Source organism: Mesorhizobium sp. B2-5-7 (assembly GCF_006440875.1).
GTDB classification, from domain to species: Bacteria; Pseudomonadota; Alphaproteobacteria; order Rhizobiales; family Rhizobiaceae; genus Mesorhizobium; species Mesorhizobium australicum.
The window spans coordinates 737,700-795,370 of sequence record NZ_VFUO01000003.1 but is presented as its reverse complement, the minus strand read 5'-3'; the positions used below and the strand labels follow the sequence as shown (position 1 = coordinate 795,370).

Genomic DNA, 57,671 nt, shown 5'->3' with positions numbered 1-57,671 from the left:
CGGTCGAGGCGGCGGGCTTTCGCCAGATCGTCGCGGTGATCGGCGATGGCCGCGCCGACAGCGCCTCGGTCAGGTTGCACGAGAAGCTCGGCTTCCGTCATTCCGGCCGCCTCGAAGGCTCCGGCTACAAGCACGGGCGCTGGTTGGACACGGTATTCATGCAGCTGTCGCTCAACGGCGGGGCATCGCTGCCACCTGATCCGGATTCGCTGCCGGAGCGGAAGTTCCGGAAGGGGGAACTGAAGAATTGAGGAACAGGACACGCGGCGCCTGACGTAAGCGCCCCTTGTCCTTCGTTCCTCAATTCTTCAGTTCGCAATTCACCCCTATACCAGCTTCAGCTTGCTGTCGAAGACGCCGAGCACGCGGCCAAGCTCCTGGCCGCGTTTGAGGATGCGCCCGCCCGCCGCTATGACGGCGAAGGCGCCTTGCTTGCGCGCCAGTTTGGGATCCTTGACGATCTGGAACAGCGGCACTTCGCTGGCACGTCGGAAGACGGAAAAGACAGCGCGGTCGGTGAGGTGATCGATGGCGTAGTCGCGCCATTCATTGGCCGCGACCATGCGTCCGTAAAGCCTGAGGATCTGGTCCAGTTCGCGCCGGTCGAAGCGGACCGGCTGGTCGAGGCGTGCGCTGCGCGCCTCGTGCAGCGGGATCAATATTGCGGATGCGTCTCCATCCCCCATCCCGCCGCCGTCATCGATCATGCCTGCCTCGATCCTTCAAAATGAATCTTTGCCAACCAAAGTTGGCCCCTTCGCATCGCAATTGCAAGAGCCGGAGAAGCGAAGGCAGCGGCGCGCCGTTTCCGTTGCGTCCAGTCACGTTTGTGAAACGCGTGTTGGAATTGGTGATGCTTCGCCACATTTCCGCCTTTTTTTATCCGCGCTCCTGCCCCAATGTCCGACGAATTTACCGTCGTTGCCTGAGACGGTTCGGTCCGGCACCGGCTCGTAAACCCCAAGCCCCCCGCCCACGGGTCTGCGTCGGATCGAACCAACCTCGGCCTTTCCTCGGAAAAGCCAGGTGCGACGATCCCAAAACCTAAATGACCGACGTCAGAAGCAAGCTGACGTCGGTTTTTTCGTTTTTGGGCCTTGCACCCGGGACTGCGCGCCGACGGCATCGGCGTAGGGCCGAAAGCGGCCAACCCCGCGTCGCCATTCAATTCTGCCGACCGTGCTTGCCATTTTCCGTTTCACTTAATAGGGTGTTAAGTGGAAACGGAGACGACAATGCCACACGCATCGGACTCCCCAGTAAAACAGTTGAATGGCGGGGCGGCCGTGCCGGAGGCCGGCGGCGTCGGCCCCCGTATCAAGGCACTGCGCACGGCGCGGCGCGTCTCGCTGCGCCAGCTTGCCGACATGACGGGCACCACGGCGAGCTTCATCAGCCAGCTCGAGCGCAATCTGTGCGGCGCCAACACCGGCACGCTGCTCAAGATCGCCGCCGCTCTCGATCTCGGCATCAACGATCTGTTCGAGGACAATGCCCGTCCCCTGCACAAGGTGCTGAGGCGCGAGGAGCGGCCGGTCGTTCCGGTCGGCCTCCAAGGCCGCAAGATGCTCCTGTCGCGGCGGCCGATCCATCAATTCGAAGTCTATGCCGGCCATTTCGAGGTTGGCGGCTCGACCGGCGACGAGACCTATGTGCATGGCGGCGAACACGAAATGTTCATGGTGCTCAAGGGCACCGTCGAACTGACGCTTGCCGACGAGCGCCATCTGATGCGCGAAGGTGACAGCGTCGAATACGCAACCTCGGTGCCGCACCGGACCGTCAATGTCGGCGACACGCCGGCCGAGGTGCTCTGGATCATCGCGCCGCCGACCGCCGGCGCGCTCGAACTCGATCGATACAGGCCCGGAAACCGCTCGCATCCGGGTGAATGAAAACAATGCGAGTTCTGCAAATGGGAGAGATGATCATGAAACTGAGATTTGGACATGCGGCGGCCGTCGCCGTGCTTATGGCGGCGACCGCCGCGCTCGCGCAATCCAAGCCGGTGGCGGGAGAGGTCGCCGAAGGCTCGCTGAAGGGCAAGACGCTGACCCTCGTTTCCTATGGCGGCATCTACCAGGACGGCCAGGCGGCGGCCCTCAAGGAGTTCGTCGACAAGTCCGGCGTCAAGCTGCTCAATGACGGCCCGACGGAGATCGCCAAACTGCAGGCGCAGGTCGAGTCCGGCAATGTGACCTGGGACGTCGTCGATACCGACGACCTGCCGCCCTATGTCTATTGCGGCAAGCTGTTCCAGAAGCTCGATCTGACGAAGCTCGACGTCTCGAAAATCCCGGAAGGCCAGGTCGGCGAATGCTCGGTGCCGGCGATGAACTACGGTGTCGTGCTGATGTACAACAAGGAAAAGTACGGGGATAATCCGCCCAAGAGCTGGGCCGACTTCTTCGATACCCAAAAATTCCCCGGCGTGCGTGGCATCGACGGCTCCGGCAGCCCGACCGGTGGCCTGCTGGAACAGGCTTTCAAGGTTGCCGGCGGCGATCCGAAGGCGATGACGGTGGCCGATATCGACAAGGCCATCGATGTGGTCCGCAAGCTCGGCCCCGACACGATCTTCTGGAAGACGGGTGCCGAATCGCAGCAGCTCGCCGAATCCGGCGAGGCCGACATGCTGATGATGTGGACGGGCCGCGCCATGACGGCGGTCAAGAACGGCGCCAAGTACGCGCCCGCCTGGCAGGATTGGCTGGTGGTGATGGACCAGATGACGATTCCGGTCGGCGTCAAGGATACGGATGCGTCCTACGCGCTGCTCAATGCCTATCTCGGCAAGCATGCCCAGGAGATATTGGCGGAGAAGACCTCCTACACGCCGATCAACAACGACGCGCAGCCCAAGGTCGACGCTTCCGTCGCCGCCTACCTGACCAATACGCCTGAACGCCAGAAGCAGGGCTACAAGCAGAACTTCAAGTTCTGGGTCCCGAACTTTGCGGTGGCGCAGGAGAAGTGGTCGGCGCTGATGGCCGGCAACTGACCGGCTGACGGGAAGCAAGGGCCGTGAGCGCGTCCGAGCCAATCATTCCGGCCGCCGAAAGGCGCAGGGCATGGCGGCCGTTCGCGCTCGCGTTGCCGGCCCTGGTCCTGCTTTTCGCGGTGATCGGCTATCCGCTGCTGACCATCGTGCTGCGCAGCCTGTCGGAACCGGAGTGGGGAGCGCAGAACTATGTCTGGTTCTTCAGTGCGCCGATCAACCTTGTTGTGCTCCAGCGGACCTTCGTCATTTCGGCGTGGGTGACGCTGGTGTGCGTGGTTTGCGCTTATCCCTACGCCTATCTGATGACCGCGGTCGGGCCCCGCGTTCGGCTGGTGCTGCTCTTGTGTGTGCTGATCCCGTTTTGGGTGAGCGGCGTGGTGCGCACCTTGTCCTGGGTTATCCTGCTCCAGGATTCAGGCGTCATCAACTCGGTCCTGCGGTCGCTCGGGCTCGGCGGCGTCAGGCTGATCCGCACCCAGACGGGCGTGGTCATCGGCATGGCGCAGGTGCTTTTGCCGTTCATGATCCTGCCGCTCTATTCGGTCATGAAAGGCATCGATCTCAGGCTGATGCGCGCGGCGCAAAGCCTTGGCGCGCGGCCGTCCCGCGCCTTCTTCACCATCTACCTGCCGCTGTCGCTGCCGGGCGTCTATGCCGGCGCGATCATCGTCTTCATCCTGGCGCTCGGCTTCTACATCACGCCGGCTTTGCTCGGCGGTCCGCGTTCGACCATGCTGTCCACCCTGGTGCAGACACAGGTGCTCAGCCTGCTGCAATGGGGCCGTGGCGGCGCCATGGGCGTGGTGCTGCTGGTCACGACCTTCGTGCTGCTGGCGCTCGCCGCGCCCGTCATGCGGTCCCGGTACCGGGAAGCGGAGCGGCGCTGATGGAGATGAAGCCGCTCACCCGCGTCATCCTCGGCCTTGTCTGCCTGCTGGTGGCCATATGGCTGGTGGCCCCGACGCTGGTCGTGGTGCCGATGTCGTTCAACGAGAACAAGTCGCTGGCGTTTCCGCCGCAGGGCTTTTCCTGGCAATGGTACCAGAATTTCGCCACCAGCCCGGACTGGTCGAGCAGCTTCCTCAATTCGCTGAAGGTCGCCTCGATCGTTGCCGTGCTGGCAACCGTGCTCGGCACGCTTGCCGCCTTCGGCCTCGACCGCATGAAGGCGCGGCCGGCAAACCTGCTGCGCATGCTGATGTTGACGCCGATGGTGGTGCCGGGCGTGGTGCTGGCCATCGGCATCTACGCGGTCTATCTCGATACGCGGCTTGTCGGCACGCTGCTCGGCTTCGTGCTCGCTCACACCATCCTTGCGCTGCCCTTCGTGCTGATTGCCGTCTCGGCCAATCTCGAAGTGTTCGACAGGAGGCTCGAGACAGCCGCGGCGAGCCTCGGCGCCAGCGCGCTCACCACCTTCCGCACGGTGACGCTGCCGCTGATTGCACCCGGCGTGCTGTCGGGCCTGCTGTTCGCCTTCGCCACCTCCTTCGATGAGATCGTCGTGTCGCTGTTCATCACCAATCCCTACCTCAAGACATTGCCGGTGCAGATCTTCGCTTCCATCACGCGCGATGCCGACCCGACGGTCGCGGCCGTCGGCACGATCCTGTTGTTTGCCACCACGATCCTGATCGGCGGCGGCATGCTTCTTCTTGGCCGCGAGCGGAAAGGACGCCAATGACCTCGGGGCAAGAGAGCAGGGGCGCGGCGATCGATCTCAGGTCGATCAGCAAGGCCTATGGCAGCTTCAAGGCGCTGGACGGCGTGTCGCTGCACATCGAGGCCGGCGAGTTCATGACGCTGCTTGGACCAAGCGGCTCCGGCAAGACGACGACGCTCAACGTCGTCGCCGGCTTCACCGAGGCCAGTTCCGGCGCGCTGGAAGTGGGCGGCAAGAGCGTCGTCGGCGTGCCGGCGCACAAGCGCAACATCGGCGTCGTCTTCCAGCATTACGCGCTGTTTCCCCATATGACGGTGAGCCGCAACGTCGCCTATCCGCTCGCCTTGCGCGGCGTGGCGGGAGCCGAGCGCGAACGCCGCGTGCGGCAGGCGCTCGACATGGTCAAGATGGCGGATTTCGGCCATCGCTTCCCCAGCGAGCTTTCGGGCGGCCAGCAGCAGCGCGTGGCGCTGGCCCGCGCCATCGTCTTCGATCCGCCGCTGCTGTTGATGGACGAGCCGCTCGGCGCACTCGACAAGAAACTGCGCGAATGGCTGCAGCTCGAGATCAAGCGCATCCACCGCGAACTCGGCACCACTTTCGTCTATGTAACGCACGATCAGGAAGAGGCGCTGGTGCTGTCGGATCGCATCGCCGTGTTCAACCGGGGCCGGATCGAACAGATCGGTACCGGGCGCGAGCTGTATGACGAGCCGGCGACGCTGTTCGTCGGCAAGTTCATCGGCGATTCCACCGTGCTGCGCGGGGCCGCCGCCACCTCGGGCCAGGAGACGGCGATCGAGATATCAGGCCAGACGGTGACAACCGCCAAGCGTCTCGCCAATGGCGGCAGGCCGGTCATGCTGCTGCGCCCCGAAAAGCTGGCGCTCGCCCGCCCTGGTGCTGGCGGCGACGGCCGCAACCGGCTCACGGGCCGTATTGGCGAAGCCATCTATCTCGGCTCCGGCTCAAAATACGAGGTCGACCTGGCCGACGGCTCGAAAGCCATCGTGCGCTCGACGCTGGAAGCAGACAGTTTCGCCATCGGGGACGAGGTCGAGGTGCTGTTCGCCGGCGCCGACGTGAAGCTGCTCGCCGACGACGACAAGGCTGACCTGACGCTCACCTGATTTCGGAACGGATTTCAAAAAATGCAAGCCAAGCACAATGGCGACGTGTCGTTCTGGTATGCCGATATCGGCGGCGTGCCGGCCTATCGGCCGTCCTTGCCCGGCGATATCGAGGCCGATGTGTGCATCGTCGGCGCCGGCTACACCGGCCTGTGGACCGCCTATTATCTGAAGAAGGCGCAACCTGCGCTGCGCATCGCCATGGTCGAGAAGGAGTTCGCGGGCTTCGGCGCGTCGGGCCGCAATGGCGGCTGGCTGTCGGGCGGCTTCAGCTGGTCGCGTGAGAAATACGCAAAGACCTCCTCGCGCGGCGCGGTGATCGATATGCAGCGCGCCATGTTCGGCACGGTCGATGAGGTCATCGCGGTGACGGAAGCCGAAGGCATCGACGCCGATATCCGCCGCGTCGACAACATCACAGTCGCCACCAACGCGGCACAATTGCAGCGTGCTAGGGCCGAATACGAGGAGCTGCTGCGCTGGGAGATGCCGCCGGAGCGGCTCGCCTTCCTCGACGCGCGGGAGGCGCGCCAGCGCATCGCCATCGACAAGGTGCTGGGCGCCTTCGTCGTGCGCAACGTCGCGCGTGTCCAGCCGGCCAAGCTGGTGCAAGGCCTGGCGGCGGCTGTCGAGCGGCTTGGCGTGCCGATCTACGAGCAGACGCAGGTGCTGGCGATCGAGAAGGGCAAGGTCACCACCAGCAGAGGCATCGTGCGGGCAGGGAAGATCGTCCGCGCCACCGAAGGCTTCACGGCTGGCATTCCCGGCTACGAGCGTCTCTGGCTGCCGCTGAACAGCGCCATCGTGGTGACCGAGAAGCTGCCGCAAGAACTGTGGGACCAGATCGGCTGGAACGGTTACGAAGTGCTGGGCGATGCCGCCCACACCTATTGCTACGCGCAGCGCACGCGCGAAGGCCGCATCGCCATGGGCGGCCGTGGCGTGCCCTACCGCTTCGGTTCGCGCACCGATGTGCGCGGCCGGACCCAGCAGGCGACCATCGACCAGTTGCACGAGGTGCTGACCAGGCTGTTGCCGCAGACCAAGGGCGTGCGTCTCGACCATGCCTGGTGCGGGACGCTTGGGGTGCCGCGCGACTGGTGCACCACTTCAGGCTTCGACCCGGAAAGCGGCATCGGCTGGGCCGGCGGCTATGTCGGGCTCGGGGTTTCCAGTTCCAACCTGTCAGGCCGCACCTTGCGCGACCTCGTGCTCGGCCACGACACCGAGTTGACCCGGCTGCCCTGGGTCAACCGCACGGTCAAGAAATGGGAACCGGAACCACTGCGCTGGCTCGGCGTGCACACAATGTACCAGCTCTATCGCATCGCCGACCGGCGTGAAGCAAACGGCCTGGACCGGACCTCACGCCTTGCGGCCTTCGCCGATCGCCTGACCGGACACTGAAGCATTCGAGCAGGATATGTAGCGGTTTCCGTCTGGAATTGCGCCGAACCCGTGACCTTACAGCTTACGATCGAGGGAGGCCTCGGATCCCGGTTTGTGGATGAAAGCCGCACCCAGTATGGGGCCTGGCAGGCCATCCTTGCCGACCGACTGCAAAAGCACGGCGCAGCCGCCTTTCTTGGTGATCTCGCTCAGCGGCAATTCGTAGCGCTGCGCCTTGCCATGCCACATGCCGGCGGTCTGGATCCCGGTGACCGCGTTCCAATAGGTCATCTTGCGGCCGGAGTTCTCGCCCTGGCCGATCTTGACCGTCTGCGGCGCGTCGAAATAGACGATGACGACATGGGCGTCGTTCGGGCCGGTGCCGGCGTCACCTGCGTCGATGATCACACGGTCGCCGGTGCGGCTGACCTTGATGGGCACACGCATGCCTTCGCCGGCACGGGCCATGCGGGCAAGCGCGCCGTCGACCTCACCGCGATTGGCGCCGTTGACATGCATGCGGCCGTTCAGGACGGCCTGCGGCGTATAGACCGAACGGCTGCTGAAATAGCGCATATAGTCATATTGCCGCTCGGTGTTTTCCTTGTGGCTCAGCGTGTCCTTCCAGCCGAGATAGTCCCAGTAATCGACGTGATAAGCGAGCGCGACAAGGTCTTGCCTTGTGGCGAGTTCGGCGAAGAACGCGTCCGCCGGCGGGCAGGAACTGCAGCCCTGGCTGGTGAACAGTTCGACCACGCCGAGCGGCCTGTCGGATTTTTCGGCCTGGGCCCTTTCGGGCTCGCTGGCATGCCCAGCGCCGGCAAAAGCCGAGAAGGCCAGCGCGAAGGCTGCCAGCCACAATGATCGTCGCGAGGCCATGACCATTCCAATTCCCGCCGGTGATGCCGGCTTTGTTCTGCTTTGCCGAAATATGTGGCAGAACGGGAAGTCAACGGGAAGTCACGTTGCGGTGAAATTTTACCGCTGCAATCGTGAGGTAAGGCCGCAATAGGAGCAGCCGCTGCATTTCAAGGCGTGGTTCGATTGAGCGGCGGCATCATCGCCATGCGGCAGGTTCTCCTCACCGACATCGATCTCTATTGCGAACGCACCGGCCCTGGACTTTGGTCCGGGCCGGTCAATGCTTTGACGACCTTGCCTTCATCGCGGCAGGACTGTGCGGTATGCTGGTCTGCTGTGCCGCGGCAGGGGAGTAGTGAGTAGGGGCGTCCCTTGCATCCCACTCGCTACTCACTGTTTTCTAGGCCGCCAGATCGCGCAGCACGTACTGCAAGATGCCGCCGTTCTTGAAGTAGTCGAGCTCATCCAGCGTATCGATGCGGCAGATGATCGGCACGTTCTTCACCGTGCCGTCGCCATAGGTGATCTTGGCGGTCATCGTCTGGCGCGGCTTGATGGCGCTCAATCCGTCGATCTCGACCAGCTCGTCGCCCTTGAGGTTGAGGGAAGCCCATGAGGTGCCTTCCTCGAAGACGAAGGGGATGACGCCCATGCCGACCAGGTTCGAACGATGGATGCGCTCGAAGGACTGGGCGATGACGGCACGGACACCGAGCAGGTTGGTGCCCTTTGCCGCCCAGTCGCGCGACGAGCCGTTGCCGTATTCGACGCCGGCGAAGATGACCAGCGGCACGCCTTCCTTCTTGTACTGCATCGCCGCGTCGTAGATCGATTCCTCTTCCTTGCTGGGATAATGGATGGTGTAGCCGCCCTCGCGGCCGTTCTCGCCCAGCATGTGGTTGCGGATGCGGATGTTGGCGAAGGTGCCGCGCATCATCACCTCATGGTTGCCGCGCCGCGTGCCGTACTGGTTGAAGTCGGCGACGCCGACGCCATGGTCGGTCAGGTATTTGCCGGCCGGCGAGGCGGCCTTGATCGAACCCGCCGGCGAGATGTGGTCGGTGGTGATCTTGTCGCCGAACAGGCCGAGCACGCGGGCGCCCTTGATGTCGCCGATCTTGCCGAAACCCGTGGTCATGCCGGCGAAGTAGGGCGGGTTCTGCACATAGGTCGAATTGTTGTCCCAGGCATAGGTCTGGCCTTCCGGCGCCTTGACGTTCTGCCAGTACTCGTCGCCCTTGAAGACGTCGGCATATTTGCGGGCGAACAGCTCGCGGGTGACGTTCTTCTCGATGAACTCCTGGATCTCGGCCGAGCTCGGCCAGATATCCTTGAGATAGACCGGATTGCCGTTCCTGTCGTCGCCGAGCGGCTCCGTGGTCAGGTCCTTGGTCACGGTGCCGGCCAGCGCATGCGCCACGACCAGCGGCGGCGACGCCAGGTAGTTCGCCTGCACGTCGGGCGAGACGCGGCCTTCGAAGTTGCGGTTGCCGGAGAGCACCGCGGCGGCAATCAGGCCCTTGTCGTTGATGGTTTTTGAGATCGGAGCGGGCAGCGGTCCGGAATTGCCGATGCAGGTGGTGCAGCCGAAGCCGACCAGGTTGAAGCCGATCTGGTCGAGCTCCTTCTGCAGGCCCGACTTTTCCAGATATTCCGCCACCACCTGGCTGCCGGGGGCCAGCGAGGTCTTTACCCACGGCTTCTGCTTCAGGCCAAGGCGGTTGGCGTTGCGGGCAAGCAAGCCCGCGCCGATCAGCACTGATGGGTTCGAGGTGTTGGTGCAGGAGGTGATGGCGGCGATGACGACGTCGCCATGGCCAAGGTCATGGTCGGTGCCTTCGACCGCATAGCGCTTGGAGATTTCCGCCGCCTTCTTGTATTCGGTGTCCATTGCCTTGGCGAAGCCGGCCGGAATGCCTTCCAGCGCGACACGGCCCTCGGGGCGCTTGGGACCGGCCATCGACGGCACGACGCTGTCCAGCTCCAGTTCGAGCAGGTCGGTGAAGACCGGGTCGGCGGAGCCGGCCTCGCGCCACATGCCTTGCGCCTTGGAATAGGCCTCGACCAGGGCGATGCGGTCCTCGCTGCGGCCCGACATTGTGAGATAGCGGATGGTTTCGGAATCGACCGGGAAGAAACCGCAGGTGGCGCCGTATTCGGGCGCCATGTTGCCGATGGTGGCGCGGTCGGCCAGCGTCATGTTGGACAGGCCGGGGCCGAAGAACTCGACGAACTTGCCGACGACGCCCTTCTTGCGCAGCATCTGGGTGACGGTCAGCACGAGGTCGGTGGCGGTGACGCCCTCCTTGAGCTTGCCGGTGAGGCGGAAGCCGATGACTTCCGGCAGCAGCATGGAGACCGGCTGGCCGAGCATGGCCGCCTCGGCCTCGATGCCGCCGACGCCCCAGCCGAGCACGCCAAGGCCGTTGATCATGGTGGTGTGCGAATCGGTGCCGACGCAGGTGTCGGGATAGGCGGTGGTTTCGCCGTCCTCGGTGTTGGTCCACACCACCTGGCCGAGATATTCGAGATTGACCTGGTGGCAGATGCCGGTGCCGGGCGGCACGACGCGGAAGTTGCGGAACGCCTGCTGGCCCCATTTCAGGAACTTGTAGCGCTCTTCGTTGCGCTCATATTCGAGCTCGACATTGCGGGCGAAGGCCATCGGCGTGCCGAACTCGTCGACGATGACGGAATGGTCGATGACGAGGTCGACCGGCACCAGCGGGTTGATCTTCTGCGGATCGCCGCCAAGCGAGGCCATGGCGTCGCGCATGGCGGCGAGGTCGACCACGGCCGGGACGCCGGTGAAATCCTGCATCAGCACGCGGGCCGGGCGATAGGCGATCTCGACGCCGGCGGTGCCCTTGTCGGTCAGCCAGCCGGCCACCGCCTGGATGCTCTCCTTGGTGACGGAGCGGCCGTCCTCGTTGCGCAGCAGGTTTTCCAGCAGCACCTTCATCGAATAGGGCAGCTGGGCAATGCCGGTGAGGCCGTTCTTCTCGGCCTCGACGAGGTCGAAATAGACATACTCGGCGTCGCCCGCTTTCAGCGTGCGGCGGCAATTGAAACTGTCGAGGGATTTTGACACGTGCGATCCGTCCTTGTCTGTTCAGCCTGAAAGGGAACGGACGCCGATGGCATGCAATCACGCGCAAAGGTGCGGGTACGGCCATTTCCGCTGTCCGTTCCCAAGCAACCCGAGCCGTTCAAGGCGGCGCGTGCGCTGGTTCGGCGCTAATTCTGTTCCCGCGCCGACCGCTGGCACGGATGCCCCGCATATAGAGAATTTTCTGGAATAGTTCTAGACAGTTGCTGAGCAAATTTGTGCGATGCGGCAGCGCTCGCGAAACATTGATTTCAGGGCAGGCGAGGGATGCGGCTTATCGCCGAAAATCTGGGCGGCGAACGCGGCGGCGAGCCGGTTTTCTCCGGCATCGGCTTTGTGCTCGATCAGGGCCAGGCGCTGGTCGTCACCGGGCCGAACGGCTCGGGCAAATCGACCTTGCTCAGGGTCGTGGCCGGGCTGCTGCCGAAAACCGAAGGCCGTCTGCTGCTCGAGGGCGGCGGCGACGAGTTCCCCTCGATCGGCTCGGCCTGCCACTATCTCGGCCACCAGAACGCGATGAAGACGGCGCTGAGCGTGACTGAGAATTTGCGCTTCTGGCGGGAGTTCCACGGCGAAGGCCGGCTCGATGTGGAGGAGGCGCTGGAAACGGTCGGGCTCGGCGGCATCGGCCATTTGCCGTTCGGCTATCTCTCGACCGGGCAAAGGCGCCGCGCGGCGATCGCGAAACTCTTGGTCGGCCATCGGCCGCTGTGGCTGCTCGACGAGCCGACGGCAGGGCTGGACAAGGCTTCGGAGGCGCGATTCGCGGGGCTGATGCGCGGGCATTGCGAGGAAGGCGGGATGATTGTGGCGGCGACGCATCTGCCGCTGGGATTGGAAGGGGCGAAAGAGTTGGCGATGGGGGAGGCCTTTTGATGACTGCACCCTACGGCGCGCCCCTTCTTCGTCAGGGGACCACATCGTAATGTGGTCCCTCTTCCTGCGCGACATCCGCCTCTCTATCCGCGCCGGCGGCGGCGCGCTGACCGGCGTCATCTTCTTCCTCGCCGTCATCGCCACCATCCCTTTCGGCGTTGGGCCGGACCTGAAGCTGCTTGCCCGTATCGGCCCGGCGATCCTGTGGATCGGGGCGCTGCTCTCTTGTCTGCTCGGCCTCGACCGGCTGTTCCAGGCCGACCGCGAGGACGGCTCGCTCGATCTCCTGGTGCTCGGCAACGACCGCCACATGCTGGCGCTGACGGTGCTCATCAAATGCCTGGCGCATTGGGCGGGCAGCGTGCTGCCGCTGGTGGTCGCGGCGCCGCTGCTCGGCCTGTTCATGAACATGGAGCCGGTCGCCATCGGCGCCACGGCGCTTACGCTGCTGGTCGGCACTCCGGCGATCACATTCATCGGCGCCGTCGGTGCGGCGGTGGCGGTGGCGCTGCCGCGCGGCGGGCTGCTGATCTCGGTGCTGGTGCTGCCGCTGACCATCCCGGTGCTGATCTTCGGGGTTTCGGCGAGTTACGGCGCAACAGTCAATCCCGATCCGTTCCTGCAGCCTTTCCTCATTCTTGCCGCGCTGACGTTGTTTCTTGCCGTGCTCGGGCCGCTGGCGGCGGCGCTGGCTTTGCGCCATGGCACGGATTGAGGCGGCCACGACGGTAGAGGCTGCGGCGCGGCAGCCAATTGCGCGGTAACCGGCGCGGGGCTAAGGGAAGGCATGATCGAACGTGGCGGAAGGATCGAATTGGCGAACGGCATGCCGGTGAGGCAGCCGACATGAGCCCGCATGCGCTCTACGTCGCGGCGGCCTACGCGATCACCGCTGTGGCACTGGCCGGGCTGATCGGCTGGATCCTCATCGACCAGCGGGCGCGCAAGCGCGAACTCGCCGAACTCGAGGCGGCCGGCGTGCGCCGCCGTTCCGACAAGGCAGCCAAGCCATGAGCACAGGGACGGAAACGCCGGCCCGTCGCCGCCTGTTCGTATTTTTGCCGCTGCTGGTCTTCCTCGGACTGGCCGGACTGTTCCTGTCGCAGCTCTTGTCGGGACGCGATGTCTCGGAAGTGCCGTCGGCGCTCATCGGCCTGCCGGCGCCGCGGACCAACTTGCCGCCCCTGGAGGGCAGCAATCTGCCCGGGCTCGATTCGAAAGCCTTCGCGGGCAAGGTCACGCTGGTCAACGTGTTTGCGTCCTGGTGCGCACCATGCCGCGAGGAACACCCAGTGCTGCTGGCGCTGGCGCAGGACAAAAGGTTCGCGATGGCGGCGCTGAACTACAAGGACCGGCCGGAAAACGCCCGCCGCTTCCTCGGCGACCTCGGCAATCCGTTCCAGGCGATCGGCGTTGACGAAGCCGGCCGCACGGCGATCGACTGGGGTGTCTATGGCGTGCCGGAAACCTTTGTCATCGGCAAGGATGGCAAGATAGCCTACAAGCATGTCGGCCCGCTGACGCCAGAGTCCGCCAGGGAGCTTCTGCTGCCGCAGATCGACAAGGCGCTGGCCAGGCCGAGCTGAGGCGACGTCGCGAAGACCTGATATCCCTTGGTTTGTACACGTATATGGTTGAAGCGGAGCGGATGGCTCCGCGCCACCTCAATTCGGCCCACCCGGCCGTGGCGGCGACAGTACATCCTCGGCCGAGAGCACCCGCGCTTCCGAAGGCAGCATGATCGGGATGCCGTCGCGCACCGGATAAGCGAGCTTGGCGACTCGCGAAACCAGCTCGCCGCGCTCGGGGTCCCAGGCCAGCGGCCCCTTGGTCAGCGGGCAGGCCAGGAGTTCCAGCAGCTTCGGGTCAACATTCGTCTTCTTTCCGTCGCGCCCATCCGCCATTGGGTCCTCTTCCGGTTTCACGCCAAGCATGTCAGCCAGGATGCAGGATCTGTCGAGATCCGTCAGGCCGTTATTTGCAGGCCGGCTGGATATCGACGCATTCCTACTGCAGGCTCGAGCCAAAATCCTCATTCTCGCGCGCCAGCGTCATCTCGGTGATGGCGATCAGCGTTTCGGCCCTGGTTTTCAGGTCCGCGGCCTCGAGCAATGCCTGCTTCTCGGCCGGTCCATAGGGCGCCATCATCGACAGCGCGTTGACCAGCATGGCGTTTTCGGCACGGCTGACGCTTTCCCAGTCGGCTTCCAGGTCATTGGCCTGCAGATAGGCACGAAAGGCTCTGAGCAGCGCCGGCCGGTCGATTTCATCAGCCGCCTGCTCTTCGTCGAGATCGGCGAGGAAGGGCGCCGGCTTCGCCTGGCGGAACGGCGTCTTGACCGTCAGCTCGTGGGCGACGCGGAACCGGCACACGCCTTGCAGCGAGATCAGGTAGCGGCCGTCGCCGGTCTCGGAAAAGGCGATGATGCGACCGATGCAGCCGACGTTGCAAAGCTCCGGCTCGCCATCCTCGCGCAATGCGCCATTGAGGCTGGGCTGGATGACGCCGACGAGCCGCGAGCCGGCGACGGCCTCGTCCACCATCTGCAGGTAGCGCGGCTCGAAGATGTTGAGCGGCATGCGGCCGCCCGGCAGCAGCAGCGCGCCTTCGAGCGGAAAGAGCGGGATCGTCGATGGCAGATCCTTGGCGAGCCGGTAATGCGCGTTTCCCGCTTGCACCTCGTTCCTCCGATCGCTTCCCTTGCGAAGCGTCAATCCTGCCCTGTCCTATCTGGCGCACAGGCCTGGCGCCACAAGCCCTTGCGACAAAACAACCGTAACCGGCTCAGGAAAACAGCAATGCCGACAATTTGCGGCGCGCGGCAAGCGTCGCCTCGTCGGTCATGCCCCAGGCCTCGAACAGCTGCAGCAACTGCGTCCTGGCGCCATCCTCGTTCCAGCTCCGGTCGGCCTTGATGATGGCCAGCAGATTGTCGGCGGCCGCCGTGCGATCGCCCATGGCGTTCTGGATCATCGCCAGGTCGAAACGGGCCTGATGGTCCTTGGGGTTTTCCGCAAGCCGCCGCTCGAACTCGGCCGGATTGCCCAGCGCCGCCGCCTGCGCGGCCAGCGCGATCTTGGCGCGCAGGGCAGCCAGCGGCGGTGCGTCCTTCTTGGCCTCCGGCGCCGTTGCCAGGAGCGCCTCGGCACCCTCGGTGTCGCCGGCCTCGAACAGCAGGTCGCCCAGCCCGCCAATCGCCTCGATCGTTTCCGGCGCCTGCGCCAGGATGGCATCGTAGATATCGGCCGCGGTCTGCATGTCGCCGGCGTCGCGCGCCTCCGCCGCCGCGGCCAGGGCCTCGGCCACCGGCGGCGCGCCATTGCCCTTGCCGCCGACCTTGGTGATGAATTCGTTGATCTGGCTCTCGGGAACGGCGCCCATGAAGCCGTCGACCGGCTGGCCGTCCTTGAAGGCGATGACCGCCGGTATCGACTGGATGCCGAGCTGGCCGGCGATCGAGGGATGGTCGTCGATGTTCATCTTGACCAGCTTGACCTTGCCACCGGCGGCCTTGACCGCCTTTTCCAGCTGCGGAGTGAGCTGCTTGCAAGGTCCGCACCACGGCGCCCAGAAGTCGACCAGCACCGGCTGGCGGCGCGATTCCTGGATGACGTCGGCGGCAAAGGCCGCGGTCGTCGTGTCCTTGATGACATCGCCGGTGGTGGGGCCGGCGGCTGGGGGCGCTGACGTCTCGCCGAATCCGGCTTTGGGCTCGGTTCCGCCATACTGCACCGTGGTGGCATACTGGCCGCCCTTGTTTCCGAATGATCCGCCAAACGGATTGTTGTCGCTCATCTCGTCACCCTTTCGGTCGCGCGGCCGGCCCGTGGCCCGGCGCCCTGTCTCAATTGGAAATCGGCTTTGCCACCCATGTGGCGATCATGCCGAGACTTTCAAGATAGCAGCATCATGCCCGGTTGCCTCGACGAATCTGATGAGATCGGCGGCCGCGATCGATGTCGTCGCCTCGTTGGTCAGGGGATGCGCATTGATGACGGAATGGTCCATCAGATCCTTGTCGAGCACCAGTTTGACCCGGTTTTCCCTGTCGTTGACGATGCCGAACACCGTGACCGCCCCCGGCGTGACCCCCAGAAGCTCCATCAGCATTTCCGGCTTGCCGAACGAAACCCGGCTGGCGGCGCCGATCAGCTGATGTATCTGCTTGAGATCGACGACCGCATCCTCGCCGACCGTGACCAGGAAGAAATTGTCCTTCTTGTCCTTCAGGAACAGGTTCTTGGTGTGCCCGCCGGCGATTTCGCCGCGCAGCGCCTGCGAATCGGCAACCGTATAGAGCGGCGGGTGGCGTATCGTCGAAACCGCGATGCCGAGTTCGGCAAGAAAGGCCATCAGGTCAGCTTCGGTCTTCGGCATGGATCTCTTCTTCGTCGGTTTCTCGGCCTTGCCGTTTACGGCCAATGAGGCAGCCGACACAAGACCGTCGCGCCAGCGGCGATGAAATCGGCGCGTCGCGGGCGGTTTGCCGGCATCGCTCGGAAGGTTGCAAAAAGCCTGCTATTTCCCTGTTGCAATCGCCGCGGTCTTCAGCCATATAGGCCCGGCTTGCGGCCAAGACGCCGTGTGAGCGGGTGTAGCTCAGGGGTAGAGCACAACCTTGCCAAGGTTGGGGTCGAGCGTTCGAATCGCTTCACCCGCTCCAGTTTCCTCAACGGGAATCAAGCATCGAAAAGCCGCGGTTCACCGCGGCTTTTTCGCGTATAAAGCGGATTGGTTCAGAACACCGCTACTGGGAGATAGCTCGGAAAGCCAAGGTTACACGTGGGTTACCTGTCGCTGGTTCGACGCAGAAATGGCCGCAATAGACTCGGCATCTATCGCCGATAAAACGGAATGACAGTCCCCGCACGCCCAACCCGGACCGCTTGCGGTGCCTCCGAAACCTTCAGGTGAACAAGCTTCCCTTCCTTCTCGACAAACCAGCCGGGCGGTAGGCATGCGAGGTGTTCGACATCCTCCGCCGAAATCGTAAATTCGACAGCAAGGAGGTCGCTTTTGGTACGAACTCCCGAACTTACGATCAAATTGAGCGCATCGCGAAGAAGACGCGGCTCAGACAATTGCCATTCACGATCTAGAGGCTCCTCCCTCGTCCATCCCTTTGCTGAGTGCAACTTATAGAGGTCGATTACGTATTCGGAAGGGATAATTTCGAGGTCAGCTAGGCGATGAATTTGTGCTTTGATGGAAACTCGCCACCTTTCTTTCAGGGAAAGAAATGATGAGAGCGATGGCCTCCGTACTTCGTGTGGATAGCTGGTTGAAGGCATTAGGAACGCACTGGCCAGCCGGAATGCTTGGGTCTCGATCTCCTTGAGATTCGTCACCAACTCTTCCGGGGTGACGTTTCGGTGGAGAACGGCGTGAGCAAGTTCGTGCGCTCCGTCCATCTGACGACGCGGAAATGACATTTTGTCTGTCGCAAGGAGGACGTGTGGGCGCCCCTCGCCGACTGACCAATTGCACAGCCCATCCAATCGAGATGTACCCATTTCAATAGTACCGACGATAACACCGATTCGCTCCAGCAACGCGACAACATCCCCGCATGGGCCATCGCCAATTCCCCAATGGCGCCGGAGCTCAAGTGCGATGCGCTCAATGTCTTCCTCACGGAGTTGCTTCCAAGACGCACCTCCAAGCACGTCAGGAATGTCGATCGAAGGAAAGTCCACATAGTGCTGCAGGATGGAGCTGATTTCTTGCAACCAATTCATTTGGGAATGCTGATATCGGATATCAGCCACGAGCGTGTTCGAGAGCTGCCGATGAAACATCGGCCGATCCGATTCAAACACGGGACGGAGGAAAAACTCGCGACGTACGCCAAGATTGTCTGCAAGCGTGGATAGGGCACTCGCGTCTGGCGCGATGTCGCCATTCTCCCAGCGGCTTACTGTGCTAGAAACCACCCCAAGAGCTTCCGCCAATTTCTTCTGTGTCTTTATACGGCGAGCGGCCCGAGCTTCTGAAAGCCGGGCCGGCACAAATCCGGGCGTTCCCACGCGCATGTTTTAGATTTCCTTACTTTAACACTTTCAACGACACTCTTTTCCTCCAGGTCAGGAGAGAGGTTACTCCGTCCCCGTCTCCTTTTTCCCAGAGGGGGGCGCCTCGGGCGGTACGAACGGCGCCACTCCTCTCTTCAATTTCACCTGCGGCGAGGAAGACAAAGGCGGCGCAGGACGCGGCCGTTCAGTATAGTCGGTTAGGAATTTGTCGAGTGGTTCATAGAACAGGAGATTCTCATATTTGGAGTCGATGATCCCGATGGCTATTTCCTCGATCTGTCCTACGCGCTCGCGATGGCGCGACACCAACAAAAGCACGAAGATGTCACCAATCTTCGGGCCGGCTGCATCGAGGCCCAAACGCGGTGTGAGGTAGTAATTCAAGCTCACGCCGGCTATACGAGATTTATTTTTTGACGGGATCGCCTTTGGCTCAGGCATCGCAGCCAAACCGAAAATAATACCTTGCCCTTGCACTTCGAACCGAACAAACGGTTGAAACACCTTCAGGTCCGTCGCCGGAATCACGCCGCCTTCGAGAAGTTGCCCACCATAGGATTGGCAGACTTCCTCGAAGCGCTCCTCCATCATTCGAAATCGAAGCTGACCCTCGCCGCCTCTAGCCCGGCGCTTATCCTTCAGGCCGCTGTGGTCACGAATGATTTCATGCGCCTTTAGGGCCTCGGCCCGGAGGCTGTCCTCCAAACTGAGCAGCAAATCTTTCGGAAGTGCAGAAACGAGCTTGGCTTTGACTGATGTCGACATAGAGCGAATCTCACCCTGTTGCGCGCGAGCCGAAAATTGGCAGAAAAAATTGCGTTAAGCAAGAGGCGAGCTACGCCCTTGTGCCTAATTACGCATAGCCGCGCGCATTATTGCGTGTGGATCGGGCGCCAATTGCGTTCGCCACTGCAACAAATTCCGCCAAGAAGGCCGTCGGCGCTATCTGCCATGCGCCCTGGCTTCTAGTGGAGACCGGGATCGCCAAGGGCAGCCGTCACCTCCAACAAGTCGGTCAAGACCGACGTCACCAACGCCGGCGGTCTTTGGGAAGACAGTGACCGATCAGGGGCTCGTCACCAGCCGGTGATCTCGATGCGTTCTGCGACAAAGCGGAGCGTCAGTGTTTGGTACCCGCGCTGTCGCCAGCGGCATCCGCGCCTGGTTGCTTTCGTCCGGCGGTCAGCCGGCCGGACTCGAACTCCTCGACCGCCTTGTCCCAGCAGGCCTTCTCACGGTCGGGCATCAAGCCTTCCCGTTCCCAGAGTTCGCGGGCCCGCTTGCTGATATGCGCGACACGTTCTTCCTGGCTGATCACCATGGCCGTCTTCCTTCCCTGAGGAAGCAACCGGACAGCGCATGAAATGTTCCAATTTGGATGTCGTCGACCTCGGCAGGTCGGGCAATGCCGTCAGGTACTCTTCGCGGTCTCCGCCTTGCGAAGCGACGCCTGGTGCACCAGCGAGGTCCAGCTGTTGGTCGAGGCGAGGTGGCAATAGAGCAGGCCGAGCGCGCCGGATTTTCTGAGGTCGAGGAAGGCCTCGTCGCTCAGTTTGTTGAAGGCCGCTTCGTCGATCACCTGGAAGTCGGTGAGGTTGAGCACTTCGCCGCCTTCCAGCGTCACCTTGCTCTGGCGAGGCGAAAACAGACCGTGCGCGTCGATCTTGTCGACCATCTCGCGGGTGGCCCTGAAATCGATCTGGAACTGGTTGCAGAAGGCGAGCGCCTGCCTGGTCGCCTCGGTCGGTTCGTTGCCGCCGAAGAACGGCAGCACCTTGTCGTCGCGGAAGGGCGCCATCAGTCGGTCGACGACACGGTCGCTCGCCCGGTCGACGCACAGCGTCAGCCGGCCGGCCGAGGTCGGATCCTCGGCCAGGATGAAAGGGTAGCGGCGGACATAGGCCGGGATGTAGTGCGGCGCGTTCCACTTGCCTTCGGCATCGACGAACAGGTTCTCGTCCTGGCGGACGCCGGTGATGATGACGGGCGCCATGGCGGCGCCGATGAAGACGATCGGATAGGAGCGCATCGCCGCCGGCATCTCCGACGCCACCACCGGGATGGCGTGCGCCGAGCGCGCGAAGGAAAAGTCGCTGCGCGCGGTCAACCCCAGCGAGCCGTGCCGCGCCGGATTGAGCGCCTCCGGCCTGGAGTAGAAAAGCGGCATCGCATCGGCCCCTGCTGTCGCCGCCGTCCCTGTTTTCGCACCTTCAGCCATCGTCGGTCCTTTTTCTCCGGCAAGCCGATCAGGCCGGCCAATCCGCGTCCGGCGCCGGGTTCGTATCGAAACAATCCCATGCCGAACAAAGTACTACAGTGTCACCGGCGCTCATAAAAGGATGCGTTGCTGTATTTTGGGGTTTGCGGCGACGAAATGTCTTGCGCGCCAGCGCTCCGCGCCGATGCGCCAATTCCGAGGAAAGTGGTCGACGGTTTCCTGGGAATTTTGGTCGGACAAAGAGCTCTGGACAGCCCGCGACGAAGCGGCGACAGTGCCGCGCAAACGGCTTCGAGGCGACAAAATGGCGGCGGCGGCGGATTTCGAACAGGCGATCGGACAGGCGTTCACCATAGAGACCGGAGCGGGACGGATCTCGCTCGAACTGAGCGCCGTCAACCGCATCGCGGCCAGCCCCCGCCCGGGCGGTGGTTTTTCACTGCTGTTCAGGGGGCCGCGTGAGATCGCGTTGCCGCAGGCGACCTACAGCCTTGCCGGCGCCGGCGGCATCCACGACATCTTCATCGTACCGGTAGCCGCCGACGCGACCGGTCGGACCTACGAGGCGGTGTTCAACTGATTTTCGGCGGTCCGGCCGGTGAGAGCGACGGCCAGATCACGGGCGGTTCGGAGGCGCGGCTCGACACATGATCGACCATATCGAAATCGCCGACATGTTTGACGAAGCAGCATGCAGCGCGCTGTGCGCGGAAATCCGCGAGGCCGGCGGTCGTCCGGCCGGCCTGCTGGGGCGTACTGACCAGAAACCGGCGTGGCCGGAAGTGCGCAGGACCAGGCGCGCCGAGGTCTCGGAAGCGACCGAAGCACGGGTGAACGGTGTCTTGGCGCGGCAGAGGCCCGTCCTGGAACGGCATTTCGGGCTCGCGCTCGGCACTTGGGAAAGGCCCCAGTTCCTTCACTATCGCGAAGGCGATTTCTTCGTGCCGCACCAGGATGGCAACACGCCGCTCATCCACGACGAGTCCCGGTTCAGGAAGATCTCGGCAGTGCTCTTCCTGAACCGTCAATCGGACGATCCTTCGCCGGCAAACTATGCCGGCGGCTCGCTGGTTCTGCACGGACCGTACAGCGGCCCGCACCTGCGGGTTGCCATGCCGGCGCTGCCGGGCACTCTGGTCGCCTTTCGTTCGGAAACGACGCACGAAGTCACCCCGGTCACCTGTAACGAGCGTTTCACGATCGTCTCCTGGTATCGCGACGCTTGAGGACCGACGCTGCAAGCAGCGCTTATTTTCGGTGCCGATATCGGCAAGTGATCGCGAAATCCAATCACTCTCTTTATGAGCAGGCAAATCGCGTATGACCGCGCCAGCGCCGTAATGCGATTGGTCTGTCCGCCGCACCAGCGGCGGCTTGAAACCCCGGCATGAATCCTCCGCGCGGCATCGCTACAGTCGTTGCCTCGCGTGCAAATAACGAAGACCGAAAGGCGCGTCTGGCAGTCACGGATCGGTCGCGCCACTCGCCATCAGGGGTGGGCACTCCATCAGGTCATAGACGCCTCTGTCCTCGGTGACGGTGAAACCCAGCCGCGTATAGAGCCGTCGCGCCGGGTTGTTCTTCTCGACGTGGATCGAGACGGGCTTGCCAGCGGCGGCAGCCTCGTCGAGGAGGTCTCTAAGCAGTGCGCCGCCACACCCCTTGCCGCGATGCGTTGGCAGCAGCGAAATGTCGACGATGCAGTGCTGGCTCGGCGTGCGCTCGATATAGAGACGGCCGATGTCCTGCCTGGCCTGCTCGATCACCAGCCACTCGGCATCGGCATAATATTTCTGGTAATGGGCGTGCTGTGCCCGGAACTGCATGTCCAGGAACGCCCTCTTCTGTACTTCGGTCCAGGATGTTAAGGCCAGTTCCTCGGCACGCGTCGAGGCATAGACCCGCGCCAAAAACGGCAGGTCGGCATCCGTCATCGCCCGAAACGTCAGGCCGGTCCCAGCCGCACGCCTCCACCCCGCCGTCCCACGAGAGTCATCCATCTTGAATCAGGGACGCTGCGGGAAGACGCCCTGCAACGCGATACAGAAATAGCAGGTGAGATAGGGCTGCAGGTTGTTGTGGGGCTGGCCGCCGCCGGCGGGGGTCAGCGCGTTGCCCGACATCGGGCTGACCGTGAATGTCGGATTGTATGCAGAACCACCATTGGACCGGGCAAGCGAGCGGGCCGGGCTGGGAATCGGCTGGTCGGCGATATCCGTCATCGCACGCAGGGTGTGAAGATGCGACGGCATTTCGGATTCCAGCAGGGTCACCGTATCCGAACCGCCGGTTTCTCCCAGATCATGCCAGGAAAGCCCCGGTCCTTGCCCCGGATGCATGGGTGCACTGCCCTGCAGGTTCGGCAAGGCAAAATTCGACTTGCCGTCGCCACCATATGTGGTGCCAAGCAACGAGAACAGGGCCGTGTTCTGCGATATTGGCAGCAACTGTCCATCGCACCATGCCCATCCCTTGGGCGCGAAATTGAACGGAAAGATGCGGATTTCGGCGACGAACGGGTTGGCCATGACGGACCTCTTAAGTCTGAGACGGGAAAATCCCGAACAGCGAGATGATGAAGTTCACGCACAGATAGGGCTGGAAGTTCGCGTGCGGCTGGCTGCCGCCGACCGGCGAAATCGAGCTACCACCCATATTCACCGTCGGCACGTCCTCTGCATAGAGTTGGACCAGGGTGTTCTGCGCGGCGACGTTGCCTCCGGGATTGGCCTGGTTTCCCGGATTGGTGGAAGCCAGGAAGGCATGCGTGTGCGCGGCAATCTGGCTGACGGTAAGCGTGATCTCTTCGGCGCCTCCCGTCTCCGCCAAGACAAAGGAGTTGCCTTGATGGATGGGAAGGCGGCCACGCAGATCGGGCAGCGCGAAGGTTTCCTGACCATCGCCGCCATAGGTGGTCCCGATCAGGTTGAACAGGGTTTCGTACTCCGAGATCGGTATTAGCTGTCCTTCGCAGAACATCCAGCCATTTATTGGAAAATTGCCGGCGAACATGCGAATTTCGCCAACGTAGGGTTGTCCCATGGCTGCGCTCCCTCAATTCTGAGACGGAAAAATGCCCTGCAAGGCGATGCAGAAACTCAACGTCAGGAAAGGCTGCATGTTGAGGTGCGCCTGACTGCCGCCGGCACTGGTAACGGTCTGCGCCGTAAGCGGCGTCAAAGCGGCTGCCGACCCATAGAGCGATGCAGCCGGGGCAAGATAGGCGTTGGTCGGCACGGGCTGCGGGCTGGCGGTTGCCAACGTGCCCTGTGCCAGGTGAACATGCGTTGGCAGTTCGGCAATTGAAAGAGTGTGATTTTGTTCGCCGGCACGCTCGCCAAGTGTATGGCCGCTGCCAACATGAATTGGGGTACGCCCCCGATAATCGGGCAGTGCGAAATTCACACGCCCGTCGCCACCAAAAGTTGTTCCGAGCAAGGAAAACAGGGCTTGATTTTGGTTAATAGGTAAGAGCTGGCCATCGCACAGCGCCCAACCTTTTGGCGCAAATCCGAAAGACATGATCCTGATTTCGGCAAGAAACGGTTCCGCCATAATCTCCCCCTCGCCTTGTCAGGTAACCTTACGTCAACTTACTGGAAATTCAACCGCTTTTTTGACTCAAAAAAATAATTCACGAAAACAGCCTGTACTTTCTATCTACGCATCGTTAGCGCACATGGAAAGATTCTATTCGGCGTGCGTATTAACTATACATGACGGTATATGATTTTCCTCAGACTCCAAAGCTCCATCTGCTCGCGCAGGCTCCGTTACGGACCAGACTGCCAGGTTGCCGACCCTGAGCCATGGCTGGTGACGACATGCGAGTCCTCCCCACCCGAGGTGCTGAGGATGTTGTTGTTGCCAACCCAGGTCGAGACGGCCGCATCATCGGTGGGGCTGCCAGCATAACCATTCAGGTACGTCGTCGCGCTGAACCGCATACGCATGCGTACTTCTTGCGAGTAGGCACCGGCTTGACCGGCGCTGGTCGCAAAATCGTTCTGCAGAGCGCCCGCGCCACCCAGCGTCAGATGAACGATCGAATGATCGCCGCCAGCCTCGCCGGAACTGGTCGTGCCATTGTTCAGTTCGAACGCCGCGTTCGGGAAGCCGCCAAACGCGTCCTTGACCGAGTTGCCGGTGACGGTCGCGAAGATGATGCCGTCCCCGCCTGACGTGTTGTCGCCGTTCTGGATATAGATGCCATCGGTCGCCATCTTGGTGATGGTGTTGTTGGTGATTGCGGTTGCGTGGGTCCCACCCCCGGCGGTGATTATGGCGATGCCGTTCGCGCCACCACTGGTCGCATTGCCGATGATGGTGTTGTTGTTGATGAAGCCGCTGTACGAGCCCGCGGCGGTGCTGCTCGCCATGCTGACATTGATGCCCGAGCCCACCATGCCGTTGATATTATTATCATGGATATTGTATGTCAGCGCCGGATGATTGCCCGTGCCGCCGCTGGTAATGAAAATGCCCGCGGCACCCGAGATCTGCGATGCAGCACCCGTGATCGTGTTGTTGGCGATAACCACGTCGCCCTTTGCGGCGCCGACATTCGAGGTGTCGACGCCCATCGTGTATTGCATGTTGACCGAGCGCGAACCGGTGAACGTCGAATTCTGAACTGTCATGTTCAGTGTCGCGGTACCGAGCGCGACCGCGTTGATCTGCTCGTTGCCGAAGCTGGCGCTATTGGCGCCGAAGGCAACGTTATCGACTGTCAGCCGGTTCAGAACTCCGCTGGAATTCTGCACATGCAGATTGTCTTCCCAGGCGCCACTGATCGAGCTGTTTTGGATGGTGGCGCTGCCAAGCAGTTGCTGCAGCCACACCGAACCCTCGTTGACGACGTCGTTGTTGCCGTTCACGCCGTTAATCGTGGTGTGGTCGATGATCAGGCCGGTGACACCGCTGCCAAGAACGGCGTAGTTCGTAAAGTCGTTGAGCTGCATGCCGTTCAGCTGGACGTCGCTGGTGTTGCGCAGGAAAATGCCGACGCCATCTGTACCGGTGATGACGGCGCTGCCATCCGTGCCTTGCGAGTTGATGTCGCCGCCGGTCTTGCCGGATATGACACCACCGCCCGTCGCGCCAATGTTCGACCCACTGCCAGTCACGTGCAGACCGCCGCTCGAGCCGGTGTTGTCGAGAACAATGCCGGCGCTGGCTCCGCCGCTCGAGCTGATTTTCTGGAATGTGAGATCGTTCACACCGATCGTCGTGTTGACGATGTTGAGCGCCGTGCCGGTCGTGGATGTAATCGTGTTGCCAGAACCCGTCACCGTCACCGTGCCGCCGGTGGTTGCTGCCGGACCCGCGCCGGTGGCGTCGAAGCCGGTGCCGCTGGTGGTGCTGATGACCAGCCCACCATTGCTGAAGTCGATGATCGCGCCGGCATTGTCGGTCAGGCTGACGCCGGCCGCGCTGCCCGACGTGATCGACTTGGAGGTGCCCGAGAAGGTGATGGTGCCGGCGGCGTTGTCGTCCAGCAGGATGCCGGTCTGGCCGGCGACATTGTGTGTGATGGTGCCCGACAGGGTGATGTTGCCGGCGCCGGCGGCGCGATCCTGGATGTTGACCGCCTGGCCGGTTCCGCTGGTGATGGTGCCGGCATAGCTGAAGGCCACCGTGCCGCCGCTGTTGGCGCCGCCGGCACCGTCGCCGATGCGGATCGCCGCGAGGTTGCCGCCGACCAGGGCGCCGGTGCCGAGATTGATGGCTCCGGGGCCGGCGACGGTGTCCAGTATCACGGCGCTGCCGCCGCCGCCGCTCGCGTTCGTGGAGGCGAAGCTCATGCCGCCCGCGCCGATGGCGACGGAGTCCAGATTGACCGCGGCGCCGCTGCCGGCCGAAATCGTATTGCCGGAGCCGGTGACGCTGACCGTGCCGCCGCCGGTGGCATTGAAGCCCTGGCCACTCGACGTGGTGATCGCCAGCCCGCCGCCGGTGAAGTTGATGGTCGCGCCAGAATTGGCGGTCAGAATGACTGCGGCGTTGGCGCCGGTCGAGAGCGTCTTCGACGCGCCATCGAAATTGATCGAGCCGCCGGCATTACTGAGGGCGACGATGCCCAAGCCGCCATCGTTGCGGGCGATGGAGCTGGCGGAGTCGAAATTGACCGAGCCGCCGGCCATGCCGCGGATGTTGGCGACATTGCCACCAGGGTTGGTGATGTCGACATTGTTGAGGTTGACGGTCGCGCTCACGTCGTCGTTGGCCGGCGTGCCCTGATCGCCATCGACGACGAAGGCCGTATTGGTGGCGCCCGCGGCGGTCTGGATCGCGACATTGTTGAAAGTGTAGGTGCCGGTCGCGTTGTTCGCCGCATCCCCAAGGATGGTGATGCCGGCCGTTCCGGTCAGGCTTGCATTGTTGACGGTGACGTTGCCAGCGGCGCCATCGATCAGGATGCCGGTGCCGGCGGTATCGTTGAGGCCGTTCGCCACGGCGGTGGTGAAGTTCACCGTGCCGCCAGTGGTGTTGGCGACCGCGATCAATTGCTGGCCGGCCATCACTTGTGCGATCGTGCCGGCATAGGTGATATTGGCCGAGCCGCCGCTGACGTTGAACGCCGTGCCCAAGGCACCGCTCAGCGTACCCGTGCCCAGGTTCACCGTGCCGGTGACGTTCGTCAGGCTGACATTGTTGGCGCCGCCGCCTGATGTGGTCGAGGTGAAATTGATGCCGGCGGCGATGCCGTTGAGGTTGATCGCCTGGGCGGCCGTCGTGCTGATCGATCCGGTGGCGACATTGACCGTGCCGTTACCGGTCGCGGTGAAGGCCGTGTTGCCACCGCCCGTCGTGATGGCGAGGTTGGCGAAGCTGACGGTTGAGGCCAGGCCGCCATTGTCGATCGAGACAGGGGTGCCGGTGTTGGCGGTGAGATTGACCGCGCCGGTGAAGCTGACTGTGTTTACGCCGGTTGCGCCGGAGATGGCGATGCCGCTGGCCCCGGTGCTCGTCCCGATCATGCCGGCAAAGCCGAAGCTGCCGCCGGTGCGGTTGGTGATGCGAATAGCGGTGCCGACGACGCTGGAGACCGAGCTCGTGCTGTCGAAGCTGATGGCCGCGTTGCCGCCGGCGACGGACAGGCCGCCGCCGCCCGACGTGACGACTTTGGTGGCGGTGACTGTTCCGGAGGCAGCACCAAATTTGATGGCGGTGCCGGCCGCGCCCGTGGAGAAGAGCGAAAGATTGGTCAGCGTCGTCGTGCCGGTGGCGCCGGCGCCGAAGTCGATATCGGTGGCGGTGACGTTCTTGATCGTCATGTTGCGGATCGTGGCGTTCGCCGTTGCGCCGCTGATGCCGATCGCGGCATTGGCGCCTGTGCCGTCGCTACCGTTGATGGTAAAGCCGTCGATGATGTTGCCGCCGCTGCCCAGCGTGATGATGCTGCTGCCATCCGCGCTTGTCAGCGCCGCCGCGCCGCCGGACGTCTGATCGACGATCGAGACGTTATTGCTGGCCAGCTGGATCGTCGACGGCACGGTCAGCGCCAGGTTGATGGCGCCGGCACCGAAGCCGCGCACCTGCTCGCCGGCCTGCAGCAGCAGCGTGTTGTCGCCTCCCGCCGCTGTGATGACGCCATTGTTGACGAGAACGAGGATGTCGTTTGGCCCGGCCTGGAACTCCGCTGCGGCCAACGTCATTAGATTGCTCTGGTCCTTGCCAAGGCCATCGCCGGTCGCGGTGGCGCCGACGAAATAGATCTTGCCGATACCGAAGCCGAGGCCGGGGCTCGCCTGGAAGTTCACGTCCTGGACATTGTAGGTGCCGGCAGCCGGCGCGCTGGAGGCGTCGATGCCGACATTGGCGCTGATGGTCGAGCTCTGGTCGGTCGATTCGCCGTCGCCATAGACAAAGGCAAGATTCGTCGCGCTGTTCAGGAATATGCCGGTATTGACGCCGGCGATGCTCGAACTGTTGCCCGCGATCACGGCGTCGCCGAGCCGCACCGTCGAGCCGCCGGTCGAGCCGCGCAGGTCGACGCCGATCGAGGAGCCCGCGCCCACGGCCGCATTGGTGACGCTGAAATCGTTGGCGGTGATCGCCGCGTTGATGATCGCGCCATTCAGGTCGAAGGCAGCGGCCGAGCCGCTGTTCAGGCCGATGCCCAGATCCGTGAAAGACAGGGCCGCGCCAAGCGTGCCGGACACATCGACGCCGCGCGAGGTTATGCCCTGCAGGTCGACCGCGCCAAGCGCGATGGCGCCGCCGGAGACGTTGTTCAGCGCGATGCCGGTAGCGGCGCCATTGGCCGAGACGCTGGAGAAATTCACGCCGCCAGCACCAACGGTCGTACCGCTGAGATCGAGTGCGGTTCCTGACCCGGTCGTGATCGTGTTGCCCGAGCCGGCGACACTGATCGTACCGCCCGTCGCGGCTATGCCGGCACCGCTCGTTGTGTCGATGTTGGCGAGGCCGGTGACGTTGAGCGTGCCGCTGGCCCAGCCGATGCCGCCGCCGGTCGTGTTGTTGACCGTTACCGCGTTGAAGTTGAACGTGCCGGTATTGGTATTGATGGCGCTGATGCCGGCGCCCGACGTGCCGGTGATGCTGGTAGCGCCGGTGACGGCGAAGGTGCCGGCAACACCGTCGAAGATGATGCCGCTGGCGCCGCCGGTGGCGGTGACGCTGCCGAGCGTCATGTGGACCGTCAGCGGGTCGAGATTGATGGCAGTGCCGTTCGTGGTGTCGACCGAGCCGCCCGAGCTGTTCAACGTGAAGGTCGTGCCACCCTTTTCGTTGACCAGCAGGCCCGTGCCGCCATTGTTGGCAATGCTGAAGGTGCCAAGATCGAGCGTGCCGCTGGTGTTGAGCAGGTTGAGGCCGTCGCCCTGCACGCGCGCACCAGTTGTGCCGACGGTGAGGGTGCCCGCGCTGACGGTGCCGCCGCCGCCCGTCGAGTCGAAAGTGGCACCGTTAAAAGCAATGCCGCCGCCGGTGCCGCCGATGACCGTATTGTTGGCGAACGACCGGATCGCGATCGTATTCTGAATGGCGCTGACGCTCTGGCCGAGGAAATTGGCGGCAAGCGCGGTCCCTGTCGACTGCAGCGTGTTGCCGTCGATCGAAAGCAGGAGCCTGTCGGCAGCCGGCGCGCCGCTGGTGGTAAAGTCGAGCGCCCTGCCGCCGGCGGCGATGTCGTTGTTCCTGAGGAAGAAGCTGGAGGCGGTCGCCACGCTGCCCGAGACGCCGGTGCCGCTGCCGGTGTTGCGGATGATCAGGTTCTCGATGCCGCCGGTGAGGACGCCGGTGCCGGTCGTCGCGAAATTGACCACCGAGGTGGCGGTGTTGCTCTGCAGGATCGGCCGCAGCGTATCGATGCCGCCCGGCGCCGAGATGATCGGCGAATTCTGCACCGTGGTGAAATGGAATGCCGCCGAGGCGCCGCTGCTGGTGTCGACACCGAGCTGCGAGACATCGACGGCCGCATCGCCGCTCTTGAAGGCTAGCAGCACCTGTCCGTCGTCGAGTTGGAACGAGGTGCCGCTCAGGTCGATCGTCTCCTGGCTGCCGGTGCCGTTCTTGTCGATCAGCACGATGACATTGGCCGTGGAATTCTGGGCGTTCGCATAGGTGCCTGGATTGAGCAGGCTGCCGTCGCCGAGAGCGCTGGCGTCGGCGGTGACATAGTAGACGCTGATCGCCGACAGGTTCGAAGTGTCGCCGGAGAAATTGACGTCGTTGAAATTGTAGTCGCCCGCTGTCGGCAAAGTGTCGGTGGCGTGAATGACCTGGCCGCCGGTGGTGGCGATCGAAGATTCGGCCGGACCTGCCCCGTCGCCGAAGACCAGCTTGGCGTTGGTGGCGCTGGAGAACTGGACGCCATAGCCGACATTCTCGATCTTCGAGGTCTGGCCGGCTGGGTTGTTGTTGGTCGTGTCGCCGAGCTGGATCGTGCCGGTGCCGGTCGTGCCGGCCATGTCGATGCCGATCGTGCCGGCGAAGCTGCCGCCGTCGACGTCGAAATCCCCAGCCGTGACGGTGCTGGTGCCGAGCGCGGCGCCGTTAAGATCGAGGCCGATCGCATTCGCCGCGCCGAGCCCGATGTTCAGGCTGGTGAAATTCAGCATCGAGCCGAGCGTGCCGGAGATATCGACGCCATGCGAGGTGATGCCCAGCAAATTCGCGGCGCCAAGGCTGACGGTGCCGCCGGAAACATTGTTCAGCGCGATGCCGGTCGCCGCCCCGTTGACCGAGACGCTGTCGAAAGTCACGCCATCCGGGCCGACCGTCGCGCCGTCCAGGTCGAGCGCGGTGCCGGTCGTCGTGGTGATGGTGTTGCCGGTGCCGCCGACGCTGACCGTGCCCGGGCCGGTGGTGCTGGCGGTGAAACCGGCGCCGCTCGAGGTGGTGATCTTGAGGTTGCCACCGGTGAAGGCGAGCGTGCCCGTGCCTTCGCCCTGGCCGATGCTGGGGGCCTTGACGATGGCGCCGTTGGCGCCGCTGCTGGTGTTGAAGATCTTCGACGTGCCGGAGAAGGTGGCCGTTCCCTCGGACGATCCGTCAAACAGTACGCCGATGCCCTTGCCGGTATGATTGATCGTGCTCGAAATGTTGTAGGCGCCGTTGGCGTTGCCGGTGAAGGTGAAGGCCGCCGTCCCCGCCGCCGCCGCGTCCGTGGTCGAAACGACCGAACCGCTCATGTTCAACTCGGTCCAGTCGCCGCCGGCGGCTTGCAGCACCGTGCCCGTATCGACCTTGATCGAACCGTTGTAGTTCAGCGTCGCATTAACAAGGTCGTTGCCGCCGGAGAGAGCTATGGCCGACCCGGTGGTGCTTGTCGTCGCGCCGATGCTGGCGACGCCGCCGTTGCCGCCGACATTGACGGTCCCGGTCTGGAGGACGGCAAACGCAATGCCGACCTCGCTGCCGTCGATGGTCAGGGTGGATCCGGCGACATTGGCGATGTTTATGGTGCCGACCTGGCCGCTGATCTCGAACCCTTCATGGCTGGTGTCGAGATCGTTCGTGCCGGTGAAATTGACCACGCCGGGGCCGGACAGGCCGGACAGCGAGGCGCCGATATAGCCGGTATCCTTCAGCCCGCCGATGTTGACATTGCCCGCCAGGTTCATGCCTGACAGGAACACGCCGGCGCCGCCGCCCAAGGCGCTCGTGGATACCGCCGAGATGCTGTCGAAGGTGACACCGCCGACGCCGGCATCGGCGCCGACCGCCAGGAGACCGTTGCCGCCGGAATTGATCTTGTTGCCGCTGCCGGTGACGGTGAAGGTCGAGGAGCCGAAGTCCCCGATGGCTATGAAGCCCGCGCCTGTTGTCGTCGTTATGTCGAGGCCGCCATTGGTGAAGTTGATGGCGGAGTTCGTGTTGGGGGTCGGCGTGCCCGAAGGCCAACCGCCGGGGAGGCCGAGATTGACACCATCGGCGGCGCCCGAGCTGATCTGCTTGGTCGTACCCGAGAAGGTGATGGTGATGGAATCGTTGCCGGCAACGAAAATGTTGCCGCCGGCCGCCGCATTGCTGTCGGTCAAATTGCCCGACAGCGCCACCGAGCCACCGGTCATGCTCTGGATCGAGACGGCGGCGCCGCTGCCGTTGGTGGCGATCGTGCCGCCATAGGAGATATCAGCAGTGCCGCCGCTGGCGGTCGCCGAGCCGACATTGAACGACGTGCCCGCACCGGTGTTGGTCAGCGTGCCGGTGCCGAAAGCGGCCGTGCCGGCCAGGTTCTGCAGGTCGATGCCGTTGCCGGCGCTGAACGTCGCGCTGGTGGACGTGAAATGAATGTCGGCCGTGACGTTGTCGAGCGCCGCCGCTTGCGCGCCCGTGGCATTGATCGTTCCTGTGTCGACCGTGATCGTGCCGCCGTCGATGGCGGTGAAGGCCGTCGCTCCATTGGTGGAAACGTCCAGATCGGCGAAGGTGATTCCCGCGCCGCTGTTGTTGGCCAGCGATACGCCATTGCCGCCGATGGTCGCCTTGTCGGTGAAATCGACAAGGCCGCCGGTGCGGTTGACGATCGAGACGCCGCCGCCGGTCAGCGTGCCGGCCGGCCCGCCATTGGGCAGGTTGCCGCGCGTGAGCGTGATGTTGCCGTCGCCGCCATTGGCGTCGAGCAGCGTCCCGGCGACGTTGATGTTGTTGTCGATGATCGAGACGTTGCTGGTGAGGCCGTCGACCTTGAACGCCGTCTGGCCAACGGCGACATTGCTGACCGTGACGCCCTGGATCGTGATGCCGCCGGTGTTGTCGAAGCCGGCCGCACTCTGGTCGATCAGGAAGACCGAGCCGCTGGCGCCAGTGAAGTCGAAGGCGGTGTTGCGCACCTGATTGCTGCCGAGCAGATGCATAGCGTCCGCGGTGCCGGTGACGACGCCCTCGTCGCCGGTAACGTTGCCGCCGGTGGCGCCGAGATTGCCCTGCACGTTCACCTGCTGGAAGGTGCCGGACACGGCGATGACGTTGCTGTTGCCGAAGCCGGTGATCGACTGGCCGGAATCGAGCGTGAACGGCGTTGCGCTGAGATCGACGGTGCCGACGAAGGCGAAGGTCTGCGTGCCGGTCATGAGATCGGCGTCGGCAAGCGAAATCGTGGTCACCGACTGGCTGAGGCCGTACGTGCCGACGGCGATGACGCCGCCCGACTGCGAGACCATCGTCACCGCGCCGACCGCCGAGGGCAGATTGGCGCTGCCGGTGAAGAACACGTCGTCGAAATCATAATTGCCGAGCGTCGGGTCGAGCCCGACCGTGTTGACGGTGTAGCCGCCGGGCGCGGCGCTGATCGAGGATTGCAGCCCGTCGGATGAAGTGCCGTCGCCGAAGGTGAAATTGGCGTTGGCCGAAGTCAGCGTGCTGAGGCCGGACGACAAATCGACGCCGATATGGACGTCGCTGATGCTTGAGCCGCGCATGAAGGTGATGGTCTTGTTGCCCGTCGTCGATGACAGGTCGATGCCGCGCGAGGTGGCCTCGCCGGTGCCGGTGATGGTGGTCACGCCGAAATCGGCCGTCGTCGACGAGCCGCTGAAGTCGATTGCCGTCTGGTTGGCGCCGGCGCCCATCGTCACACTGGTGGTGCCGAAGCTGACATCGGCGTTGATGCCGCCGAAGTTGATGCCGGCGGTGTTGGCCGCCGAGCCCAGCGTCACATTGGTGGTGCCGAAAGTCACCGAACCGGAATTGCCTGAAATGTCGATGCCATTGCCGGTTGCACCCGACACGGTGACCGCGCCGAAGGTGGCGCTGCCGGCGACATTGGAGACCGACAGGCCGTTGCCGACCGCGTTGGTGATCGAAATTGGGGACGTGGCGTTGAAGGTCGCGGCCGCGCCCAAGCCTGCGATGATCGCGCCACCGCCGCCGCTGGCGGTCAGCGCCGAGTCGGTGAAGCTGATCGTGCCACCCGTCGGCGCGGTGGTCGAGCCGATGGCGAACAGGTTGCCCGCGCCGGTTGAGGTGACCGGACCAGTGAAGGCGACCGAGCCGCCGGTGATGCCGTCGACCCTGACGGCCGTGCCGGGCGCTGTCGCCGAGCTGTTGATGGTCGCGCCGATCGTGATCGCCGCGCTGCCGCCGGAGACGACGACGCCATCGCCCGTGCCGGAATTGGTGATGGTGCCGCCAATGTCGATCGTGCCGGTGTTGTTGGTCAGGCTGACATCGGCGCCGGCGATATTCGTCGTTACGAGGTTGCTGACGCCGACGGTGGCGGCGCTGTTCTGAACCAGGAAGCCGGAGCCTCCACCCACCACGGTGTCGACCTTGGTCGTGCCCTGGAAGGTGTATCTGCCGCTGGCGACATTGTCGAGACTGATGGCGACGCCGCTGATGCGATACAGGTCGACGCCATCGAAGTTGACGTTGCCGCCGCTGGTGTTGGAAATGGCGATGCCGGTCGAAACGCCGCCGCCCGAGCCATCCACGGTGACGCTGGAGAAGTTCACTCCGGCCAGGCCGATCGTCATGCCGGCGATCTGGATGCCCTTCTCGTCCGGCCCCAGGCCGGTCGCCACGGTATTGCTTGCCCCGTACACCGTCAGATTGCCGCCATTGACGGCGCTGAAGGCAAAGCCGCCATCGGCTGTCAGATCGAGACCGCCGACGAAAGCAATCGCGCCGCCGGCATTGCCGGTCAGGTCGATGGCGTTGGCCGCGCCGGTGCTGGCGGTGATCTTGCCGGCGAACCTGGCGAAGCCGCCGTTCATGGCGTTGATCTTGACCGCGCTCGCGGCAGCGGTCTGGTTGATCGTGCCGTTATAGATGAGATTCGGCGTCGAGGAATCGATGTTGAACGCCACGCCCGTCGTGCCGGCGATCGAGCTCGCCGCGTCAAAGGTCAGGGTCCCGGTGGTGCCGCCGGTGATGCTGACGCCCGCGCCGGCGCTGGCGATATCGAAATTGGTGAACGTGCCGGTGCCGCCGAAATTGTCGAGCGACAGGCCCGTGGCAACGCCGCCGACCGACACACCCTGGACCGTCAGACCGGCAATGCCCGTCCCACCAATAGCCGCGCCGCTGCCGCCCGAAATGTTGAAATCCAGCAGCGAGTTGCCGTTGCCCAGCGTGACGACGTCGCCGGCGCCCGAATTGGTCAGCGTCGCCGCCCCGGTGCCGGGATCCGAAACGACCTGGTCGTGCTGGATGTTGGTCCCGGTGACGTTGATCGGCACGCCGCCGAGCGAGAAGGAGCGGCCATTGCCGAAGGACGCCAGCGTCTGGTCGTCGCTGAGCGAGAAGCCGCCCGACGCATTGATCGGCGTGTTGCCGACGTCGTTGACCAGCACGAAGATCGCGTTGGCGTCGGTAATGCCGTCGGCGGTGCCGATCGACGCCAGGTTCGCAAGCGAGGAGCCGTCGCCAGAGCCCGAGGCTGCCGCGCCGACGAAGATCACGTTCTGGACGTCGAACAGCTGCAGGCCGCTGAACGTCGTCGAGCCGAAGGCATAGAGGCCGAGCGTCTGGTTCAGCCCACGCGCGTCGAGCGAGGCGGTGACGCCCGCGATCGAGCCGCCGCCGAAGCTGAATTGGGCATTGGCCGAGTGGGCCAGCGAGCCGGCGATGCCCAGCCGCACGCCCGTGCCGACGCCCGAAATGGTGCCGCCATTGGTGATGATGATCGAAGCGCCGCCGGTGGTGTCGGCGAGATCGATGCCGATCGAGCCGGCGCCCGATCCGCTGATGTTGGCCGACAATGCCGTGAAGGTCGTCTGGCTGCCGGAGAAGTCGAGGCCGGCATGGCCGAGACCGAGCCCCGAGATGACGATGTTGCCGGCCACAACCGCCGCGTTGACGCCGCTGAACGACATGCCGTCGCCGCCCGGCGCCGTGATGTTGATGTCGCCGAAGCGGATCGTTGCCGGCGAATCGGAAATGGCGATCGCCGGTCCCGTCGTGTTGGAGATCGTGGTGGCGCCGTTGACCGTGAAGCTGCCCGAGACATGGTCGAGCACGACGCCTGATGTGCCGCCGGTCTGCGAGATTGAATCCAGCACCACATGCGCGGTGATCGGGTCGATGAAGATGCCGACGCCGTCGTCGCCCAGGGCCTTGTTGCCCGACACCTGGCCGCCGGTGGTGGTGAAGCTGCCGCCGACGGCGGTGCCCTTCACCGTTATGCCGGCATCCTGGTTGTCCTGTGCGTTGAGGATGGCGAAGCTGTAGGTGCCCTTGCCCGTAATATCGAGGCCGTCGTCCTGGTTGCCCGACAGCAGCGTCGTGCCGGTGAAATTGTAGGTGCCGTCGCCTTCGATATGCAGGCCGTCGAGGCCGTTGCCGGTGGCGGTGAAATTGGACGCGCTGACATTGGTCGAATTGCCGGTGAACTCGGCGCCATTGCCGCCGGTGCCCGTTACCGTGACGTTGGTCAGCGTCGTGCTGGTGGCGTTGTTGCCGAAAATGCCGTCGGCGCCGCCGGTGATGGTGATGCCGTTCAGCGTGTTGCCATTGCCCAGCGTGATGACGGGGTTGGTGACGTTGGTGCCCTGGATCGTGCCGTCGCTGCCGCCGAGGTTGAAGGTGGCCGTGCCGCCGCCGAAAAGCTTTGCGGTGACGCTTTCGCCGCCGCCGATGACCGTCTGGCCCGTGGCCAGCGTCACGCCGCCAGTCGTCAGATTGCCATTGCCGCCGAGCGCCACGACGAAGCCGCCGTTGCCGGCCTTGGTGACGGCATCGTCCAATGTCGTCGGGTCGGCCTGCGTGCCGGCGCCGGCCAGGCCGCCATCGGCGAAATAGAACTTTCCGAACGCGGCATTGGTGGCGGCGTTGATGGCGACGCGGGTCGTCGTGCCGCCGGTCTTGTCCTGGCTCTGGATGCGGACGCCGATATCGCCGCGCACCCGCTCGTTGACGCGCTTGCGCAGGCCTTCGCTGACCGGATAGACCGGATCCGCCCCGATGGCCGCGGTGCTGTCCGAGCCGCCGCCGGGATTGAACGGGATATTCAGCCGCACGCTGCCGGCGAACTGGGTGTCGTCGCGATTGTCGTTGCGCACCTCGCCGGTGAAGGTCAGCGACGTTCCGGTGCCAAAGACATCGCCGATCTCATATTCGATGCCAGCCTTGGCGCCGGTGACGCTGCCGTCATCACCGTGCGGATCCTCGAAATGGTAGCCGCCAATGTCCAGCCGCAGCGAATGCCTGTCGGGCAGGTCGAACGGCACCTTCGCCCCAACCTCGCCCTCGATGCCCCAGGCCGCGTAGTCGCGATGGTCGAGCACCGAGATCTGCTCGATCAGCTGGTTGGAGACCATCGACAGGGTCGAGCTGGTCGAGTGGTCGGTCGAGTCGCCCTTGATCGGCACGAAGACGTTCACATGCGCGTCGAAATTCGGCGTGATCGCCTCGACGCCCAGCGTGCCCCCGGTGAACTGGGTGCCGCCGTAACTCTCGGCATTGAAATAGGCATAGCCGCCGAGCATCAGGTCCGGGTTGACGATGCGGCGGATGCCGAGGCCGATATCCTGGCCGAAGGCGTCCTTGAAATCGTGCTTGGCCCGCACATCCAGGAACAGCACCGATTCGGCGGTCTGCTTGATCGGGATGAAGCCTTCGAGCGCGGCGTTGCCGCCATTGTTGTCGGCGCCGATGATGGCCCGGACCTGGGGCTGCCAGAGCCCGGCATCGTCGCCATAGGCGGCCACGCCCGAGAGCGCCAGCGCCAGCGACGTAAGCGCCGTCGTCTTCCAGAGCTGCCTTGCAATGCTCGAACGGCGATAACCGGCGCGCATGAGGAACCCCTCCCCACGCGCCGCCATCTCACCAACTTGCCGAGACTTCTCGGTAGTTCCCATCCCTGGCGAGTCCTTCTGGGACTACACGTCCCGCGTGCCGATGTTTAATGGAAATCTAGTGTATAGCGAGTCCCCAATGATCAAACTGCTGTTGTGGCCCACCAAAGTGCTACTCTGTGGCAACATGGACACAGTAGATTTGCCGGCTTGCTTCGGTGGATTCCTGGCTTTCAGGCTGGATTGGAGTGTTGTATCAAGCCCTACTGCGGGAAATACCGGTGGGGCCTAAAAGAACATGAGAGTTGTTTTAGCTGTAGCTAATACTTTGAGCTTGGCCGCAGGTATTGGTGCCCTGTGGCTCATCCTGTCGGGCGCCGGACCCGCACTTGCCGAGGAAGCCGCCAAGCCCCAACCGGCCCAGTCAAAGCCGGCCGACGCCAATCCCTGGGCGGTCAACTGCTCCAGCGGCTCGGCGAGCTCCGAACTTCAATGCCAGGTGTCGCAGAACCTGACCGAGGCGAAGACAGGACAGCGCGTGCTTACGGTGACCGTTCGCCGCGACAACGGCAATGGCAGCCTCGCCATGCTGCTCGCCTTGCCGCACGGCCTCTTCCTGCCGTCCGGCGCCAGCTACCAGATCGACCAGGGACAGAAGACGACCATCGCCATCCAGACCAGCGACCAGAACGGCGCCTATGCCGCCACGCCGCTGCCGCCGGACCTCGTCAAGGCGATGAAGTCGGGAACCAATCTGAACATCGGCATGGAGTCCGTCACCCGCAAGCCGGTCACCATCCCGGTGTCGCTGGCCGGCTTCACCGCCGCCCTGACCAAGCTGGAATCGATCAAGTAGCGGGTCGCCGGCAACCGTGGCCGACATCCTATCCCTTCGTCATCCACGGGCGGAGCAGCCGCGGCGCGGCGTCGCGGAGACCCGAGGATCCATGCCGCGACCGTGCTGGCGGGTGCAGCGGAGCAGAATCTGGACCGTGGATCCTAGGGTCTGCGCTGCGTCGCTGCGCTCCTTGCTCCGCTCTAGGATGACGAAGTCGTGGGCGTCTCCGCTCCGCACTCAAGGTATCAGTGCGTCAATACGAGCAACCGTCTTGATTGTCCGCACCAGCGATGCTCCGTTGTCGCTTCGGACATCCGGAGAAACACATGACGGGTTTTGTCGACCGGCAGCGCGCCACGCAGTTGATGCAACGCGCCGGCATCGCCGCGCTGGTGCTCTCAGCGCCCGAGGCCTTCCATTATGCGACCGGCGCTTCGATCGGTCCGGCCGGACTGTTCCGGCGCGCCGGCGCCGGCTTCGTCGTCGTCCCGGCCAGGCAGGACCTGCCGATCGGCGTCGTGGTCGCCGACTTCAATGCCACGCAACTGCGGACCGCCGCGCCCGAGATGGTCGTGCGCTCGCACCCGATCTGGATCGAAGCAGCGCCGGTCGAGACAGGGCCTGCCGGGCTGCCCCTGGCGGAGCGTATCGAGGCTGGCCAGGCTTTGCCCGGCCGCGCGCCGGATTTCGCGCGTCCCGCCACCTTCGACCTCGCCGGCTCGGTGCGACAGCTGCAGGCAATCCTCGCCGATTTCGGGCTGGAGCGCGCCACGCTCGGCGTCGACCTCGACTTCATTCCCGCCGCCGATTTTGCCGCCATCCAGGCGCTGCTGCCGGATAGCCCTGTTGTGGACGGCTCGCTTGTGCTGGACCGGCTGCGCGCGCTCAAGTCGCAGCGCGAGATCGACCTGCTGCGGCAAGGCATCATCCTGTCGGAAGCCGGCCTGGAGCGGCTGCAGGTCGATGCCATGGCCGGGATGCGCCAGAGCGATCTCGTCGCGCTCTACCGGCAGGGCGTAGCCACGGCGGCGGCCGGCTTGTCCCACCCGGTCATCACGGCCGAATATGTGACGCTGGGCGCCCGGGCCAAGGGCGCCGACGCCAGGGCCGTGGCGGGCGATCCGCTGAAATGCGACATGGTCTGTACGGTCGGTGGCTACGCCTCCGACATGTCGCGCAACTTCACCTTCGGCCCGCCTTCGGCTGATCAGGCCGAACTGCACGCCATTGCCGAGCGCGCCTTCGACGATGGGCTGGCCGAGCTTGTTCCCGGGAACACGCTTGCCCATGTCCACCGCGTCGCCACCGACAGCCTGGCGCGCCAAGGCCTGCGCTCCTACCGCCGCGGCCACTTCGGCCACGGCGTCGGGCAGTCGGTCTTTTCCGAGCAATGGCCGTTCATATCGGCCGGCAGCGAGGTCGTGATCGAGGCCGGCATGGTGCTGGCCTTCGAAATCCCGCTCTACATCGACGGCCTCGCCAGCTTCAACCTCGAGGACCAGTTCCTGATCACGCCGGATGGGCCGGTCGCGATGAACCGGCTGCCGCGGCGGCTGGAGGTGATTGGGTAGTAGGAGGCTTGAGATCTGCACCTCCGGAAATTGGCTGAGGTCCCTCCACCTTCGTCATCCACGGGCGAAGCAGGAGCGAAGCTCCGTCGCGGAGACCCGAGGATCCATGCCGTGACCTTTCCGTGGGGTGCAGCGGAGCAGAATTTTGGACCGCCGGGAACGCTTTGATGTCGCGGCATGGATCCTGGGGTCTGCGCTGCGTCGCTGCGCTCCTTGCTACGCCCCAGGATGACGACGGGAAAGGTTTTGCCGTTCAGCGATCAAACCTCCGTACAGGTCACTAAGCGCTCACCGGCGGCCGCCTGTCCCTCCATGGCATTTCCTGTTCCAGCTGTGCCGACGCCGCCAGCACCGTCGCCTCGTCGCCGTAGCGGCCGACCAGCTGCACGCCGACCGGCACGCCGCCCTGCGACCAGCCGAGCGGCAGCGAGATCGCCGGCTGGCCGGAGATGTTGAAGGGGAAGGCAAAGACGGCATCCGTCCATTTGGCGTTGTAGCGGTCGATGTCGGTCTCCGACATATCGTAATAGCCGAACGGCCGCGGCAGTTGCGTCAAGGTGGGCGTGACGAAGAGATCATAGGCCTTGAGATCGCCGACAATATCGCGGCCGACCTGCCGGAGCTGCTCGACATCGGAGATGTGCCTGACCCCGCTGGTGGCGCGGCCGCGCTCGATGATCGCCCAGGTCACCGCCTCGACATCGCCTGGCGTCGCCGGCCGGCCGATCACCGTTTCCAGGGAGTCGAAGGTCGCCGCCGTCTGCACGCAGGTCATGTTGGTGTAGGTCGCCCATACGCCGTCGGCATCGAGCGGCATGTCGTGCTCCTCGACATGATGCCCCAAACGCTCGAATGCGGCCACGGTCGCCAGCACCGCCGCCTTCACCTCCGGATCGATGGCGGTGCCGTTGGGCGGCGTGACGGTGAAGCCGATGCGCAGGTTTTTCGGCGCACGCGCCGACAGGCTGAGCCAGGAGGCATCCGGCACCGGCGGCGTATAGGGTTCGCCGGGCAGCGCGCCGGCCACCGCATCGAGATAGGCCGCCGTGTCGCGCACGGTGCGCGAGCAGCAGAGGAAGTAGGCACCGCCATACCAATAGTCGCCGAACGGCGCCAGGCTGACGCGGCCGCGCGACGGTTTCAGGCCCACGATCCCGCAGCAGGAGGCGGGGATGCGGATCGAACCGGCGCCGTCGCTGGCCTCCGCGATCGGCACCATGCGCGAGGCGACAGCCGAGGCCGCACCGCCGCTCGAGCCGCCTGGCGTGATGCCCTCCTTCCACGGGTTTTTCGTCGTGCCGTAGAGTTTTGGTTCCGTCGTGATCGACCAGCCGTTTTCGGGCGCGTTCGACTTGCCGACCAGCACCAGTCCCGCCGCCTTCATGCGGCGAACGACTTCGGTGTCGAAATCGGCGACGACATCTCTGAGGTAGAAGCAGGAATTGGTGTTGGGCGCACCCGTCCAGGACGAGGCCAGTTCCTTGAGCAGGAATGGTACGCCGGCAAAGGGTGCCGATCTGTCGACCGTCGCGGCCTGCGCGCGCGCCATGTCATAGAGGCGATGGATGACCGCGTTGAGCGACGGATTCAACCGTTCGACCAGCGTGATCGCCGCCTCGACCAGTTCCGCCGGCGAAACCTGGCCGCCGCGGACCAGCGCGGCGAGGCCAAGCGCATCGGACTCGGCATAGGTTTTCAAAAGACTGTCGGTGACCATGTCTCTCCTCCCGATCCTTCTGTCCTCAACGTCGCTCGTCGAGGCGACCGAGCTACCGCTTCTGTCATTTGCCAATGTTGGCACCGCCCCTCATCCGCCTGCCGGCACCTTCTCCCCGTAGAGTGACGGGGAGAAGTGGGACTGCCGCAACCTCGGCGCCATTCCTGTGACGTTAGGAAGTTGGCGCAGTCGTCGGTGACAGCGTCTTTCTCCCCGTCACTCTACGGGGAGAAATGCCCGGCAGGGCAGTGAGGGGCAGCGCAAACCTGAGATAACTGTCCTGCAGCGGCTCCAATCTCGCCAATGTTCTTCTTGCGCCGCCGCCTCCAGCGCCAACAGCCGGATAGCATCAGGCCAGCTCGACCGTCCGTCCCAGCTCTATGCTCTGTTCGGCCGCGAGCACGATGCGCAGGCTGTTGACCGCCGCGTCCATCTGCTCGGTCAGATCGAGGTCCTCGCTTATGGCGCGCAGGAAGAACGCCTGCTCGCGGTCGCACAGTTCCTGGTGGCCGGGCTCGTCCTCCATGCTGACGATCTCGTCGGGCTTTTTGAAATTCTTGTCGCCGTCGACGGCCGCATAATGGATCTTCAGCGCGTCGGTCTTGGTGTGGCGGTCGATGTCGGCGGAGTTCGACACTTCGGCCAACTCGGCCGCGCTGCTCGCCTGCTGGCCGGCGACGATCGAGACCGCGCCTTTCGGGCCGACGACATCCTTCACGAAATAGGCCGTCTCGCTCATCATCGGACCCCAGCCGGCCTCGTACCAGCCGACCGAGCCGTCATCGAAGGTGACATGCAAGTGGCCGTAATTCTGCTTGTCGGCTTCGGCCCATAGTTTGGCGCCGATGCCATGCACGCGCACCGGCTTGGCGCCGGTCAGCTGGCACATGACGTCGACATAATGCACGCCGCAATCGACGATCGGGATCAGCGAATCGATCAGGTTCTTGTGCCAGTGCCAGGCGCTGCCGCTGCTTTGCTGGTTGAGGTTGAGCCGCATGACCAGCGGCTTGCCCAGCGTCTTGCCAACCTCGATGAACTTGATCCACGAGGGGTGGACGCGCAGGATGTAGCCGAGCACCAGCTTGCGGTTTTTCGCCCGCGCGGCCGCCACCACCTTTTCGGCGTCCTCGATGTTGGTGGCCAAGGGCTTTTCCATGAACACGTGGCAGTTCGCCGCGATCGCCTTCAGCGCGTATTCGGCATGGGTGTTCGGCCAGCTGTTGATCGAGACCGCGTCCGGCCTGGTCTCCCCCAGCGCCAGGTCGAAATCCTCGTAGAGCGGATAACCGGCGAGTTCGGCCGGGATTTTCGTGTTGCTCCTGATCGAGCGGCTCATGATGCCGACGATCTCAAACCCCTCCGAGCGATGATAGGCACTGGCGTGCGACGCACCCATATTGCCGAGACCCACCACCAGCACTTTTACCTTGTCGGCCACATCCGCCTCCCATGCTTTTGATTTCAAGAGTGAGCGGCAGTCCGTTGCCACCCATAGCGTTTCGCCCAAAGCAAATCAGTTCAGGTTAGCGCCGCCCCTCATTGTCCTGCTGGACATTTCTCCCCGTATAGTGACGGGGAGAAAGACGCTGCCATCGCCGATTTCGCCAATCGCCAGCGTTGGAGCGCTTCCCTTCTCCCCGTCACTACGGGGAGAAGGTGCCGGCAGGCGGATGAGGGGCGGCGCCGACACCCACCAATTGCGCGCTTCTACTTCACCGCCGAATCGAACAGGTGCGCCTTGATCTTCTCGACATCGAGCGCGGCAAAGCCTTCCGACAGTTTGACGCCGTCTGCGTCGGCCTTGACCTTGGCCTTGTCGAAGTCGTTGGCGGCCGGGATCAGGTCGTTGCTGCAGACATCCTCGGCCTTCACCGGGTTGGTGATCTGGCCGATCTTGTGGATCTCGTCGAAGAAGCCCTGCCAGCTCGCCATGTCGTGCGACCCCCAGCCGCCGCGCTTGTCCATGTCGCCGCGGAAGACGTTGATCTGCTGCAGGATCGAGGTGGTGCCGAGCTCCGGTCCGAGGTTCTTGGCCAGCGTCGGGAACTGCTCGAACACCGCTTCGACCGCCGCGCGCGGATTTTGATAGCCGAACTCAAGGCCCATCGCCCAGCCGCGCAGGTATTTTTCCAGGAACGCCTTCTTGTCGGGATCCTCGAGATCGGCTGCGCGCACGACGAAGGTGTTGGCCGGCAGCTTCGAGTTCTTCACGCCGAGCCAGTATTCGAAGTCGAGACCCTTGGCGATCCATTCGGCGCGCAGCCCTTCCCATGACAGCGCCGCGTCGCCTTGGCCGCCGGCAAGCGCGGTGCCCCAGGTCGGCCAGCCGGCCTCGACATATTTGACCTTCTTGATGTCGACGCCTTGCGCGGCAAGCAGCGGATCGGTGATCGACTGCCAGGCTGCGGAACCAAGCAGGATGGTCTTGCCTTCGAGCTTCTTCAGGTCGTTCGAGCCCTCGCCCTTGCGGAAAGCGATGCTGAACGTGTCGCGCGCGCCCATATGGAACACCGACTTCAGCTTCATGCCGTTCTGGATGGCGAAGGAGAACACGCCGGGCGAGGGAAAGCCCATATCGGCCTGGCCGACATCGACGAACTTCACCGTCGCCGTGCCGTCGGACGGTCCCGGCTGCATGTCGGTGTCCAGCCCGTCGAAATAGCCGGCCTTCTTGGCCGCCCAGTAGGGGTAGTCGTCGAGCACTTCGAGCGTGCCGCGCGGCGAGATCCAGGTGAATTTTCCATAGGCCTCGGCCCTCGCCCTGAGGCCGGTGGCGCCGAGCGCAGTCGCCGTCACCAGCCCGGCGCCGGTGACCTGCAGGAAGATGCGGCGGCTCATCCCCGCCTGCTGGATGAAATTGTCTTTGGTCATGGCATTCCCCTTTTTTGTTTGATGTCAGTCTGCCTTGCCGCCCGCCTCCCGGGCGTGGTCATTGCTTCTGCGTCAAGCCTCCCAGCTCGCCCATTTCTTGCCGATGAGGAAGAACAGCACGTAGATCAGGATGCCGAGCATCGACAGGATCAGCACCACGGCGAAGAATTGCGGCATCTGGATCATCGACGAATAGGTGGTGAGCCGGTTGCCGAGGCCGAAGCCACCGCCGACCATCTCGGCGCCGACGGCGGTGAGCAGGCCGAAGATGGCGCCGATCATCAGCCCGACCAGGATCATCGGCAGCGCCATCGGCGCGCGGATCTTCCAGAATATCTGCAAGGTGCTGGCGCCATAGGACCGCGCCAGCGCGATCTTGGCGCTGTCGACGCGACGAAAGCCGGTGGCGGCATTGATCATCACCATCGGCCCGGCGGCCAGGGCCACCGCGATGATACGGGGCGTGTAGCCGAAACCGAAACGCAAGATGAGCAGCGGCACCAGCGCCAGCATCGGAGTGGTGACCAGCAGCAATATATACGGCGCGACGATCTTTTCCGCGAACGGGAACTGGGTGATGACGGCGGCCAGCACCAGACCGACGGCGGCGCCGATGACAAAGCCGGACACCAGCTCGACCAGCGTATAGCCGAGATGCGGCGCGATCAGCGGAAACTCGTCGAACAGCGCATAGGCGATCGAGCTCGGCGGCGGCATGATGTAGAGCGGCACATGGAACAGCCGCAGCGCCAGTTCGATGCCGCCGATGATGATGACGGCGACGGCGAGAATGGCCGCCACCTCCTTGCCCGACTTGATGCCGGGGCCGCTGGCGAAGGCCGAGAGGTTGGTCAGGCTGACGTCTTGCCCATCGCCTGACTTCGACTTCGAAAATTCGGGAATGGCGTCGCTCACGGCCTGATCCTCACGATCTCGGCGCTCGGGCGCTCCGGCGCCTTCGGTCTGGTGCGCTCTCCGACAATGTCCATCTTGATCCGGTTGGTGAGGTCGAACACCTCCTTCGTCGCCATGATCTCCAGCGAGCGCGGCCGCGGGAACGGCACGCGGTATTCCTTGGCGACGCGGCCCGGCCGCGCGCTCAGCACCACGACGCGGTCGGAGAGGAAAATCGCTTCCTCGATCGAGTGGGTGATGAAGACGATGGTGGTCTTGGTGTCGAGCCAGATCTCCTCGACCAGCCGGTTCATCTCCTCGCGGGTAAAACTGTCGAGCGCGCCGAACGGCTCGTCCATCAAAAGCACCGAGGGTTTCAGCGCCAGCGCCCGCACGATCGCCGCGCGCTGCTGCATGCCGCCCGAAAGCTCGCGCGGGAACTTGCCGCCGAAGCCGTCGAGGCCGACGCGGTTCAGCAGATGCGCGATCCAGGCGCGGTCCGGTTTTTCGCCCTTGATCTCGAAGGGGAAGCGGATGTTGGCGTCGAGGTTGCGCCAGGGCAGGAGGTTGGCTTCCTGGAAGACGATGCCGATATCGGGATGCGGCCCGGAAATCTCTTTGCCGTCGAGCTTGATCGCGCCGCTTGTCAGGCCGTGCAGCCCCGACATCGACCACAAAAGCGTGGTCTTGCCGCAACCGGACGGGCCGACGATCGAGACGATTTCATTGGCTCTGACGTCGAGGCTGCAGCGGTCCAGCGCCAAGAGGTCGCCGGACGCCGTGTGATAGATCTTGGTCGCTGCCTGCACGCCAAGCTTCGGCGTTGTTATCTCGCCCGCGTTCATCCGCCCCTCGGAGATTGCGTGATGATCCAAAGGTCATCAGACTGTCAAAAATCAGTGTGTAACTATCCTACTTTCCTGTCAAGCGTCGACGACGGCGAGCATGGGACGAGAACCGACTACTAGGAATAACTATCTGTTTTTACGTTGTATTCTTTGCCTTGAAATTCGTGTTGCTTTCCTACATGATTTGGCAGGCGCACACGCGAATGCCCTCGCGGCACGCATCGGTTGCAGCGCCGTCCTGCGCATGGAACGACAGCGTGCAAACATGATAAGAGGTCAGGTCGAAAACGGGCTAGGGAACACCGCCTTCATGACCGAAGCTGCCAGCCACCCGATCGCGGACGAAGAGGGAACCGGGGGCGAACCCGTCCGGCGCATTCCCGACATCATCTCGCTGGTCAAGGATTCCTACGGCGAATTGCGCCCGGCCGAACGCCGCGTCGCCGATGTCGTGCTCGAAAATGTCAAATATGCCGTCGACGCCTCCAACGCGGCGCTAGCCCAGCGCGCCGGCGTCAGCGAACCGACGGTGACCCGGTTCTGCCGCGCCATCGGCTGCGAGGGCGTGCGCGACTTCAAGCTGAAGCTGGCGCAGAGCCTCGTCGTCGGCGCGCTCTACCTGGACACGTCGCCGGCCAGGGAGGGCGACGCCGCCATGCCGTTCTGGAACGCGGTGTTCGGCGAAGCGCGCCGGGCGCTGCAGGAAACCGAACGGCAGCTCGATCCGGGTGAGCTGGAAAAGGCCGCCGAGCTGATCGCCCGGGCCCGCCAGGTCACCGTGTTCGGGCTCGGCGGCAGCTCTTCGGCGCTGGCGCAGGAAACTCAGTACCGGCTGTTTCGCTATGGCATCTCGATCAGCGCCCAGTGCGACCCCTATTTGATGCGCATGACCGCCTCGACGCTGAAGCCCGGCGACCTGGTGGTCGCCATCTCGGCGACCGGGCGCACGCGCGAGGTGATCGAGGCGGTCGAACTCGCCAAGCACTACCGCGCCAACGCGATCGCCGTGACGGCGCCCGATACCGAGCTCGCCCGCGCCTGCGACGTCAGGCTGACGGTCGCCGTGCCCGAATATCCCGACACGCTGAAGCCGACGGCCTCGCGCTTCGCCTTCCTGGCGATGATCGACCTCCTGGCGGTGGCGTCGGCCTACAAGCTCGACGGCCCGGCCCGCGAGACCGTGCGCCGCATCAAATACAACGCCCAGATCCACCGCACGGGCAAGGAAATGGAGCCGCTCGGCGACTAATCCTTCTCCCCGTCACTATACGGGGAGAAGGTGCCGGCAGGCGGATGAGGGGCAGCGCCGAGTTCGACAGTTGCCGTCCCGCTATACAGATTGAACGCATACAAGAGGGAAAAACATGCTCGAAATGTCACCATCCAAACAGGCGGCCGCATGGCTTGGCTCCTTTTCGCACGCGCTTGAATCCGGCGACGTGCCGGCCGCAAGCAACCTGTTCGTCGACGATTGCTATTGGCGCGACCTGCTGACCTTCACCTGGACCGTCACGACGGTGGAAGGCCGCGAGGCCATCGCCGACATGCTGAAGTCGACGCTGGCGACCACGAAGCCTGCCGCGTGGCAGCTAACCGGCGAGGCAACTTCGGATGAAGGCACGATCGAGGCCTGGTTCACCTTCGAGACGGCGGCGGCCACGGGCCAAGGCATCATGCGGCTGCGCGACGGCCGCTGCCGTACCCTGTTCACGGCGATGACCGACTTGAAAGGCTTCGAGGAGCGCAGGGGCGCGGCGCGGCCGCTGGGCGTGCGCCACAAGGCGGACCCGGAACGCGAGACCTGGTCGGAGGCGCGGGCACGCGAGGCGCGCGAACTCGGCGTAACGGAGCAACCCTATTGCCTGGTCATCGGCGGTGGCCAGGGTGGCATCATGCTCGGCGCACGGCTGCGTCAGCTCGGCGTGCCGACCATCGTCATCGAGAAGAACGCACGGCCGGGCGATTCCTGGCGCAACCGCTACCGCACGCTCGTGCTGCACGATCCGGTCTGGTACGACCATCTGCCCTACATACCGTTCCCCGACAACTGGCCCGTCTTCACGCCCAAGGACAAGATGGGCGACTGGCTGGAAATGTACACGCGCGTCATGGAGCTGAATTACTGGGTCGCCACCAGGTGCCTCAGCGCCAGCTACGACGAGGCGGAGAAAGAATGGACCGTGGTGGTCGACCGCGTCGGGCAGCGCATCACGCTGAAGCCGAAGCACATCGTCTTCGCCACCGGCGCCTACGGTCCGCCGCGCAACATCGATCTGCCGGGTTCCGACCAGTTCAAGGGCGAGCTGCTGCATTCCAGCCAGTATGCCAGCGGCGAGAAATTCCGCGGCAAGAAGGTCGCCGTCATCGGCGCGGCCAGTTCCGGCCACGACGTCTGCGTCGACCTCTGGGAGAGCGGCGCCGACGTCACCATGATCCAGCGCTCGCCGACCACGGTGGTCAAGTCGGACACGCTGATGCAGGTCGGCTTCGAGATCTTCTCCGAGGAGGCGCTGGCGCGCGGCATCACCACCGAGAAGGCCGACATGATCGTCGCCGCGACGCCGTTCGCGCTGGTGCCCAAGGGCCAGCGCGCACTCTACGACGTCATCCGCGCGCGCGACGCCGAATTCTACGAGCGTCTCGCCGCCTCCGGCTTCGCGCTCGATTTCGGCGACGACGAGACCGGCCTTTTGATGAAGGCCTATCGCACCGGCTCCGGCTATTACATCGACGTCGGCGCCTCGGACCTGATCATCGACGGCAAGGTCGGCATCCGCAGCGGCGTCGCGATAAAATCGCTGACGGCGAAAGGCATCCTGTTCGAGGACGGCAGCGAGCTCGAGGCCGACGCCATCGTCGCCTGCACGGGCTATCAGTCGATGAACGAGAATGTGGCGGCGCTCGTCTCGCGCGAGGTCGCCGACAAGGTCGGCCCCTGCTGGGGCCTCGGCTCCGGCGTCAGGGGCGACCCCGGCCCCTGGCAAGGCGAATTGCGCAACATGTGGAAGCCGACGGCGCAGGAAGCACTGTGGTTCCACGGCGGCAATCTCGCGCTGTCGCGCTTCTATTCGAAATATGTCGCGCTGCAGATCAAGGCACGGATGGAAGGGATCGAGACGCCGGTTTATGGGGCGCCGAGTAACGCGCGGCGGTGAGGCGGAAGCATGCTTCGGTGAGAGATCGACCCCCACTCCGTCGAGCTTCGCTCGACACCTCTCCCCCGATCGACGGGGGAGAGGAAAGGCGCAAGTTCACCGGCCTTGGCTCCCTTCCTCTCCCTCCGGAGGGGGGAGAGGTGGCTCGGCGAAGCCGAGACGGAGTGGGGGAAGCCGCTCGTCAATCGCGCAGCCGTCTCGAGATCGGCTAATCGTGCCGGTGTTCGAAATGCCTGGCTGCCACCTCGACATGCGTATGGTTTGCATGCGCCACGAAGCGCTCGGTCTCGCCGACATCGTCGGACGCCTCGTTCGGCCACCAAATGCCGCCGACGACGATGCCTTCCGACACCAGCCGCTGGTCGGCGACCAGCGAGGCGCCGACCGCATCGACGAAGGTGAAGCGGCCTGACCGCTGCCGCAGCACGGCCACGTCGCCGGCGGTGCCGATCGTCAGCGTGCCGAGGTCCGGCCGCGCGATCGCCCGCGCCGGCGCCTGCGTCGCGGCACGCAGAACCTCGACCAGCGGCATGCCGAGGGCCATTAGCTTCGACATGCAGACCAGTATGTCGAAGGCCGGCCCGTCGACGCAGTAGAGATGTACGTCGCTCGAGATGACGTCGGGCGCCAGCCCTTCGGCCAGCATGGCGCGGGCGACCTCGAAGTCGAACGAACCCATGCCATGGCCGAGATCGAAGATGACGCCGCGCTCGCGCGCCAGCCGCATGTCGGGCCGCACCGTGCCGGAGGCGAACACCGGCGCATTAGGGAAGGGCCGGAAGCAGTGGGTGAGGATGTCGCCCCGGCGCAGGCGCGGCAGCACTTCGGAGCGGCCGGGCGGCGGCTCGTCTATATGCGCCATCAGCGGCAGGCCGGCCTTGTCGGCGGCCTCCAGCGCCAGGTCGACCGGCGCGATGCCGCTTGTGCCGCCGGCATGCTTGCCGGAGCGAACCTTGACGCCGACGACGATGTCGGCGTGCTCGCGCGCCGCCGCCACCACCTCGCGCGGCTCGCAGAGACGGAGATCGCTGCATTCGCCGACCGACACCGTCTGCGAGAAGCCGAAAATGCCGGCAAAGGAAATGTTGACATAGGCCAGGATGCGCACCTTCGAACGCTCCATGACATGGCGGCGGAAGCCCAGGAAATTGCCCGCGCCCGCGCTGCCGGCGTCGATGAAGGTGGTGGTGCCGCTCTTGGCGGCGAGCCTGTCGGCGTCGACACCGAGCGAAGTGCCGCCCCAGTAGACGTGACTGTGCAGGTCGACCAGGCCGGGTGCCACGATGCAACCGGTGGCGTCCACCACCTGGGCGGCGCTGGTCGCGGGGATGTCGGCGTCGATCGCGGCGACGCGGCCATTGGCGATGGCGACATCGCGCGGCGCATCGATGCCGGCCGCCGGGTCGATCAGCCGCCCGCCCTTCACGAGGAGGTCGAATTGCATTGTTGGAACCTCCGATTGGCCGAATTGCCGTCTCAGGCCGGTCTGTAGGCGACAGCCTCGACTTCGATCTTGATGTCGATCATCAGCCGCGATTCGACCGTGGTGCGGGCTGGCGGGTTCTTCGGAAAATGCCTGGCATAGACAGCGTTGAAGGCGCCGAAGTCGCGCGCGTCCTCGAGCCAGACGGTGGTCTTGACCACGTCGTCCATCGTGCAGCCGGCGAGCGCCAATGCGGCCTTCACATTGGCCAGCACCTGCTCGGTCTGCTCCGTGATGCCGCCCTTGACCACGATGCCGTCGCCGCCGACGGGAACCTGGCCCGAGACAAAGACGAAATCGCCGGCCCGCACGGCGGGCGACAGCGGCACGTGTGATGTTCCGAAAGTCTGCTTGGGCAAGGGACGGCCTCCTACGGTGATGCGGCGGGACACCCGGGCAGCGCCCGCTTTGGGACGAGATTTACCGCGATCGCGGCAATCCCGATAGAGGCCCTTGTTGGAAAGCAACATTGTTCGAAATCCGTGTTGCTTTATTACAGATGCGCTTGCATCGTGCGCGTTGCCGGACGGGCTCAACGCCATACGGGCCGGGCGCATTTCCAGAGCGGAGAAACCGACAATGACCTTCGACAAGAACCCGTTCCCTTCCGGCGACGCCGACCGTCACGCGCTGTGGGAGTTGCTGGTGCGGCGCGACATCGACGCCTTCATCGGCCAGGACTGGGCCATGGTCGAGAACGACTTCATCGCCGAAAGCTTCTTCGGCATGCATGCGCACTTCCTGGCCAATGCCGATGCCTGGCGGCTGCAATTCCCGCGGCTGGAGATCTACCGCGACGAGTGGCTGCGCCAGGCCAAGGAAACGGCGGCGACCAAATTCGCCGAGCCGCTGCGCGAGGCGCTGTTTCGCGTCACCAATCTGCGCGACATCGATGTCGACGGCGACCGCGCCGTGCTGCACAAGAAGTTCGACGGCAGCGTCGCCAAGGCGGATGGCAGCGTCGACAGGCTGAAATGGCAGACACTGTATTTCTGCCGAAAGGTCGGCGCGAGCTGGAAGATAGCCGGCTTCGTCGGCTACATGCCTTATCCGCTGGGAAGCTAGTTTCGATTCCCATGAATGACCATCGACAGTCGCGATGGCCGATCAGCCGCGCAAATTTCCCGAGGCGAGCTGCTCAGTACAGCGTGATGAAGGCCGGGAACAGCACGCCTGTCTCCCTGAAATACTCGATCAGCTCGATGGCGGGGAAGATGGCGAGGAAATAGAGCCCGTCGAAAAAGGTGCGCCTCAGCGCCCGGGTCGAGAACCGCAGCTCGTCATTGTCGTGGTAGAGCAGCGGGTTTGGCCAGAACCGGGGCGTCGCCTTGATGTAGGCGCTGTAGGCCGGACCGAACTTGCCCAGGAGATATTCGGCCTCCCTGCGCGCCGTGACACGGAAGATCAGGAAGCTGGCGACGCCAAGCGCGGCGGCGGCCACCATTGAGCCGTAGAGCAGGCCGATGCCGACCGCGCCGACCGTCGAGAAGAAGTAGAGCGGGTTCTGGCTCATCGAGAATGGTCCCGTCGAGACCAGCTCTTCATTCTTCTTGCCGCCGACATAGAGGATGCTCCACAGCCGGCCGGCGACGCAGGCGAGCACCAGGCAGAAGCCGAGGAATTCGAGCGTTTCGTGGCCGTTCGAGCCTTCGCTGAGCGCCGGTTTGGTCAGGAACAAGAGCAGCACCGCCAGCACCGCCGCGACCCGGATGAATATCAGCCGCTTGCGCTGGTCGAAAGCCTGTGAAACCGGCTTGAGGGAAGCGTAGGTCATTTTCGCGTTTTCCTGGGCACTCTGGTGCAGGCCCGGCCACTGGGGCACGCCATTGATGGCGGATACAAGGCGCTCACCCTCTATCAGCGCATCGCGAGGCATTCGTAAAGGCCTTTTGGGCCAGCCACCGCCATCCTTACGCATTTGTATGGCGCCGGACAGGCTGGCGAGAAGTCGCTTGCCTATCATCCGAATGCCGGATCGCTTCCGCCGCCGGCGCAACCATCGGCATCGGGACATCAGCCATGCTCGCACCCCACACACACCCCACACCGAGCCAAAACAGGGTACCGGACGTCACCCTCGACTTCTGGCTGGTCAAGCTGATGGCGGTGACCATGGGCGAGACGGCGGCGGACTATCTCGCCGTCAACCTCGGCCTCGGCTTGACTGTCACCTCGCTGATCATGACCGGCGTGCTGGTCGTCGCCCTCGCTCTGCAGTTCGCGCACCAACGCTACGTGCCGTGGGCCTACTGGCTGGCGGTGGTGCTGATCAGCGTCGTCGGCACGTTGATCACGGACAACCTCGTCGACAATTTCGGCGTGCGCCTGCAGACCACGACGATCGCCTTTTCCGTTGTGCTCGCGGCGACATTCGCGGTCTGGTACGCGAGCGAACGGACGCTTTCGATCCACACCATCTTCACGACCAGGCGCGAGATCTTCTACTGGCTGGCGATTCTCTTCACCTTCTCGCTGGGAACCGCCGCCGGCGATCTGGTCGCCGAAACTTTCGACATTGGCTATCTGACCACGGGCCTGCTGTTCGGCGGCGTCATCGCGCTCATCGCGCTCGCCTGGTATCTCATCCATCTGGATGCCATCCTGGCCTTCTGGCTCGCCTATATACTGACGCGTCCGCTGGGTGCCTCCTTCGGCGATTGGCTGTCGCAGCCAGCCGAATATGGCGGCCTCGGTCTCGGCACCACCTACACCAGCCTGATCTTCCTCGGCTGCATCATTGCGCTCGTTCTCTACATGACGCTCAGGAATAATGCCGATGAGATGGACGACATCCTGCTGGATTCGGAGTGAACCGCGGTCGGACGCCGCAAGGCCTGGCCAGTTGGCGACGATCCTAGGAACGGACCCGAGCCGGTGATAACCTGTCGCCGGTACCGGCAGCCAGGGAACAGCGATGCGGCTACTTCTCGTCGAGGACGACCACAGGACGGCGGACTATATCGTGCGCGGCCTGACCGAGGCCGGCCATGTCTGCGATCTCCTGCGCAATGGTCATGACGGGCTTTTCGCCGCGACCGGCGGCGGCTACGACGTGATCGTCGCCGACCGGATGATCCCGGGCCTCGATGGCCTGTCGATGGTCAAGGCCGTCCGCGCCGCCGGCGTGCGCACGCCGGCGATCTTCCTCACCTCCGTCGGCGGCATCGACGACCGCGTCGAGGGGCTCGAGGCCGGCGGCGACGACTATCTGGTCAAGCCCTTCGCCTTTTCCGAGCTGCTTGCCCGCATCAACGCGCTCGGCCGGCGGCCGGCTGCGCAGGAACAGAAGACCGTTCTGCGGGTCGCCGACCTCGAAATGGACCTGATCATGCGGCGCGTCGTCAGGCAGGGCCAGCCGATCGACCTGCAGCCGAGGGAGTTCAGCCTGCTCGAGGTGCTGATGCGCGGCGAGGGCCGCGTCATCACCCGCACCATGCTGCTGGAGCGGGTCTGGGATTTCCACTTCGACCCCAAGACCAGCGTCGTCGAAACCCATATCAGCCGCTTGCGGACCAAGGTCGACAAGCCGTTCGGTACCCAGCTCATCCACACCATCCGCAACACCGGCTACAGCCTGCACGCGCCGCTCTCCCAGTGATCGCGACCTTCCGATGACCGCGAACTTCCCATGACGGCGACTTTCCGATGACCGTGACCCGGACCCGCCTGCTGCGCAGCACGCCATTCCGGCTTGCCCTGACGTTCGCCTTCCTGTTCATGCTGGCCTTCGTGCTGGCGGGCGCCATCGTCTACCAGATGATGAGCGCCGACCTTGCCGAGCAGCTCGACGACACCATCAGCGAGACCTATGCCGTCATCGCCGCGACCTATGCCGACAAGGATCTCAGGGAGTTGGTGGAGACCGTCGAAAACCACTCCGCGCGCAGCCCTGGGAAGGAGCAGCTCTTTTCGCTGACCGACGCCGCCGGCAACCGTATTGCGGGCAACTTCACCGCGGCGGGGCTTCCCGATGGTTTCTCGATGTTCGGGGCCGAAATGCCGGGCCTGCCGCCGGACACCGAATACCGGGCCTATTCCGGTCCGGTCGGCGCCAACACTTTGACCATCGCCTTCAGCCTCTCCGAGACCGAGGAGCTGGAAACGATCATGCTGATGAGCTTCGGCTGGGCGACGCTGATCATCACCGGCCTGGCCGTCGCCGGCGGCGCCCTGCTCGCCTCGCGCGTCCAGCGCCGTCTCGACGGCATTGCCGCCACGATGGTCGACGTTTCGCATGGCCGCCTCGACACCCGCATCCCGCTGACCGGCAAGGACGATGACATCGACATCGTCTCCAGCCAGGTCAACGCCGCGCTCGACCGCCTGTCGGCGCTGGTCGAGGGCATGAAGCAGGTCAGCGCCGACATCGCGCATGATTTGAAGACGCCGCTCAACCGCCTGCAGATGACCCTGGAGAGCGCCGCCGACAAGGCCGCACGGCGCCAGGACGTCTCCGACGATCTGGCCGACGCGCGCGCCGAGGGCCACCAGATCAACGAGACCTTCGACGCGCTGCTGCGCATCGCTCAGATCGAGGCCGGCGCGCGCAAGGCGCGCTTCACCGACGTCGATCTCGGCGAGATCCTCGGGACCATCGCCGAGATCTACGCCGGCGTGGCCGAGGACGACGGCAAGGTGCTGTCGGCTGCGGAACTGGACAAGACCACGGACCGCATTCATGGCGACCGTGAACTGCTGACGCAGATGTTCGCCAATCTGGTCGAGAACGCGCTGCGCCATTGCCCTCCCGGCACATCCATCCAACTCTCGGTGACGCGCCGGGACGGCCGCGTGCTTGCCGGCGTCGCCGACAATGGCCCCGGCATTCCCGCCGGCGAGCGCGAAAAAGTGTTCCAGCGTCTCTACCGGCTGGACCACAGCCGCTCGACCCCCGGCAGCGGCCTCGGCCTCAGCCTTGTCAGGGCCATCGCCGAGCTGCACGGCGCGACCATTGCGCTCGAGGACCGCCGGCCGGGCCTGGCCGTGGTGGTGAGTTTTCCCCTGGTGATGGATTAACTTCGGAAGTTAGCGAAAGCCGGCGTCGCGGCCATCTCCCCCGCAAGGGGGGAGATGGCCGTAACGTCACCTGTCGATCCGTGTCGACAAAATAATCGACGACGATGTCCGCTCGACCCCCTCCATGGCGCCGATCTGGTCGAGCAGCGTGTCGAGGTCGCGGATCGATGGCGCGTCGACGATGACGATCATGTCGAAATTGCCGCTGACGGAGTGCAGCGTCCTGACCGGCGGCAGCGCCTGCAGGCTGCGCACCACCTTGTCGGCGAGCTTCGGCGTGACGGTGAGCAGCACATGCGCCCTGACCAGCCCCTGCTCATAGTCCGGCGCCAGCCGGACGCCATAGCCGGTGATGATGCCGCGCTGCTCCAGCCGCTCGATCCGGCTTTGCACCGTCGTGCGCGACACGCCGAGCCGCCGCGCCAGTTCGGCCGTCGAGGCGCGCGCGTTGGCGCGCAGCAGCGAGAGCAGGGCTTGTTCGGCATCACTGAGCATTTCGACGAAGCCCTTCGGCAGATCGGTAAAAGATAGGGTTCACTTTGCAGAATTCCACGCTTCCTTTCGACAGGCAAGCTGCGATGGTTTTTGGGAAACGCAGATCGCAGGGGAATTTGAACATGAACAAAATCATTATCGTCGGGGCCGGCAAGATCGGCTCGACCATCGCCGAAATGCTTGCCGCGACGGGCGACTATCAGGTCACTCTCCTCGACCGCTCGGCGGCGCAGCTCGCCGCGGCGGAAGTCCCCGCCGGCGTCGAGACGCTGGAACTCGACATCGCGGCGCCCGGTGCGCTTGAAGCCGCGCTCGCCGGCAAGTTCGCGGTGCTGAGCGCCGCCCCCTTCCACCTCACCACGCGCATCGCCGAGGCGGCGGCCAGCGCCGGCGTGCATTATCTCGATCTCACCGAGGACGTCGTCTCGACCAGGCGGGTCAAGGAACTGGCCCGGACCGCCAAGAGCGCCTTCATCCCGCAATGCGGGTTGGCGCCCGGCTTCATCTCGATCGTCGCCAATGATCTCGCCAGCCGCTTCGACACGCTGGAAAGCGTGCGCATGCGCGTCGGCGCGCTGCCGCAATACCCGTCCAACGCGCTGAATTACAATCTGACCTGGAGCACCGACGGCGTCATCAACGAATATTGCGAGCCTTGCGAGGCGATCGTCGAGGGCGAGCTGGTCGAAGTGCCGCCGCTGGAGGAGCGCGAGGAGTTTTCGCTCGACGGCGTCACCTACGAGGCGTTCAACACCTCCGGTGGACTGGGCACCTTGGCCGAGACGCTGAAGGGCAAGGTACGCACGCTGAACTACCGCACCATCCGCTATCCCGGCCACGCCGCGATCATGAAGGCGCTGCTCAACGACCTTGGGCTGCGCCACCGCCGCGACGTGCTGAAGGACATTTTCGAAAGCGCCCTGCCGGCGACGCTGCAGGACGTGGTCATCGTCTTCGTCACCGTCTCGGGCCGCAGGAACGGCCGCCTGCTGCAGGAGACCTACGCCAACAAGATCTATTCCCGGCGCGTCGGCCGGACGGTGCGCAGCGCCATCCAGATCACCACCGCGTCGGGCATCTGCGCCGTGCTCGACATGCTGGCTGACGGATCGCTGCCGGCGACCGGCTTCGTCAAGCAGGAGGAAATCGCGCTCGATGCCTTCCTCGCCAACCGCTTCGGCCGCGCCTATGCCCAGCATGAAATGGTAAGCCGGCTGGCGGGGTGAGCGACGGCGCCTTTCCTCTCCCCCGTCGACCGGGGGAGAGGTGTCGAGCGAAGCTCGACGGAGTGGGGGT

At 64.3% G+C, this 57,671-nt stretch carries 47 protein-coding genes, 1 tRNA gene and 1 pseudogene (1 of these 49 only partly in view); 24 read left to right on the top strand and 25 right to left on the bottom strand.

What is annotated here, in order from left to right; all coding sequences use genetic code 11:
* Positions 1 to 251, top strand: the end of a protein-coding gene (locus FJ543_RS17780; RefSeq protein ID WP_140618237.1) for a GNAT family N-acetyltransferase. 328 nt of this gene lie to the left of the window's left edge; only the last 251 of its 579 coding nucleotides appear in the window; its start codon lies off the left edge, out of view; the stop codon is at positions 249 to 251.
* A 75-nt stretch (positions 252 to 326) separates the two neighbouring features.
* Here the strand turns inward: FJ543_RS17780 and FJ543_RS17775 are convergent, their stop codons facing one another.
* Positions 327 to 707, bottom strand: a complete 381-nt coding sequence (locus tag FJ543_RS17775; protein WP_015314934.1) for a DUF2794 domain-containing protein — start codon at positions 705 to 707, stop codon at positions 327 to 329.
* A 528-nt stretch (positions 708 to 1,235) separates the two neighbouring features.
* Here FJ543_RS17775 and FJ543_RS17770 point away from each other — a divergent pair.
* The 6 genes from FJ543_RS17770 to FJ543_RS17745 are packed head-to-tail and all read left to right on the top strand — an operon-like array spanning position 1,236 to position 7,201.
* Complete coding sequence (locus FJ543_RS17770; RefSeq protein WP_140876172.1) at positions 1,236 to 1,895, top strand: XRE family transcriptional regulator; 660 nt, start codon at positions 1,236 to 1,238, stop codon at positions 1,893 to 1,895.
* Positions 1,896 to 1,930: 35 nt separating this feature from the next.
* Positions 1,931 to 3,001: an extracellular solute-binding protein gene (locus FJ543_RS17765; RefSeq protein ID WP_181171355.1), complete on the top strand. Its 1,071-nt coding sequence runs from the start codon at positions 1,931 to 1,933 to the stop codon at positions 2,999 to 3,001.
* Positions 3,002 to 3,024: 23 nt separating this feature from the next.
* Entirely contained in the window at positions 3,025 to 3,888 is an 864-nt protein-coding gene (locus FJ543_RS17760) for an ABC transporter permease (protein WP_015314931.1), read from the top strand.
* Complete coding sequence (locus tag FJ543_RS17755) at positions 3,888 to 4,685, top strand: ABC transporter permease (RefSeq protein ID WP_015314930.1); 798 nt, start codon at positions 3,888 to 3,890, stop codon at positions 4,683 to 4,685. Before FJ543_RS17760 ends, FJ543_RS17755 begins: the two co-directional genes overlap by 1 nt.
* Positions 4,682 to 5,794 (top strand): ABC transporter ATP-binding protein, encoded by a 1,113-nt coding sequence (locus tag FJ543_RS17750; protein ID WP_140876170.1) that lies wholly within the window; start codon positions 4,682 to 4,684, stop codon positions 5,792 to 5,794. Before FJ543_RS17755 ends, FJ543_RS17750 begins: the two co-directional genes overlap by 4 nt.
* A 21-nt stretch (positions 5,795 to 5,815) precedes the next feature.
* Complete coding sequence (locus FJ543_RS17745; RefSeq protein ID WP_140876169.1) at positions 5,816 to 7,201, top strand: FAD-binding oxidoreductase; 1,386 nt, start codon at positions 5,816 to 5,818, stop codon at positions 7,199 to 7,201.
* 57 nt (positions 7,202 to 7,258) lie between these two features.
* On the opposite strand, the gene FJ543_RS17740 is transcribed toward FJ543_RS17745, so the two are convergent.
* Positions 7,259 to 8,068, bottom strand: coding sequence for a thioredoxin family protein (locus tag FJ543_RS17740; protein ID WP_140876167.1), 810 nt, complete (start codon positions 8,066 to 8,068; stop codon positions 7,259 to 7,261).
* A gap of 376 nt (positions 8,069 to 8,444) precedes the next feature.
* A complete protein-coding gene (gene acnA, locus FJ543_RS17735; RefSeq protein ID WP_015314926.1) occupies positions 8,445 to 11,135 on the bottom strand; it encodes an aconitate hydratase AcnA in 2,691 nt (896 codons plus the stop codon).
* Between the two features lie 285 nt (positions 11,136 to 11,420).
* Here acnA and ccmA point away from each other — a divergent pair, with 285 nt between their 5' ends.
* The 4 genes from ccmA to FJ543_RS17715 all read left to right on the top strand — a co-directional run bounded on the left by ccmA (position 11,421) and on the right by FJ543_RS17715 (position 13,615).
* Positions 11,421 to 12,029, top strand: a complete 609-nt coding sequence (gene ccmA / locus FJ543_RS17730) for a heme ABC exporter ATP-binding protein CcmA (RefSeq protein WP_140876165.1) — start codon at positions 11,421 to 11,423, stop codon at positions 12,027 to 12,029.
* A gap of 49 nt (positions 12,030 to 12,078) precedes the next feature.
* On the top strand, positions 12,079 to 12,744 hold the full coding sequence (ccmB, locus tag FJ543_RS17725) for a heme exporter protein CcmB (protein ID WP_140876163.1): 666 nt from the start codon (positions 12,079 to 12,081) through the stop codon (positions 12,742 to 12,744).
* Positions 12,745 to 12,875: 131 nt separating this feature from the next.
* A complete protein-coding gene (gene ccmD, locus FJ543_RS17720; RefSeq protein WP_140876161.1) occupies positions 12,876 to 13,043 on the top strand; it encodes a heme exporter protein CcmD in 168 nt (55 codons plus the stop codon).
* The gene (locus FJ543_RS17715) at positions 13,040 to 13,615 is read left to right on the top strand and encodes a DsbE family thiol:disulfide interchange protein (RefSeq protein ID WP_140876159.1); all 576 of its coding nucleotides are present in this window, start codon (positions 13,040 to 13,042) and stop codon (positions 13,613 to 13,615) included. The genes ccmD and FJ543_RS17715 overlap by 4 nt, the downstream gene beginning before the upstream one ends.
* A 78-nt stretch (positions 13,616 to 13,693) precedes the next feature.
* Here the strand turns inward: FJ543_RS17715 and FJ543_RS17710 are convergent, their stop codons facing one another.
* The 4 genes from FJ543_RS17710 to FJ543_RS17695 form a co-directional block, all read right to left on the bottom strand.
* On the bottom strand, positions 13,694 to 13,933 hold the full coding sequence (locus tag FJ543_RS17710; RefSeq protein WP_140618229.1) for a Trm112 family protein: 240 nt from the start codon (positions 13,931 to 13,933) through the stop codon (positions 13,694 to 13,696).
* Positions 13,934 to 14,036: 103 nt separating this feature from the next.
* Complete coding sequence (locus FJ543_RS17705) at positions 14,037 to 14,708, bottom strand: LON peptidase substrate-binding domain-containing protein (protein ID WP_140876157.1); 672 nt, start codon at positions 14,706 to 14,708, stop codon at positions 14,037 to 14,039.
* Positions 14,709 to 14,814: 106 nt separating this feature from the next.
* On the bottom strand, positions 14,815 to 15,825 hold the full coding sequence (gene trxA / locus FJ543_RS17700) for a thioredoxin (protein WP_140876155.1): 1,011 nt from the start codon (positions 15,823 to 15,825) through the stop codon (positions 14,815 to 14,817).
* Positions 15,826 to 15,909: 84 nt separating this feature from the next.
* Entirely contained in the window at positions 15,910 to 16,407 is a 498-nt protein-coding gene (locus tag FJ543_RS17695) for a prolyl-tRNA synthetase associated domain-containing protein (RefSeq protein WP_015314918.1), read from the bottom strand.
* A 211-nt stretch (positions 16,408 to 16,618) separates the two neighbouring features.
* On the opposite strand from FJ543_RS17695, the gene FJ543_RS17690 reads away from it, so the two are divergent.
* A tRNA-Gly gene (locus tag FJ543_RS17690) sits at positions 16,619 to 16,693 on the top strand.
* 172 nt (positions 16,694 to 16,865) lie between these two features.
* On the opposite strand, the gene FJ543_RS17685 is transcribed toward FJ543_RS17690, so the two are convergent.
* A complete protein-coding gene (locus FJ543_RS17685; protein WP_140876153.1) occupies positions 16,866 to 18,062 on the bottom strand; it encodes an XRE family transcriptional regulator in 1,197 nt (398 codons plus the stop codon).
* Between the two features lie 63 nt (positions 18,063 to 18,125).
* Entirely contained in the window at positions 18,126 to 18,827 is a 702-nt protein-coding gene (locus tag FJ543_RS17680; RefSeq protein WP_140876151.1) for a hypothetical protein, read from the bottom strand.
* A 158-nt stretch (positions 18,828 to 18,985) separates the two neighbouring features.
* Between FJ543_RS17680 and FJ543_RS32285 the strand changes: the two are divergent.
* Positions 18,986 to 19,149: pseudogene (locus FJ543_RS32285) on the top strand (DJ-1/PfpI family protein); the annotation flags it as partial.
* Between the two features lie 33 nt (positions 19,150 to 19,182).
* On the opposite strand, the gene FJ543_RS17670 reads toward FJ543_RS32285, so the two are convergent.
* Both FJ543_RS17670 and FJ543_RS17665 read right to left on the bottom strand, forming a co-directional pair.
* A complete protein-coding gene (locus tag FJ543_RS17670) occupies positions 19,183 to 19,383 on the bottom strand; it encodes a DUF2934 domain-containing protein (protein WP_140618224.1) in 201 nt (66 codons plus the stop codon).
* 90 nt (positions 19,384 to 19,473) lie between these two features.
* Positions 19,474 to 20,280, bottom strand: coding sequence for a SapC family protein (locus FJ543_RS17665; RefSeq protein WP_140876149.1), 807 nt, complete (start codon positions 20,278 to 20,280; stop codon positions 19,474 to 19,476).
* A gap of 304 nt (positions 20,281 to 20,584) precedes the next feature.
* On the opposite strand from FJ543_RS17665, the gene FJ543_RS17660 reads away from it, so the two are divergent.
* Both FJ543_RS17660 and FJ543_RS17655 read left to right on the top strand, forming a co-directional pair.
* A complete protein-coding gene (locus FJ543_RS17660; protein ID WP_140719629.1) occupies positions 20,585 to 20,860 on the top strand; it encodes a hypothetical protein in 276 nt (91 codons plus the stop codon).
* 67 nt (positions 20,861 to 20,927) lie between these two features.
* Positions 20,928 to 21,506 carry a 2OG-Fe(II) oxygenase gene (locus FJ543_RS17655; protein ID WP_140876147.1) on the top strand — a complete coding sequence of 193 codons (579 nt, stop codon included), beginning with the start codon at positions 20,928 to 20,930 and terminating at the stop codon, positions 21,504 to 21,506.
* A 237-nt stretch (positions 21,507 to 21,743) separates the two neighbouring features.
* Here FJ543_RS17655 and FJ543_RS17650 read toward each other — a convergent pair whose 3' ends face one another.
* The 5 genes from FJ543_RS17650 to FJ543_RS17630 form a co-directional block, all read right to left on the bottom strand.
* Positions 21,744 to 22,280, bottom strand: a complete 537-nt coding sequence (locus FJ543_RS17650) for a GNAT family N-acetyltransferase (RefSeq protein WP_281405326.1) — start codon at positions 22,278 to 22,280, stop codon at positions 21,744 to 21,746.
* A gap of 6 nt (positions 22,281 to 22,286) precedes the next feature.
* Positions 22,287 to 22,808 (bottom strand): tail fiber protein, encoded by a 522-nt coding sequence (locus tag FJ543_RS17645; RefSeq protein ID WP_140660393.1) that lies wholly within the window; start codon positions 22,806 to 22,808, stop codon positions 22,287 to 22,289.
* A 10-nt stretch (positions 22,809 to 22,818) separates the two neighbouring features.
* Complete coding sequence (locus FJ543_RS17640; RefSeq protein WP_140876145.1) at positions 22,819 to 23,322, bottom strand: tail fiber protein; 504 nt, start codon at positions 23,320 to 23,322, stop codon at positions 22,819 to 22,821.
* Between the two features lie 12 nt (positions 23,323 to 23,334).
* On the bottom strand, positions 23,335 to 23,835 hold the full coding sequence (locus FJ543_RS17635) for a tail fiber protein (RefSeq protein WP_140876143.1): 501 nt from the start codon (positions 23,833 to 23,835) through the stop codon (positions 23,335 to 23,337).
* 218 nt (positions 23,836 to 24,053) lie between these two features.
* Entirely contained in the window at positions 24,054 to 37,484 is a 13,431-nt protein-coding gene (locus FJ543_RS17630) for a hypothetical protein (RefSeq protein WP_181173992.1), read from the bottom strand.
* A 334-nt stretch (positions 37,485 to 37,818) separates the two neighbouring features.
* On the opposite strand from FJ543_RS17630, the gene FJ543_RS17625 reads away from it, so the two are divergent.
* Both FJ543_RS17625 and FJ543_RS17615 read left to right on the top strand, forming a co-directional pair.
* Positions 37,819 to 38,340 carry an invasion associated locus B family protein gene (locus FJ543_RS17625; protein ID WP_224587168.1) on the top strand — a complete coding sequence of 174 codons (522 nt, stop codon included), beginning with the start codon at positions 37,819 to 37,821 and terminating at the stop codon, positions 38,338 to 38,340.
* A gap of 308 nt (positions 38,341 to 38,648) precedes the next feature.
* Complete coding sequence (locus FJ543_RS17615) at positions 38,649 to 39,893, top strand: Xaa-Pro peptidase family protein (RefSeq protein ID WP_140712155.1); 1,245 nt, start codon at positions 38,649 to 38,651, stop codon at positions 39,891 to 39,893.
* Positions 39,894 to 40,173: 280 nt separating this feature from the next.
* Here the strand turns inward: FJ543_RS17615 and FJ543_RS17610 are convergent, their stop codons facing one another.
* The 5 genes from FJ543_RS17610 to FJ543_RS17580 all read right to left on the bottom strand — a co-directional run bounded on the left by FJ543_RS17610 (position 40,174) and on the right by FJ543_RS17580 (position 46,223).
* Positions 40,174 to 41,610 carry an amidase gene (locus FJ543_RS17610; protein ID WP_140876141.1) on the bottom strand — a complete coding sequence of 479 codons (1,437 nt, stop codon included), beginning with the start codon at positions 41,608 to 41,610 and terminating at the stop codon, positions 40,174 to 40,176.
* Between the two features lie 349 nt (positions 41,611 to 41,959).
* On the bottom strand, positions 41,960 to 43,051 hold the full coding sequence (locus FJ543_RS17600) for a Gfo/Idh/MocA family oxidoreductase (RefSeq protein ID WP_140876140.1): 1,092 nt from the start codon (positions 43,049 to 43,051) through the stop codon (positions 41,960 to 41,962).
* A 269-nt stretch (positions 43,052 to 43,320) separates the two neighbouring features.
* Positions 43,321 to 44,484 (bottom strand): ABC transporter substrate-binding protein, encoded by a 1,164-nt coding sequence (locus FJ543_RS17590; RefSeq protein ID WP_140618206.1) that lies wholly within the window; start codon positions 44,482 to 44,484, stop codon positions 43,321 to 43,323.
* 72 nt (positions 44,485 to 44,556) lie between these two features.
* Positions 44,557 to 45,399, bottom strand: coding sequence for an ABC transporter permease (locus FJ543_RS17585; RefSeq protein ID WP_015314835.1), 843 nt, complete (start codon positions 45,397 to 45,399; stop codon positions 44,557 to 44,559).
* On the bottom strand, positions 45,396 to 46,223 hold the full coding sequence (locus FJ543_RS17580; protein ID WP_140618202.1) for an ABC transporter ATP-binding protein: 828 nt from the start codon (positions 46,221 to 46,223) through the stop codon (positions 45,396 to 45,398). Before FJ543_RS17580 ends, FJ543_RS17585 begins: the two co-directional genes overlap by 4 nt.
* A gap of 313 nt (positions 46,224 to 46,536) precedes the next feature.
* Here FJ543_RS17580 and FJ543_RS17575 point away from each other — a divergent pair, with 313 nt between their 5' ends.
* Positions 46,537 to 47,475, top strand: coding sequence for a MurR/RpiR family transcriptional regulator (locus FJ543_RS17575; protein WP_015314833.1), 939 nt, complete (start codon positions 46,537 to 46,539; stop codon positions 47,473 to 47,475).
* 115 nt (positions 47,476 to 47,590) lie between these two features.
* Positions 47,591 to 49,381: an NAD(P)/FAD-dependent oxidoreductase gene (locus FJ543_RS17570; RefSeq protein ID WP_140876138.1), complete on the top strand. Its 1,791-nt coding sequence runs from the start codon at positions 47,591 to 47,593 to the stop codon at positions 49,379 to 49,381.
* Between the two features lie 208 nt (positions 49,382 to 49,589).
* On the opposite strand, the gene FJ543_RS17560 is transcribed toward FJ543_RS17570, so the two are convergent.
* Together FJ543_RS17560 and FJ543_RS17555 are read right to left on the bottom strand one after the other, a co-directional pair.
* A complete protein-coding gene (locus FJ543_RS17560) occupies positions 49,590 to 50,825 on the bottom strand; it encodes an amidohydrolase/deacetylase family metallohydrolase (RefSeq protein WP_140876136.1) in 1,236 nt (411 codons plus the stop codon).
* Between the two features lie 32 nt (positions 50,826 to 50,857).
* Positions 50,858 to 51,223 carry a RidA family protein gene (locus FJ543_RS17555; protein ID WP_140618195.1) on the bottom strand — a complete coding sequence of 122 codons (366 nt, stop codon included), beginning with the start codon at positions 51,221 to 51,223 and terminating at the stop codon, positions 50,858 to 50,860.
* Between the two features lie 220 nt (positions 51,224 to 51,443).
* On the opposite strand from FJ543_RS17555, the gene FJ543_RS17550 reads away from it, so the two are divergent.
* Positions 51,444 to 51,929: a hypothetical protein gene (locus FJ543_RS17550; RefSeq protein WP_140712139.1), complete on the top strand. Its 486-nt coding sequence runs from the start codon at positions 51,444 to 51,446 to the stop codon at positions 51,927 to 51,929.
* Between the two features lie 73 nt (positions 51,930 to 52,002).
* Here FJ543_RS17550 and FJ543_RS17545 read toward each other — a convergent pair whose 3' ends face one another.
* Entirely contained in the window at positions 52,003 to 52,638 is a 636-nt protein-coding gene (locus FJ543_RS17545; RefSeq protein WP_140876134.1) for an isoprenylcysteine carboxylmethyltransferase family protein, read from the bottom strand.
* 245 nt (positions 52,639 to 52,883) lie between these two features.
* Between FJ543_RS17545 and FJ543_RS17540 the strand changes: the two genes are divergently transcribed.
* The 3 genes from FJ543_RS17540 (at position 52,884) to FJ543_RS17530 (ending at position 55,880) form a co-directional block, all read left to right on the top strand.
* A complete protein-coding gene (locus FJ543_RS17540; protein WP_140876132.1) occupies positions 52,884 to 53,675 on the top strand; it encodes a hypothetical protein in 792 nt (263 codons plus the stop codon).
* Positions 53,676 to 53,778: 103 nt separating this feature from the next.
* Positions 53,779 to 54,462: a winged helix-turn-helix domain-containing protein gene (locus FJ543_RS17535; protein WP_140660379.1), complete on the top strand. Its 684-nt coding sequence runs from the start codon at positions 53,779 to 53,781 to the stop codon at positions 54,460 to 54,462.
* Positions 54,463 to 54,509: 47 nt separating this feature from the next.
* A complete protein-coding gene (locus tag FJ543_RS17530; protein ID WP_140712133.1) occupies positions 54,510 to 55,880 on the top strand; it encodes an ATP-binding protein in 1,371 nt (456 codons plus the stop codon).
* A gap of 66 nt (positions 55,881 to 55,946) precedes the next feature.
* On the opposite strand, the gene FJ543_RS17525 is transcribed toward FJ543_RS17530, so the two are convergent.
* Complete coding sequence (locus tag FJ543_RS17525) at positions 55,947 to 56,375, bottom strand: Lrp/AsnC family transcriptional regulator (RefSeq protein ID WP_140719599.1); 429 nt, start codon at positions 56,373 to 56,375, stop codon at positions 55,947 to 55,949.
* A gap of 44 nt (positions 56,376 to 56,419) precedes the next feature.
* On the opposite strand from FJ543_RS17525, the gene FJ543_RS17520 reads away from it, so the two are divergent.
* Positions 56,420 to 57,601 carry a saccharopine dehydrogenase family protein gene (locus tag FJ543_RS17520; RefSeq protein WP_348643256.1) on the top strand — a complete coding sequence of 394 codons (1,182 nt, stop codon included), beginning with the start codon at positions 56,420 to 56,422 and terminating at the stop codon, positions 57,599 to 57,601.
* The last annotated feature ends 70 nt before the right edge of the window (positions 57,602 to 57,671 follow it).

Coding starts and splice junctions, on each gene's coding strand:
- FJ543_RS17660 (WP_140719629.1), top strand. CDS start 20,585: ATGGCGGCGGCGGCGGATTTCGAACAGGCGATCGGACAGGCGTTCACC.
- FJ543_RS17635 (WP_140876143.1), bottom strand. CDS start 23,835: ATGGCGGAACCGTTTCTTGCCGAAATCAGGATCATGTCTTTCGGATTT.
- FJ543_RS17650 (WP_281405326.1), bottom strand. CDS start 22,280: ATGGATGACTCTCGTGGGACGGCGGGGTGGAGGCGTGCGGCTGGGACC.
- FJ543_RS17560 (WP_140876136.1), bottom strand. CDS start 50,825: ATGCAATTCGACCTCCTCGTGAAGGGCGGGCGGCTGATCGACCCGGCG.
- FJ543_RS17655 (WP_140876147.1), top strand. CDS start 20,928: ATGATCGACCATATCGAAATCGCCGACATGTTTGACGAAGCAGCATGC.
- FJ543_RS17525 (WP_140719599.1), bottom strand. CDS start 56,375: ATGCTCAGTGATGCCGAACAAGCCCTGCTCTCGCTGCTGCGCGCCAAC.
- FJ543_RS17715 (WP_140876159.1), top strand. CDS start 13,040: ATGAGCACAGGGACGGAAACGCCGGCCCGTCGCCGCCTGTTCGTATTT.
- FJ543_RS17540 (WP_140876132.1), top strand. CDS start 52,884: ATGCTCGCACCCCACACACACCCCACACCGAGCCAAAACAGGGTACCG.
- FJ543_RS17745 (WP_140876169.1), top strand. CDS start 5,816: ATGCAAGCCAAGCACAATGGCGACGTGTCGTTCTGGTATGCCGATATC.
- FJ543_RS17755 (WP_015314930.1), top strand. CDS start 3,888: ATGGAGATGAAGCCGCTCACCCGCGTCATCCTCGGCCTTGTCTGCCTG.
- FJ543_RS17710 (WP_140618229.1), bottom strand. CDS start 13,933: ATGGCGGATGGGCGCGACGGAAAGAAGACGAATGTTGACCCGAAGCTG.
- FJ543_RS17740 (WP_140876167.1), bottom strand. CDS start 8,068: ATGGTCATGGCCTCGCGACGATCATTGTGGCTGGCAGCCTTCGCGCTG.
- FJ543_RS17765 (WP_181171355.1), top strand. CDS start 1,931: ATGAAACTGAGATTTGGACATGCGGCGGCCGTCGCCGTGCTTATGGCG.
- FJ543_RS17665 (WP_140876149.1), bottom strand. CDS start 20,280: ATGGCTGAAGGTGCGAAAACAGGGACGGCGGCGACAGCAGGGGCCGAT.
- trxA (WP_140876155.1), bottom strand. CDS start 15,825: ATGAGCGACAACAATCCGTTTGGCGGATCATTCGGAAACAAGGGCGGC.
- FJ543_RS17545 (WP_140876134.1), bottom strand. CDS start 52,638: ATGACCTACGCTTCCCTCAAGCCGGTTTCACAGGCTTTCGACCAGCGC.
- FJ543_RS17695 (WP_015314918.1), bottom strand. CDS start 16,407: ATGCCGAAGACCGAAGCTGACCTGATGGCCTTTCTTGCCGAACTCGGC.
- FJ543_RS17590 (WP_140618206.1), bottom strand. CDS start 44,484: ATGACCAAAGACAATTTCATCCAGCAGGCGGGGATGAGCCGCCGCATC.
- FJ543_RS17670 (WP_140618224.1), bottom strand. CDS start 19,383: ATGGTGATCAGCCAGGAAGAACGTGTCGCGCATATCAGCAAGCGGGCC.
- FJ543_RS17680 (WP_140876151.1), bottom strand. CDS start 18,827: ATGTCGACATCAGTCAAAGCCAAGCTCGTTTCTGCACTTCCGAAAGAT.
- ccmA (WP_140876165.1), top strand. CDS start 11,421: ATGCGGCTTATCGCCGAAAATCTGGGCGGCGAACGCGGCGGCGAGCCG.
- ccmD (WP_140876161.1), top strand. CDS start 12,876: ATGAGCCCGCATGCGCTCTACGTCGCGGCGGCCTACGCGATCACCGCT.
- FJ543_RS17775 (WP_015314934.1), bottom strand. CDS start 707: ATGATCGATGACGGCGGCGGGATGGGGGATGGAGACGCATCCGCAATA.
- FJ543_RS17615 (WP_140712155.1), top strand. CDS start 38,649: ATGACGGGTTTTGTCGACCGGCAGCGCGCCACGCAGTTGATGCAACGC.
- FJ543_RS17750 (WP_140876170.1), top strand. CDS start 4,682: ATGACCTCGGGGCAAGAGAGCAGGGGCGCGGCGATCGATCTCAGGTCG.
- FJ543_RS17570 (WP_140876138.1), top strand. CDS start 47,591: ATGCTCGAAATGTCACCATCCAAACAGGCGGCCGCATGGCTTGGCTCC.
- FJ543_RS17770 (WP_140876172.1), top strand. CDS start 1,236: ATGCCACACGCATCGGACTCCCCAGTAAAACAGTTGAATGGCGGGGCG.
- FJ543_RS17530 (WP_140712133.1), top strand. CDS start 54,510: ATGACCGTGACCCGGACCCGCCTGCTGCGCAGCACGCCATTCCGGCTT.
- FJ543_RS17645 (WP_140660393.1), bottom strand. CDS start 22,808: ATGGCCAACCCGTTCGTCGCCGAAATCCGCATCTTTCCGTTCAATTTC.
- FJ543_RS17550 (WP_140712139.1), top strand. CDS start 51,444: ATGACCTTCGACAAGAACCCGTTCCCTTCCGGCGACGCCGACCGTCAC.
- FJ543_RS17610 (WP_140876141.1), bottom strand. CDS start 41,610: ATGGTCACCGACAGTCTTTTGAAAACCTATGCCGAGTCCGATGCGCTT.
- FJ543_RS17575 (WP_015314833.1), top strand. CDS start 46,537: ATGACCGAAGCTGCCAGCCACCCGATCGCGGACGAAGAGGGAACCGGG.
- FJ543_RS17580 (WP_140618202.1), bottom strand. CDS start 46,223: ATGAACGCGGGCGAGATAACAACGCCGAAGCTTGGCGTGCAGGCAGCG.
- FJ543_RS17535 (WP_140660379.1), top strand. CDS start 53,779: ATGCGGCTACTTCTCGTCGAGGACGACCACAGGACGGCGGACTATATC.
- ccmB (WP_140876163.1), top strand. CDS start 12,079: ATGTGGTCCCTCTTCCTGCGCGACATCCGCCTCTCTATCCGCGCCGGC.
- FJ543_RS17685 (WP_140876153.1), bottom strand. CDS start 18,062: ATGCGCGTGGGAACGCCCGGATTTGTGCCGGCCCGGCTTTCAGAAGCT.
- FJ543_RS17640 (WP_140876145.1), bottom strand. CDS start 23,322: ATGGGACAACCCTACGTTGGCGAAATTCGCATGTTCGCCGGCAATTTT.
- FJ543_RS17630 (WP_181173992.1), bottom strand. CDS start 37,484: ATGCGCGCCGGTTATCGCCGTTCGAGCATTGCAAGGCAGCTCTGGAAG.